This is a genomic window from Pseudescherichia vulneris NBRC 102420, from assembly GCF_000759795.1.
Taxonomy (GTDB): Bacteria; Pseudomonadota; Gammaproteobacteria; order Enterobacterales; family Enterobacteriaceae; genus Pseudescherichia; species Pseudescherichia vulneris.
This window is the reverse complement of sequence record NZ_BBMZ01000012.1, coordinates 1-57671: the sequence shown is the minus strand read 5'-3', so window position 1 is coordinate 57671 and position 57671 is coordinate 1. Positions and strand designations below refer to the sequence as shown.

54 protein-coding genes are annotated in these 57671 nt (G+C 58.8%); 21 read left to right on the top strand and 33 right to left on the bottom strand.

Going from position 1 to position 57671, the window contains the following annotated elements; translation table 11 throughout:
- The first annotated feature begins 10 nt into the window (after positions 1-10).
- Both cyoE and EV102420_RS10830 read left to right on the top strand, forming a co-directional pair.
- The gene (cyoE, locus tag EV102420_RS10835) at positions 11-901 is read left to right on the top strand and encodes a heme o synthase (RefSeq protein ID WP_072015238.1); all 891 of its coding nucleotides are present in this window, start codon (positions 11-13) and stop codon (positions 899-901) included.
- A 160-nt stretch (positions 902-1061) separates the two neighbouring features.
- Positions 1062-2423, top strand: coding sequence for an MFS transporter (locus EV102420_RS10830; protein WP_042391590.1), 1362 nt, complete (start codon positions 1062-1064; stop codon positions 2421-2423).
- Between the two features lie 745 nt (positions 2424-3168).
- Here EV102420_RS10830 and EV102420_RS10825 read toward each other — a convergent pair.
- Positions 3169-3660, bottom strand: a complete 492-nt coding sequence (locus tag EV102420_RS10825) for a YajQ family cyclic di-GMP-binding protein (protein WP_042391589.1) — start codon at positions 3658-3660, stop codon at positions 3169-3171.
- A gap of 125 nt (positions 3661-3785) precedes the next feature.
- Between EV102420_RS10825 and panE the strand changes: the two genes are divergently transcribed.
- Together panE and yajL are read left to right on the top strand one after the other, a co-directional pair.
- Positions 3786-4697: a 2-dehydropantoate 2-reductase gene (gene panE, locus EV102420_RS10820; protein WP_042391588.1), complete on the top strand. Its 912-nt coding sequence runs from the start codon at positions 3786-3788 to the stop codon at positions 4695-4697.
- Complete coding sequence (gene yajL, locus EV102420_RS10815; protein WP_042391587.1) at positions 4660-5253, top strand: protein deglycase YajL; 594 nt, start codon at positions 4660-4662, stop codon at positions 5251-5253. Before panE ends, yajL begins: the two co-directional genes overlap by 38 nt.
- Before the next feature lie 84 nt (positions 5254-5337).
- On the opposite strand, the gene thiI is transcribed toward yajL, so the two are convergent.
- On the bottom strand, positions 5338-6786 hold the full coding sequence (gene thiI, locus EV102420_RS10810; RefSeq protein ID WP_042391586.1) for a tRNA uracil 4-sulfurtransferase ThiI: 1449 nt from the start codon (positions 6784-6786) through the stop codon (positions 5338-5340).
- Positions 6787-6990: 204 nt separating this feature from the next.
- Here thiI and xseB point away from each other — a divergent pair, with 204 nt between their 5' ends.
- From xseB to EV102420_RS10790, 4 genes are all read left to right on the top strand, one after another.
- Entirely contained in the window at positions 6991-7233 is a 243-nt protein-coding gene (gene xseB, locus EV102420_RS10805) for an exodeoxyribonuclease VII small subunit (RefSeq protein ID WP_042391585.1), read from the top strand.
- Position 7234: 1 nt separating this feature from the next.
- On the top strand, positions 7235-8134 hold the full coding sequence (ispA, locus tag EV102420_RS10800) for a (2E,6E)-farnesyl diphosphate synthase (RefSeq protein ID WP_042391583.1): 900 nt from the start codon (positions 7235-7237) through the stop codon (positions 8132-8134).
- A 17-nt stretch (positions 8135-8151) separates the two neighbouring features.
- Positions 8152-10014 (top strand): 1-deoxy-D-xylulose-5-phosphate synthase, encoded by a 1863-nt coding sequence (dxs, locus tag EV102420_RS10795; RefSeq protein ID WP_042391582.1) that lies wholly within the window; start codon positions 8152-8154, stop codon positions 10012-10014.
- 61 nt (positions 10015-10075) lie between these two features.
- Positions 10076-11050 carry an aldo/keto reductase gene (locus EV102420_RS10790; RefSeq protein ID WP_042391581.1) on the top strand — a complete coding sequence of 325 codons (975 nt, stop codon included), beginning with the start codon at positions 10076-10078 and terminating at the stop codon, positions 11048-11050.
- Positions 11051-11116: 66 nt separating this feature from the next.
- Here EV102420_RS10790 and pgpA read toward each other — a convergent pair whose 3' ends face one another.
- From pgpA to nrdR, 6 genes are all read right to left on the bottom strand, one after another.
- A complete protein-coding gene (gene pgpA, locus EV102420_RS10785) occupies positions 11117-11632 on the bottom strand; it encodes a phosphatidylglycerophosphatase A (RefSeq protein WP_042391580.1) in 516 nt (171 codons plus the stop codon).
- Positions 11610-12587 carry a thiamine-phosphate kinase gene (gene thiL, locus EV102420_RS10780; RefSeq protein ID WP_042391579.1) on the bottom strand — a complete coding sequence of 326 codons (978 nt, stop codon included), beginning with the start codon at positions 12585-12587 and terminating at the stop codon, positions 11610-11612. Before thiL ends, pgpA begins: the two co-directional genes overlap by 23 nt.
- A gap of 76 nt (positions 12588-12663) precedes the next feature.
- Positions 12664-13083, bottom strand: coding sequence for a transcription antitermination factor NusB (gene nusB, locus EV102420_RS10775; RefSeq protein WP_042391578.1), 420 nt, complete (start codon positions 13081-13083; stop codon positions 12664-12666).
- A 19-nt stretch (positions 13084-13102) separates the two neighbouring features.
- Positions 13103-13573: a 6,7-dimethyl-8-ribityllumazine synthase gene (gene ribH, locus EV102420_RS10770; protein WP_042391577.1), complete on the bottom strand. Its 471-nt coding sequence runs from the start codon at positions 13571-13573 to the stop codon at positions 13103-13105.
- A gap of 88 nt (positions 13574-13661) precedes the next feature.
- Positions 13662-14789, bottom strand: coding sequence for a bifunctional diaminohydroxyphosphoribosylaminopyrimidine deaminase/5-amino-6-(5-phosphoribosylamino)uracil reductase RibD (ribD, locus tag EV102420_RS10765; protein WP_042391576.1), 1128 nt, complete (start codon positions 14787-14789; stop codon positions 13662-13664).
- A 4-nt stretch (positions 14790-14793) separates the two neighbouring features.
- On the bottom strand, positions 14794-15243 hold the full coding sequence (gene nrdR / locus EV102420_RS10760; protein WP_042391575.1) for a transcriptional regulator NrdR: 450 nt from the start codon (positions 15241-15243) through the stop codon (positions 14794-14796).
- Positions 15244-15397: 154 nt separating this feature from the next.
- Between nrdR and EV102420_RS10755 the strand changes: the two genes are divergently transcribed.
- Together EV102420_RS10755 and EV102420_RS10750 are read left to right on the top strand one after the other, a co-directional pair.
- Positions 15398-15940: a SadB/YajI family lipoprotein gene (locus tag EV102420_RS10755; protein ID WP_042391947.1), complete on the top strand. Its 543-nt coding sequence runs from the start codon at positions 15398-15400 to the stop codon at positions 15938-15940.
- A gap of 298 nt (positions 15941-16238) precedes the next feature.
- The gene (locus EV102420_RS10750; protein ID WP_042391574.1) at positions 16239-17123 is read left to right on the top strand and encodes a nucleoside-specific channel-forming protein Tsx; all 885 of its coding nucleotides are present in this window, start codon (positions 16239-16241) and stop codon (positions 17121-17123) included.
- A gap of 127 nt (positions 17124-17250) precedes the next feature.
- Here the strand turns inward: EV102420_RS10750 and secF are convergent, their stop codons facing one another.
- Genes secF through queA form a run of 5 tightly spaced genes read right to left on the bottom strand, consistent with a single transcriptional unit; the run spans position 17251 to position 22714 of the window.
- Entirely contained in the window at positions 17251-18222 is a 972-nt protein-coding gene (secF, locus tag EV102420_RS10745) for a protein translocase subunit SecF (RefSeq protein WP_042391573.1), read from the bottom strand.
- 10 nt (positions 18223-18232) lie between these two features.
- Positions 18233-20080 carry a protein translocase subunit SecD gene (gene secD, locus EV102420_RS10740; protein ID WP_072015237.1) on the bottom strand — a complete coding sequence of 616 codons (1848 nt, stop codon included), beginning with the start codon at positions 20078-20080 and terminating at the stop codon, positions 18233-18235.
- Positions 20081-20107: 27 nt separating this feature from the next.
- On the bottom strand, positions 20108-20440 hold the full coding sequence (gene yajC / locus EV102420_RS10735; RefSeq protein WP_012904809.1) for a preprotein translocase subunit YajC: 333 nt from the start codon (positions 20438-20440) through the stop codon (positions 20108-20110).
- Between the two features lie 22 nt (positions 20441-20462).
- Positions 20463-21590, bottom strand: a complete 1128-nt coding sequence (gene tgt, locus EV102420_RS10730) for a tRNA guanosine(34) transglycosylase Tgt (protein WP_042391571.1) — start codon at positions 21588-21590, stop codon at positions 20463-20465.
- Positions 21591-21643: 53 nt separating this feature from the next.
- A complete protein-coding gene (queA, locus tag EV102420_RS10725; protein WP_042391570.1) occupies positions 21644-22714 on the bottom strand; it encodes a tRNA preQ1(34) S-adenosylmethionine ribosyltransferase-isomerase QueA in 1071 nt (356 codons plus the stop codon).
- Positions 22715-22807: 93 nt separating this feature from the next.
- Between queA and acpH the strand changes: the two genes are divergently transcribed.
- Together acpH and EV102420_RS10715 are read left to right on the top strand one after the other, a co-directional pair.
- Positions 22808-23389, top strand: coding sequence for an ACP phosphodiesterase (gene acpH / locus EV102420_RS10720; protein WP_042391569.1), 582 nt, complete (start codon positions 22808-22810; stop codon positions 23387-23389).
- 76 nt (positions 23390-23465) lie between these two features.
- A complete protein-coding gene (locus EV102420_RS10715) occupies positions 23466-24068 on the top strand; it encodes a peroxiredoxin C (RefSeq protein WP_042391568.1) in 603 nt (200 codons plus the stop codon).
- Between the two features lie 90 nt (positions 24069-24158).
- On the opposite strand, the gene EV102420_RS10710 is transcribed toward EV102420_RS10715, so the two are convergent.
- The 7 genes from EV102420_RS10710 to phoB all read right to left on the bottom strand — a co-directional run bounded on the left by EV102420_RS10710 (position 24159) and on the right by phoB (position 35294).
- The gene (locus tag EV102420_RS10710) at positions 24159-25526 is read right to left on the bottom strand and encodes a DUF3999 family protein (protein WP_042391567.1); all 1368 of its coding nucleotides are present in this window, start codon (positions 25524-25526) and stop codon (positions 24159-24161) included.
- Positions 25526-28177: a DUF2339 domain-containing protein gene (locus tag EV102420_RS10705; protein ID WP_042391566.1), complete on the bottom strand. Its 2652-nt coding sequence runs from the start codon at positions 28175-28177 to the stop codon at positions 25526-25528. The genes EV102420_RS10710 and EV102420_RS10705 overlap by 1 nt, the downstream gene beginning before the upstream one ends.
- An 80-nt stretch (positions 28178-28257) precedes the next feature.
- On the bottom strand, positions 28258-30075 hold the full coding sequence (gene malZ / locus EV102420_RS10700) for a maltodextrin glucosidase (protein WP_042391565.1): 1818 nt from the start codon (positions 30073-30075) through the stop codon (positions 28258-28260).
- A gap of 54 nt (positions 30076-30129) precedes the next feature.
- Positions 30130-31488: a proline-specific permease ProY gene (proY, locus tag EV102420_RS10695; protein WP_042391564.1), complete on the bottom strand. Its 1359-nt coding sequence runs from the start codon at positions 31486-31488 to the stop codon at positions 30130-30132.
- A gap of 72 nt (positions 31489-31560) precedes the next feature.
- Positions 31561-32880 (bottom strand): branched-chain amino acid transporter carrier protein BrnQ, encoded by a 1320-nt coding sequence (gene brnQ, locus EV102420_RS10690; RefSeq protein ID WP_042391563.1) that lies wholly within the window; start codon positions 32878-32880, stop codon positions 31561-31563.
- A 407-nt stretch (positions 32881-33287) separates the two neighbouring features.
- Positions 33288-34583, bottom strand: coding sequence for a phosphate regulon sensor histidine kinase PhoR (gene phoR, locus EV102420_RS10685; protein WP_042391561.1), 1296 nt, complete (start codon positions 34581-34583; stop codon positions 33288-33290).
- A 21-nt stretch (positions 34584-34604) separates the two neighbouring features.
- Positions 34605-35294, bottom strand: a complete 690-nt coding sequence (gene phoB / locus EV102420_RS10680) for a phosphate response regulator transcription factor PhoB (RefSeq protein ID WP_042391560.1) — start codon at positions 35292-35294, stop codon at positions 34605-34607.
- A 190-nt stretch (positions 35295-35484) separates the two neighbouring features.
- On the opposite strand from phoB, the gene sbcD reads away from it, so the two are divergent.
- Together sbcD and sbcC are read left to right on the top strand one after the other, a co-directional pair.
- A complete protein-coding gene (gene sbcD / locus EV102420_RS10675; protein WP_042391559.1) occupies positions 35485-36687 on the top strand; it encodes an exonuclease subunit SbcD in 1203 nt (400 codons plus the stop codon).
- Positions 36684-39821, top strand: coding sequence for an exonuclease subunit SbcC (gene sbcC / locus EV102420_RS10670; protein ID WP_042391558.1), 3138 nt, complete (start codon positions 36684-36686; stop codon positions 39819-39821). The genes sbcD and sbcC overlap by 4 nt, the downstream gene beginning before the upstream one ends.
- A 45-nt stretch (positions 39822-39866) precedes the next feature.
- Here sbcC and mak read toward each other — a convergent pair whose 3' ends face one another.
- On the bottom strand, positions 39867-40778 hold the full coding sequence (gene mak / locus EV102420_RS10665; protein ID WP_042391557.1) for a fructokinase: 912 nt from the start codon (positions 40776-40778) through the stop codon (positions 39867-39869).
- Between the two features lie 124 nt (positions 40779-40902).
- Between mak and rdgC the strand changes: the two genes are divergently transcribed.
- Positions 40903-41814: a recombination-associated protein RdgC gene (rdgC, locus tag EV102420_RS10660; RefSeq protein WP_042391945.1), complete on the top strand. Its 912-nt coding sequence runs from the start codon at positions 40903-40905 to the stop codon at positions 41812-41814.
- A 58-nt stretch (positions 41815-41872) separates the two neighbouring features.
- Here rdgC and ppnP read toward each other — a convergent pair whose 3' ends face one another.
- The 5 genes from ppnP to EV102420_RS10635 all read right to left on the bottom strand — a co-directional run bounded on the left by ppnP (position 41873) and on the right by EV102420_RS10635 (position 44491).
- Positions 41873-42157, bottom strand: coding sequence for a pyrimidine/purine nucleoside phosphorylase (gene ppnP / locus EV102420_RS10655; protein WP_042391556.1), 285 nt, complete (start codon positions 42155-42157; stop codon positions 41873-41875).
- Between the two features lie 88 nt (positions 42158-42245).
- On the bottom strand, positions 42246-42929 hold the full coding sequence (locus tag EV102420_RS10650) for an AroM family protein (RefSeq protein WP_042391555.1): 684 nt from the start codon (positions 42927-42929) through the stop codon (positions 42246-42248).
- A 138-nt stretch (positions 42930-43067) separates the two neighbouring features.
- Complete coding sequence (gene yaiA / locus EV102420_RS10645; RefSeq protein WP_042391943.1) at positions 43068-43259, bottom strand: protein YaiA; 192 nt, start codon at positions 43257-43259, stop codon at positions 43068-43070.
- 57 nt (positions 43260-43316) lie between these two features.
- On the bottom strand, positions 43317-43841 hold the full coding sequence (aroL, locus tag EV102420_RS10640; protein WP_042391554.1) for a shikimate kinase AroL: 525 nt from the start codon (positions 43839-43841) through the stop codon (positions 43317-43319).
- A 170-nt stretch (positions 43842-44011) separates the two neighbouring features.
- Positions 44012-44491 (bottom strand): YaiI/YqxD family protein, encoded by a 480-nt coding sequence (locus EV102420_RS10635; RefSeq protein ID WP_042391552.1) that lies wholly within the window; start codon positions 44489-44491, stop codon positions 44012-44014.
- A gap of 76 nt (positions 44492-44567) precedes the next feature.
- Here EV102420_RS10635 and proC point away from each other — a divergent pair, with 76 nt between their 5' ends.
- Complete coding sequence (proC, locus tag EV102420_RS10630; protein ID WP_042391549.1) at positions 44568-45377, top strand: pyrroline-5-carboxylate reductase; 810 nt, start codon at positions 44568-44570, stop codon at positions 45375-45377.
- A gap of 102 nt (positions 45378-45479) precedes the next feature.
- On the opposite strand, the gene adrA is transcribed toward proC, so the two are convergent.
- From adrA to EV102420_RS10610, 4 genes are all read right to left on the bottom strand, one after another.
- Entirely contained in the window at positions 45480-46595 is a 1116-nt protein-coding gene (adrA, locus tag EV102420_RS10625) for a diguanylate cyclase AdrA (protein ID WP_165570662.1), read from the bottom strand.
- A 96-nt stretch (positions 46596-46691) separates the two neighbouring features.
- Positions 46692-46955: an anti-adapter protein IraP gene (iraP, locus tag EV102420_RS10620; protein ID WP_042391548.1), complete on the bottom strand. Its 264-nt coding sequence runs from the start codon at positions 46953-46955 to the stop codon at positions 46692-46694.
- 83 nt (positions 46956-47038) lie between these two features.
- The gene (locus EV102420_RS10615; RefSeq protein WP_042391938.1) at positions 47039-48253 is read right to left on the bottom strand and encodes a multidrug efflux MFS transporter; all 1215 of its coding nucleotides are present in this window, start codon (positions 48251-48253) and stop codon (positions 47039-47041) included.
- Positions 48254-48326: 73 nt separating this feature from the next.
- Positions 48327-49010 (bottom strand): extensin-like domain-containing protein, encoded by a 684-nt coding sequence (locus EV102420_RS10610; RefSeq protein ID WP_042391547.1) that lies wholly within the window; start codon positions 49008-49010, stop codon positions 48327-48329.
- 106 nt (positions 49011-49116) lie between these two features.
- Here EV102420_RS10610 and ddlA point away from each other — a divergent pair, with 106 nt between their 5' ends.
- Positions 49117-50214, top strand: a complete 1098-nt coding sequence (ddlA, locus tag EV102420_RS10605) for a D-alanine--D-alanine ligase (RefSeq protein WP_042391937.1) — start codon at positions 49117-49119, stop codon at positions 50212-50214.
- On the opposite strand, the gene EV102420_RS10600 is transcribed toward ddlA, so the two are convergent.
- A complete protein-coding gene (locus tag EV102420_RS10600) occupies positions 50211-50432 on the bottom strand; it encodes a DUF2754 domain-containing protein (RefSeq protein ID WP_042391546.1) in 222 nt (73 codons plus the stop codon). The two genes, ddlA and EV102420_RS10600, sit on opposite strands and share 4 nt — an antisense overlap.
- 255 nt (positions 50433-50687) lie before the next feature.
- Here EV102420_RS10600 and EV102420_RS10595 point away from each other — a divergent pair, with 255 nt between their 5' ends.
- Complete coding sequence (locus tag EV102420_RS10595) at positions 50688-50987, top strand: DUF2755 family protein (RefSeq protein WP_042391545.1); 300 nt, start codon at positions 50688-50690, stop codon at positions 50985-50987.
- A gap of 18 nt (positions 50988-51005) precedes the next feature.
- Here the strand turns inward: EV102420_RS10595 and EV102420_RS10590 are convergent, their stop codons facing one another.
- Positions 51006-52094: a DUF1615 domain-containing protein gene (locus EV102420_RS10590; protein WP_042391543.1), complete on the bottom strand. Its 1089-nt coding sequence runs from the start codon at positions 52092-52094 to the stop codon at positions 51006-51008.
- 14 nt (positions 52095-52108) lie between these two features.
- Positions 52109-53329, bottom strand: a complete 1221-nt coding sequence (sbmA, locus tag EV102420_RS10585; RefSeq protein ID WP_042391542.1) for a peptide antibiotic transporter SbmA — start codon at positions 53327-53329, stop codon at positions 52109-52111.
- Between the two features lie 247 nt (positions 53330-53576).
- On the opposite strand from sbmA, the gene ampH reads away from it, so the two are divergent.
- The 3 genes from ampH to olsF all read left to right on the top strand — a co-directional run bounded on the left by ampH (position 53577) and on the right by olsF (position 57632).
- Entirely contained in the window at positions 53577-54734 is a 1158-nt protein-coding gene (gene ampH / locus EV102420_RS10580) for a D-alanyl-D-alanine-carboxypeptidase/endopeptidase AmpH (protein WP_042391541.1), read from the top strand.
- Positions 54735-54834: 100 nt separating this feature from the next.
- Positions 54835-55809, top strand: coding sequence for a porphobilinogen synthase (gene hemB / locus EV102420_RS10575; RefSeq protein WP_042391540.1), 975 nt, complete (start codon positions 54835-54837; stop codon positions 55807-55809).
- Positions 55810-55922: 113 nt separating this feature from the next.
- Positions 55923-57632, top strand: coding sequence for a bifunctional ornithine lipid synthase OlsF (olsF, locus tag EV102420_RS10570; RefSeq protein WP_042391539.1), 1710 nt, complete (start codon positions 55923-55925; stop codon positions 57630-57632).
- The last annotated feature ends 39 nt before the right edge of the window (positions 57633-57671 follow it).

The window sequence follows — 57671 nt, the reverse complement described above, 5'->3', positions numbered from 1 at the left end:
AGCGGCGAGTATGATGTTTAAGCAATACCTGCAAGTAACGAAACCAGGCATCATTTTCGGCAACCTGATCTCCGTGATCGGGGGGTTCCTGCTGGCCTCTAAGGGCAGCATCGACTATCCCCTCTTCGCCTATACGTTGATTGGGGTGTCGCTGGTGGTGGCATCGGGTTGTGTATTTAACAACTACATCGACCGTGACATTGACCGTAAAATGGAGCGTACGAAGAACCGGGTGCTGGTCAAAGGCCTGATTTCCCCGAAAATTTCGCTGGTGTACGCCACCTTGTTGGGTATTGCTGGCTTTATGCTGCTGTGGTTTGGTGCTAATCCGCTGGCCTGCTGGCTGGGGGTGATGGGGTTCGTGGTGTATGTGGGCGTCTACAGCCTGTATATGAAACGCCACTCCGTCTACGGCACGCTGATTGGCTCTCTCTCCGGCGCTGCGCCGCCGGTGATTGGCTACTGCGCGGTTACCGGGGATTTCGACAGCGGTGCGCTGATCCTGCTGGCTATCTTTAGCCTGTGGCAGATGCCGCACTCCTACGCCATCGCGATTTTCCGCTTTAAGGATTATCAGGCGGCGAACATCCCGGTACTGCCGGTGGTGAAAGGGATCTCGGTCGCGAAGAACCACATTACGCTCTATATCATCGCCTTTGCCGTGGCGACCCTGATGCTCTCCCTGGGCGGCTACGCTGGATACAAATATCTGGCGGTGGCGGCAGCGGTTAGCGTCTGGTGGCTGGGTATGGCGCTGAAGGGGTATAAGGTCGAAGACGACAGAGTATGGGCGCGTAAGCTGTTCGTGTTCTCTATCGTAGCGATCACTTCCCTCTCGGTGATGATGTCCGTGGACTTTATGGTTCCGGACTCACATAACCTGTTGACCTACGTCTGGTAATTTAAAAAAGATGTTACAAAAAGGGTGCTACGGCGCCCTTTTTTATTTATTAAATCAATAACTCATTGATGTACTATATTCCGCGCTTTGCGCATCACGGGATAACCTGCCCCGCCCTCCCCTGCACTATACTGTGTCCGGTTTTTTGATTGAGGTAGTAATGAACGATTATAAAATGACGCCAGGCGAGCTACGCGCCACCTGGGGTTTAGGGACAGTATTCTCGCTGCGTATGCTCGGCATGTTTATGGTCCTGCCCGTTCTGACCACCTATGGCATGGCGCTACAGGGGGCCAGCGAAGCGCTGATTGGCTTTGCCATTGGCATTTACGGCCTGGCCCAGGCGGTATTCCAGATCCCTTTCGGCCTGCTGTCGGATCGCATTGGCCGTAAGCCGCTGATCGTCGGCGGGCTGGTGATTTTTGTTATTGGCAGCGTGATTGCCGCTCTCTCAGATTCGATCTGGGGCATTATTCTTGGCCGCGCCCTGCAGGGCTCCGGGGCCATTGCCGCCGCGGTCATGGCCCTGCTCTCTGACCTCACTCGCGAACAGAACCGCACCAAGGCGATGGCCTTTATCGGCGTTAGCTTTGGCATTACCTTTGCTATTGCTATGGTGCTTGGCCCTATTATTACCCATCGGCTTGGCCTGCACGCCCTGTTCTGGATGATTGCTGGCCTGGCCACGGCGGGCATCATTCTGACGCTGTGGGTGGTTCCGGACAGCAAAAATCACGTGCTGAACCGTGAGTCAGGCATGGTGAAAGGCTGCTTTAGTAAAGTGATAGCCCGCCCGCCGCTGCTGAAGCTTAACTTCGGCATTATGTGTCTGCACATTCTGCTGATGTCCACTTTCGTTGCCCTGCCAGGACAGATGGAGGCCGCAGGCTTCCCGGCATCGGAGCATTGGAAGATCTACCTGGTGACGATGCTTATCTCTTTCGTCAGCGTAGTGCCGTTTATTATCTACGCTGAAGTGAAGCGCCATATGAAGCGGGTCTTCATCTTCTGCGTGATCGTCCTGCTGATTGCCGAGATTGTGCTCTGGGGTGCGGGACCGCACTTCTGGGAGCTGGTCGCGGGCGTCCAGCTCTTCTTCCTGGCCTTCAACCTGATGGAAGCCCTCCTCCCCTCGCTGATCAGCAAAGAGGCCCCGGCGGGCTATAAAGGTACGGCGATGGGCATCTACTCCACCAGCCAGTTTATCGGCGTCGCCATCGGCGGCTCGCTGGGGGGCTGGGTTGACGGCCTGTTTGACTCCCAGACGGTCTTCCTGGCAGGCGCGCTGCTGGCCACCGTTTGGCTGCTGGTCGCCAGTACCATGCAGGAGCCGCCCTACGTCAGCAGCCTGCGCGTGGAGATCCCGGATGACGTAGCGATCACCGATACGCTTAAGCAGCAGCTAGAGAGCAAAGCGGGCGTCAGCGAGGTGCTGATCGTCCCCGAAGAGCGCAGCGCCTACGTGAAAATCGACAGCAAAGTAACGAATCGTTTTGAGGTTGAGCAGGCGCTCAGAGCCTAAACAAGCACAGATAATAGTTAATGCCAGTCAGTTAAATCGACTGGCATTTTTTTTGGCAAGGGTAGGAAGAATATGAGGGGCCGCTGAGGTTCCGTTCACCTCATGGACAGTGCTTCTTTGGGAAATCTACACACGTGAACGTGCCAGGGTGGCTCGCCGCCACCACCCTGGCGACCCGGGCTCCCGGCAGGGAAAATCGCCGCTTTGCGGTTCCCTCAGCTTAGCCCTTCCGGCTTCCGGGTCGGGCGTGAGGTAACTTCCCTGTAAGGCACGCCCTCAGCCCGCATCCATGCGGGCTGCCCCGGCCAGAAGTGAACGCCTCGGCGATTTTCAGCCGGACCCAACACCTCGCTTTGATACCGTACTTATAGCGGCTTCAATGTTGCTGTAAGTTTCGGTCTTACAGCGTGGGTGTTGAGTCCCCGCTGAAACCGGCGAACCGGAGACCGGATGACAAGGACTGGACGCCAGGGAGGGCGGCCAGAGGCGAAACGAGACACGACGTCGAGTCGAGCCGGCCGTCGGTCAGCCGGGCGGGAGGTGAGCGCAGTGCGCAGCACCGGTTTCCCCGCGGGGCCGCGGGGATCGATAAGGGGGCCGCGGTGGCCCCCTTATCCCGTTCACGTGTGACACTCGCTATATGTTCTGCCCTCCATGAGGTGAACGGAACACATATACCAGAGTCACATATCTCCCTTATCCAGCAGTTTAACTGACAAGCATTGCGGATAACCGGGCATTTTTATTAATCGCGGAAGTTTTTGAACTGGAACGGCTGCCCCAGATCCCCCCCACGCACCAGCGCCATCACCGACTGCAGATCGTCGCGAGATTTACCGGTAACGCGGATCTCCTCCCCCTGAATCTGCGCCTGTACCTTCAGCTTGCTGTCCTTGATGAGCTTCACGAGCTTCTTCTGCACCGCGCTCTCAATTCCCTGCTTCAGCTTGGCTTCAACAAACCAAGTTTTACCGCTGTGCACAAACTCTTCCGGCACATCGAGAGAGGCCCCCTCAATACCGCGCTTAAGCAGCTTGGCGCGCAGGATATCCAGCAGCTGATTGACCTGGAAATCAGACTCGCTCAGTACCTTAATGGTCTTATTGGCATCGTTCAGCTCAAACGTTGCCTCAACGCCACGGAAATCGAAACGTGACTCAACTTCACGGCTGGCATTGTCTACGCCGTTACGGACTTCCTGAAGGTCAACTTCAGAAACAATATCGAAAGATGGCATCTTTTCTTCTCCTTTCACTTTTGTTGCGATGCATAATACCCGCAACAGGACATAACGAGAAGCTTAGCCGACGGCGCTATACTTAACGCATTGCCACCTGGCGCTGTTGCGGGTGAGGAGGAACAATGAAAATAACCGTGCTTGGATGCGGAGCATTAGGGCAACTGTGGCTGGCCGCCCTGTGTAAGCGTGGTCATGAAGTACAGGGTTGGCTGCGGGTGCCCCAACCCTACTGCAGCGTCAACGTGATTGATGAAGATGGCAGCGTGTTCAATGAATCTCTGACGGCGAACGACCCTGATTTTCTGGCACAGAGCGATCTGCTGCTGGTCACGCTCAAGGCGTGGCAGGTCTCCGATGCGGTAAAAAGCCTGGCCTCTATGTTGCCCACTACCACACCGGTGCTGCTGATCCACAACGGTATGGGCACGGTGGAGGAGTTAAAAGCGATCCCCCACCCACTGCTGATGGGTATTACTACCCATGCAGCCCGTCGGGACGGCAACATTATTATTCACGTTGCCAGCGGTACAACCCATATTGGCCCCGCCCGGCAGCAGGACGGTGACTACAGCTATCTGGCGGACACGTTACAGGAGGTCTTGCCGGACGTGGCCTGGCATAACACCATCCGCCCGCAGCTGTGGCGCAAGCTGGCGGTTAACTGTGTGATCAACCCGCTGACGGCCCTGTGGAACTGTCCAAACGGCGAACTGCTGGCGCACCCGGAGCTGACCGAGGCCATCTGTAATGAGGTGGCGGCCGTGATGGAGCGCGAAGGCCATCATACTTCAGCGGATGACCTGCTCTATTACGTTAATCAGGTCATTGAAAATACGGCGAAGAACATTTCATCGATGCTGCAGGACTTTCGTGCCCAGCGCCGCACCGAAGCGGATTACATCACCGGCTATCTGCTGCGCCGCGCCCGCGCCCACGGCATTGCGGTGCCGGAAAATACCCGCCTGTATGAACAGATTAAACGTAAGGAGAGTGAGTATGAGCGCATCGGCACTGATATGCCTCGCCCCTGGTAGCGAAGAGACTGAAGCCGTCACCACTATCGACCTGCTGGTTCGCGGCGGCATAGCGGTCACTACCGCCAGCGTGGCCAGCGACGGCAATCTAGCGGTGACCTGCTCCCGGGGCGTCAAGCTGCTCGCCGATGCCCCGCTAGTGGAGGTGGCCGACGGTGACTATGACGTGATTGTTCTGCCCGGTGGCGTTAAAGGTGCGGAGTGCTTTCGTGACAGTCCCCTGCTGGTCGAAACGGTAAAACAGTTTCACCGCTCGGGCCGGATCGTGGCGGCTATCTGCGCGGCGGCAGGTATTGTGCTGGTTCCGCACAATCTCTTCCCCATCGGCAATATGACCGGTTTTCCAGCGCTGAAGGATCGCATCCCTGAGGAGCAGTGGCAGGATAAGCGCGTCGTCTGGGATCCACGGGTGAATCTGCTCACCAGCCAGGGGCCGGGAACGTCGATCGATTTTGCGCTGAAGATTATCGACCTGCTGGTCGGGCGCGAGAAAGCACATGAGGTGGCGTCGCAGCTGGTAATGGCGGCGGGGATCTATAACTTTTACGAAGCGTAAGCAATAAAACGCCGGGTGGCGGCTTCGCCTGACCCGGCCTACATTATGCACTTTGTAGGCCCGGCAGGCTCGCCGGGCGTTTTCTTATGGGCGATAAACCTTCACATTAGTGAAGCCCTGCTCGTGCAGGTAGAGCGCCTGCAGGCGGCTCATCACGCCACGCTCGCACCACAGCAGCCAGGTTTTGCTCTGATCGAGATCGCCAAATTTGGTGCTCAGCTTGTAGAACGGCAGCGTTACCACGTCGACGCCCTCCACCACTAGCGGCTTGCTCTCCTGATCGTCCGGAGAGCGGATATCCAGCACCACGTCGTTCGGACCAAAGCCGGTGACGGTCTCTACCTCTACCACTTCCTCTTCGGTTCGCTGCGCGATCTCGCGGATGTCGACGTTGGTCGCCTCTTCCACCACCCGATCGAGGATCGCAAAATCGAAGTTCTGCTCTTCGGCTTCGATCTTCGACTTCACTGCTTTTACCGTCGGGCTTTTGGAGATCACGCCACAATATTCCGGCATGGTACGGGAGAAGTCTTCCGTGCCGATCGCGCGAGCCACGTCGATAATGTGCTCTTTATCGTGGGAGATCAGCGGACGCAGGATCAGCGTATCAGAGACGTTATCGATCAGACGCAGGTTGGTCAGGGTCTGGCTAGAGACCTGGCCCAGCGCTTCACCGGTGACCAGGGCCTGCACACCGTAACGCTCGGCGACCTTAGAGGCCGCACGCACCATCATGCGTTTCAGCACCACGCCCATCTGACCGTCATCGACTTTTTCCAGGATCTCACCGACCACCGGCTCAAAGTTGATCGCCACAAAGCGTACGCGATGCGAGCTGCCGAAGCGGTTCCACAGATAGTGAGCCACCTGACGCACGCCAATTTCGTGCGCTGCGCCACCGAGGTTAAAGAAGCAGTAGTGCACGCGGCAGCCACGGCGCATCAGCATATAGCTGGAGACGCTGGAGTCAAAGCCACCGGAGATCAGCGACAGGACATCCTCCTGGGTACCGATAGGGAAGCCACCGATGCCTTCCGAGCGGCGCGTTATCAGCAACAGGCGATCGTCTTCAATCTCCAGATGGACCGTGTAATCCGGGTGGGTCAATTTTACGCGAGCGCTCTCAATATGCTGATTCAGCCCGCCACCGACGTAGCGTTCTACTTCAATGGAGCTAAACTCATGTTTACCGCGACGTTTCACGCGCACGCAGAAGGTTTTCCCCTCTAGCTGCTCGCGATACTGGGCCAGCGCTTTCTCGAAAATGTCATGCAGGGAGGTATAAGGCACATCTTCTACCTCCAGAATATGGTGAATACCGGGAATACGGGTCAGCGCATCGCGGATAGCAGGACGCAGGGACTCGTCTTTGGTACGCACTTCCACGTGGTCCCAGTGACGAACGACTTTAATCTCTTCGTCGTGGTGCTTCAGAACGTTACGAATGTTTCCGGTTAAAATTTTAATAAAGCGCAAACGCACGGATTGGCTTTTGATGGTGATTTCCGGGAACAATTTAATGATAAACTTCATGGCGGCAAAGGTTCTTTGGCAAGTCGCATAGTGGACTTGTGGGGGATTAATACAGCAGCCCCTAACCGCGGCTGCTTCCAGGCGCGCAAGTATACCACCATCGGGGTCTACCTTGCACACCGCATGACCATTGCGCGTTATTTAATACGCGGCCCGACTTCGCTACCATAGCGCAGACGAATAAAACGAGAGTCAGACATCCTTATGGCAAAGAAAAACGACGCACCGGCCAGCTTTGAAACGGCGCTTACCGAGCTGGAACAGATAGTGACCCGTCTTGAGAGCGGCGATCTGCCCCTTGAAGAGGCCCTGAGCGAATTCGAACGCGGCGTGCAGCTGGCACGCCAGGGGCAGACCAAGTTACAGCAGGCGGAGCAGCGCGTGCAGATCCTGCTGTCAGAACAGGAAGAGGCCCCGCTCACCCCCTTTACCCCGGACGCCGAGTAATATGGATTTTACTGAACAATTAGAAACCTGCGTCGAGCAGGCTAATGCCGCGCTGCGGCGTTTCATTGCTCCCCTGCCCTTTCAGAACACTCCACTGGTTGAGGCCATGCACTATGGCGCACTATTAGGCGGCAAGCGTCTGCGACCCTTTTTGGTCTATGCCACAGGCAGCATGTTTGGCGTCAGCGTCAACACGCTGGATGCCCCCGCCGCCGCCGTGGAGTGCATACACGCCTACTCCCTGATCCATGACGATCTGCCAGCCATGGACGATGACGATCTGCGCCGGGGCCAGCCGACCTGCCACATTAAATACGGTGAGGCGAGTGCCATTCTGGCGGGAGATGCCCTGCAAACGCTGGCGTTCTCTATCCTTGCCGATGCACCGATGCCGGAGGTGACCGATCGCGATCGGCTGGCGATGGTTGCCGAGCTGGCACAGGCCAGCGGCGTGGCAGGTATGTGCGGCGGCCAGGCGTTGGATCTGGACGCCGAAGGTAAACAGGTGCAGCTTGCCGAGCTGGAGCGTATCCACCGCCATAAAACCGGGGCGCTGATCCGCGCGGCGGTGCGCATGGGTGCTCTGACCGCCGGTGAACGGGGTCGTGACGTGCTGCCGATTCTGGATCAATACGCTGAGTGTATCGGTCTGGCCTTCCAGGTACAGGATGACATTCTGGATGTGGTGGGTGATACTGCAACTCTCGGCAAACGTCAGGGGGCCGATCAGCAGCTGGGTAAAAGCACCTATCCCGCCCTGCTGGGCCTTGAGCAAGCCCGGACGAAAGCCCGTGACCTGATTGACGACGCCCGCAGCGCGTTAGCGCAGCTGGCCGCCCACTCTCTGGACACCTCGACCCTTGAAGCGCTGGCCGACTTTATAATTCAGCGTGATAAATAAACAACAATGAGTCTCTGATGAGTTTTGATACTGCCAAATACCCGACCCTGGCGCTGGTGAATGCCACCCAGGATCTGCGCCTGCTGCCTAAAGAGAGCCTGCCGAAGCTGTGCGACGAGCTGCGCCGCTATCTTCTCGACAGCGTGAGCCGCTCCAGCGGCCACTTCGCCTCCGGGCTTGGCACGGTTGAGCTGACCGTGGCACTGCACTATGTCTACAATACGCCGTTCGATCAGCTTATCTGGGACGTCGGCCATCAGGCTTACCCACACAAAATCCTGACCGGTCGCCGGGATCGCATCGATACCATCCGCCAGAAAGGCGGCCTGCACCCCTTCCCATGGCGCGGCGAGAGCGAGTATGACGTGCTGAGCGTCGGCCACTCCTCTACCTCGATCAGCGCCGGGATTGGCATCGCGGTAGCAGCAGAGAAAGAGGGCAAGCAGCGCCGTACCGTCTGCGTGATTGGCGACGGGGCGATCACCGCCGGTATGGCCTTCGAGGCGATGAACCACGCCGGTGATATCCGACCGGATATGCTGGTGATCCTCAACGACAACGAGATGTCGATTTCCGAGAACGTTGGCGCGCTTAACAACCATCTGGCGCAGCTGCTCTCGGGCAAGCTCTATTCCACCCTGCGCGAAGGCGGAAAGCGGGTCTTCTCCAATGTGCCGCCGATCAAAGAGCTGCTGAAACGCACAGAAGAGCATATTAAGGGCATGGTTGTGCCCGGCACCCTGTTTGAAGAGCTGGGCTTTAACTACATCGGCCCGGTTGACGGCCATGATGTGCTGGGTCTGGTCACCACGCTGAAAAATATGCGTGACCTGAAGGGCCCGCAGTTCCTGCACATCATGACTAAAAAAGGACGCGGCTACGAGCCCGCCGAAAAGGATCCGATCACCTTCCACGCCGTACCGAAATTCGATCCGGCCAAGGGAACGCTGCCAAAAAGCAGCGGCGGGATGCCCTCCTACTCGAAAATTTTCGGCGACTGGCTGTGCGAGACAGCGGCACAAGACGACAAGCTGATGGCCGTTACGCCCGCAATGCGCGAAGGCTCGGGCATGGTGGAGTTCTCCCGCACCTATCCGCAACAGTATTTTGACGTGGCGATTGCCGAACAGCACGCGGTGACCTTTGCCGCCGGGCTGGCGATTGGCGGCTACAAGCCGGTGGTGGCGATCTACTCTACCTTCCTGCAGCGCGCCTATGACCAGGTGATCCACGACGTGGCGATCCAGAAGCTGCCGGTGCTGTTTGCTATCGATCGGGCGGGGATTGTCGGCGCGGACGGGCAGACGCACCAGGGGGCGTTTGATATCTCCTTCCTGCGCTGCGTGCCGGAGATGGTGATCATGACCCCGAGCGACGAGAACGAATGTCGCCAGATGCTCTACACCGGCTACCACTACAGTGAAGGCCCGAGCGCCGTGCGCTATCCGCGCGGCAACGCCGTCGGCGTCACCCTTGAGCCGCTGGCCGCGTTGCCTATCGGTAAAGGGGTCGTGAAACGTCAGGGTGAAGCGATCGCGATCCTTAACTTCGGTACGCTGATGCCGGAGGCGCAGAAAGCCGCCGAGACGCTGAACGCCACGCTGGTGGATATGCGTTTTGTGAAGCCCCTCGACGAGGCGCTGATTCTGGAGCTGGCCGCAACCCATACTTCTCTGGTCACCCTGGAAGAGAACGCCATTATCGGCGGTGCGGGCAGCGGCGTGAATGAAGTGCTGATGGCTAACCGTAAACCGGTTCCGGTTCTCAACCTCGGCCTGCCGGACTACTTTATCCCGCAGGGCACCCAGGAGGAGGCGCGCATCGAGCTGGGCCTCGACGCCGCCGGCATTATCGCAAAAATTCAGACCTGGCTGGCCTGAGCCTCCGGTTCCGCTCCTGCTATGCTTAAGGGTACTCGTACCCTTAAGCAGGAGTGGAACCGTGCAATACAATACGTTAGGAAAAACAGATCTTAAGGTTTCCCGTCTTTGTCTTGGCTGTATGACCTTTGGCGAACCGGATCGGGGCAGTCACGCCTGGACCCTGCCAGAAGAGAGCAGCCGTCTCATCATCAAGCACGCCCTTGAGGGCGGCATCAACTTTTTCGACACCGCAAACAGCTACTCCGACGGCAGCAGCGAAGAGATCGTTGGCCGGGCGCTGAAAGATTTCGCCTACCGCGAAGAGGTGGTGGTCGCCACCAAGGTTTACCATCAGGTGGGCGATCTGCCGGAAGGGCTTTCTCGCCCGCAGATCCTGCGCTCGATTGATGACAGCCTGCGCCGGCTCGGCATGGAGTATGTTGACCTGTTGCAGATCCATCGCTGGGACTACAACACCCCTATCGAAGAGACGCTGGAAGCGCTGAACGACGTGGTCAAGGCCGGTAAGGCGCGCTACATCGGCGCATCGTCTATGCATGCCTCGCAGTTCGCCGAGGCGCTTAAGCTTCAGGAGCAGCACGGCTGGGCGCGCTTTGTCACCATGCAGAACCACTACAATCTTATCTACCGTGAAGAAGAGCGCGAGATGCTGCCGCTCTGCTATCAGGAGGGCGTGGCGGTGATCCCGTGGAGCCCGCTGGCGCGCGGCCGTCTGACGCGCCCGTGGGGAGAAACCACTGCTCGCTCGGTGTCAGATGAATTTGGTAAAACGCTCTATAACGAGAGCGACGCCGGGGACGCGCAGATTGCCGAGCGGCTGGCGGCGATTGCAGAAGATACCGGAGCGACCCGGGCACAGGTGGCGATTGCCTGGCTGCTGAGTAAGCCCGGCGTGGCCGCCCCGATTATCGGCGCATCCCGGGAAGAGCAGCTTGAGGAGTTGATTCAGGCGGTAGAGTTAACCCTGACGCCAGAGCAGATTGCCGAGCTGGAGACGCCATATAAGCAGCATCCGGTGGTAGGGTTCAAATAGGTTCGGTTGATCTGAAACCCCCAGGCCGGATAAGGCGTTACCGCCGCCATCCGGCATTTTACCCCGCTAAAGGATACCAATGGGCCAGTGATGGCCAATCAGATAGAGGATCCCTGCCGCCACGATCCCGGCGACAATATCATCAACGATGATCCCCATCCCGCCGTGCACGTTGCGGTCAAACCAGCGGATCGGCCACGGCTTCCACATATCAAAGATACGGAACAGCACAAACCCGGCGGCCACCCACTGCCAGTCATTGGTAGGTAACGCCATCAGGGTGATCCACATCCCGATAAACTCATCCCAGACGATGCTGCCATGGTCATGCACGCCCATATCCTTTGCCGTCTGATGACACAGGTAGACGCCAATACAGATAGAGAGCATCACCACCATGGAGTAGAGCTGCCACGGCAGGAAGGTCATCAGATACCAGAACGGGATCGCCGCCAGCGAACCCATGGTGCCTGGCACCACCGGACTCAGGCCGCTGCCAAACCCGGTGGCCAGCAGGTGCCACGGGTTACGCAAGTTCAGGCGGCTTTTGGCGATATCTTTAGTGCGCGGCAAAATGGTCATATCCTTTCCAGTCAAAAGTCACTGCCCTGCCCTCGCGGGTAAAGCTGATGCCGTCGATATCGGCGCTCATCCGCCCGATGCAGGTATACGGAATGCCAAGCTGACCAATCGCCACCTCCAGCGCACCGCGATTCAACTCGGGCACGGTGAAGCAGAGTTCGTAATCTTCACCGCCGCCCAGCGCCCAGCGCAGGGCCTGGTCTGGATCCACATGGCGATGCAGGGCATCCGAGTACGGCAGCGCATCCACGTCGATCATCGCGCCGCACTCGCTGGCCTGCAAAATGTGTCCCAGATCGGAGATCAGCCCGTCGGAGAGATCGATGGCCGAGTTAGCCAGATCGCGCAGCGCCTGGCCGTGCAAAATACGCGGCGTCGGGCGCAGATGGCGTTTGATCAGCCAGTCGGCGTCTTTGGGATCGTCTACCTGCAAACGATCCTGGAGGATCGCCAGTCCGGCGGCGCTGTCTCCCGGCGTGCCGGTGACGTAGATCCAGTCTCCGGGCTTCGCGCCAGAGCGTTTCAGCGCCCGGCCCACGGGAACGTAGCCGTGAATACCCAGCGTCATGGAGAGCGGCCCGCGCGTCGTGTCGCCGCCGATGAGCTGCATGTCGTAGTAGCTAAGCTGCTCGAACAGGCTATCGCTAAACGCTTTCAACCAGGGCTCGTCGACCTCTGGCAGGGTCAACGCAAGGGTCAGCCACGCCGGGTCAGCGCCCATCGCCGCCAGGTCGCTCAGGTTTACTGCCAGCGCTTTGTAGGCCAGGTCGGCAGGATCGATATCCGGGAGAAAGTGGATGCCCGATACCAGCGTATCGGTACTGATTGCCAGGGTCTGTTTTTCCGGAACGTTCAGCAGCGCGCAGTCATCGCCGATGCCGGTTTCGACATCCAGACGCGCACGTCTGACACGGTTAAAGTAACGGGCAATAAGGGAGAATTCGCCGCATGCCATACGTTATGCCTCAGCAGAATAAATGAGTAAGGCCGGGGCGAAGCGGCAACTGCGCTCCGCCGTACCGGCCTTGAGATTACTTTTTGTGGGGGCGGATCGCGGGTGCGGCTTTATCCAGCACGCCATTCACAAACTTGTGGCTGTCTTCTGCACCAAACGTTTTTGCCAGTTCAATGGCTTCGTTGATGGCAACCTTGTACGGCACGTCATCACGTTTGGAGAGTTCAAACAGCGCGATACGCAGTACCGCTTTCTCAACCTGGCCCAGCTCTTCAAGCAGGCGGGACAGATAGGGCTTCATCAGGCCGTCGAGATATGCGCTGTTAGTCGCCACCCCGGACAGCAGCTCGCGGAAGTAAGCGATGTCAACGTCTTTGACATCCTGTTCCGCCAGGAACTGGTATTCAACATCGGCGATGTCGTTCTGGGACAACTGCCAGGAGTAAAGCGCCTGGACGGCACACTCACGGGCGCGGCGACGAGCAGCAGGTTTCACGGAATTCCCCTTACAAAAATCAGCCTTGAATGGCTTTCAATACATTAATCATTTCAAGCGCGGTCAGTGCTGCTTCAGCACCCTTGTTACCCGCTTTCGTGCCAGCGCGTTCGATGGCTTGTTCAATACTTTCAGTGGTGAGCACACCAAAGGCTACCGGAATGGCGCTCTCCTGAGCCACGTGCGCCAGGCCGTTGCTTGCGCCGCCCGCGACGTATTCGAAGTGTGCCGTACCGCCACGGATCACCGTGCCGAGCGCAATAATCGCATCGTATTTACCGGCTTTTGCCAGCGCGCCCGCCGCCAGAGGCAGCTCATAAGCACCTGGAACCCAAACAACGGTGATGTTTTCATCTTTAACCTGGCCGATACGCTTCAGGGCGTCGATAGCACCTTCCAGCAGGCTGTCGTTGATGAAGTTGTTGAAACGCGCAATGGTGATGGCGACGCGAGCGTCCGGGGCAGCAACAGTAGCTTCAATAATGTTCATAAACTTACCTTAGGGTTCTCATATAGCCCCCGCAGGGGGGCGGATTTTATCATACTATTTTACGCACTGCTTCCCTTTTACGAGCGCACTACGCGGGGATCAGATGCAGGCACAGATCCGGGCCTACCTGACGGATTTCGGTGAACTTAAGCTGCGGCGCGGCGGCCAGGCTCTCAAGCCCTGGCAGAACGCAGAGGCCACGCGCCTCGCTGCCTAACAGCTTCGGTGCCAGATAGACAATCAGCTCGTCCACCAGCCCGGCCTGCAGCAGCGCGCCCGCCATCTGCGCGCCCGCTTCAACCCAGATGCTGTTAATCTGCTGGCGTCCCAGCAGCATCATCATTGAGACCAGATCGAGATGGCCGTTATGTTCAGGAACCAGAATGTGGCGCACCCCGTCCGGCCACTGGCGCTCGTCGGCGCGGGTGCGGGCAAACCAGGTTTCGCCCGGCTGCTGAACAAGACGATGCGCCGGCGTCACACGGTTCTGGCTGTCGACAACGATACGCACCGGCTGACGCAGATCTGCCTGGGCATAGCGCGCCTGGGTATCAGCACCCAGCTCGTCCCAGCGGACGGTCAGAGCCGGATCGTCCGCCAGCACCGTGGCGCTGCTGGTTAATATCGCGTGGCTCTCGGCGCGCAGGCGCTGAACGTCCCGGCGCGCTTCGGGCGAGGTGATCCACTGGCTCTCGCCGTTGGCCATCGCCGTGCGTCCGTCCAGCGACGCGCCGAGCTTGAGCTGGATCCACGGGAAGCCGGTACGCATGCGCTTGAGGAAGCCGCGGTTAAGCCGCTCGGCCTCGCTCATCATCAGACCGTGACTGACCTCGATTCCCTCCTGGGCGAGACGATATAGTCCCCGGCCCGCCACCTGCGGGTTGGGATCCTGCATCGCCGCGACGACGCGGGCGACACCGGCGTTAATCAACGCCTCGCAGCAGGGCGGCGTCCGGCCATGATGGCTGCACGGCTCCAGCGTCACATAGGCAGTAGCACCGCGGGCGCGCTCACCCGCCATGCGCAGGGCGTGCACCTCGGCATGCGGCTCACCGGCGCGCAAGTGGAACCCTTCCCCGACGATCTCACCCTCTTTCACAATCACGCAGCCTACGTTCGGATTAGGATGGGTGGTGTAACGCCCGCGCTGCGCCAGCTTCAGCGCGCGGGCCATGTATATCTCGTCCTGCTTGTCGTCCTGCTTATCTTCCAGCATGAGCCTAGTCCTGTAAGCGGGCGATCTCTTCGCCGAATTCGCGGATATCTTCAAAGCTGCGGTAGACAGAGGCAAAGCGGATATAGGCCACTTTATCGAGCTTTTTAAGCTGCTCCATCACCAGGTTGCCGATCATCTTGCTGGGCACTTCGCGTTCACCGGTGGCCCGCAGCTGGGATTTAATATGATTAAGGGCCATCTCGACGTCGTCGGCGCTGACCGGGCGCTTCTCCAACGCTTTAAGCATGCCGCTGCGCAATTTGTCTTCGTTAAACGGCTCGCGGACCTCGTTGCTCTTCACCACCCGCGGCATCACCAGCTCTGCCACTTCAAAGGTCGTGAAGCGCTCGTTGCACACCAGGCACTGGCGGCGGCGGCGCACGGAGGAGCCTTCGCCCACCAGGCGAGAGTCAATTACTTTGGTATCCACGGCGAAACAGAATGGGCAATGCATACGGCGTCCTGAAGATAAAATTAACTGAAATCTATTTTAACCCGATATGCCGCGACAACAAAGGCATCAGCACTTTTGGGATAAAGGATCGATGCCAAGCGTGTCCGAACGATCTACCCTTACAGGCAATAACTTGTTTAAGGAAACCGCCATCATGACAAGACGTTATCTGAAGCTCGCCCTGCTGGGGAGCCTGTTTACTCTTAGCGCCTGCGCCCAACAGAGCGAGGTGCGTCAGCTGCATCAGAGCGTGAGCACGCTCAATAAAGAGATGAGCAAGCTCAATCAGGAGACGGTGAAGATCACCCAGCAGAACAGCCTGAACGCTAAGTCGGAGAGCGGCGTCTACCTGCTACCGGGTGCCAATACCCCGGCGCGCCTGAACAGCCAGCTCGGTATGCTGCGTATGTCCCTGAAGGATATCGCCCCCAACGCTGGCGGCACGCGCCTGACGCTGCTCATCCAGGGCGAGTCTAATACACCGCTTCCGGCCTTTAGCGGCACGGTTGAGTGGGGACAGATTCAGGGTACCACCGAAAATCCGCAGGAAGTTAACGTTCAGAACCAGCTGATCAGCGCCCCGGCCAGCACCCTTGCGCCGAGCGACGTCAGCGTGCCGCTGCAGCTCAACGGCATCACCCCTGAGCAGCTTGGCTTTATCCGCATCCATGACATTCAGCCAGCCAATATGCAGTAACGTCATATTCGGTTACTTTCTGTAAGGGCGCAGCGCCGCCCTTTTGCCTCGCTCACACCTTTTTACCTCCCCTTACAAACCTCAAATATTGGCAACGTTGCGGAATGCCAGTACAATCGCCCCGTTTTATCTACGCAAACGTGAACGCAATCGATTACGTAGATGATGGATATGTGAAACAACACATATTTTTGTGAGCAAGGAAACTTATAATAGGCCCGCAGAAATACGAAACATTTTGAAAAGCATCAACCGCGTCCTTTCGATCCCATCAGGGACTTTAATCAGTGGCATACATATGAAAAAAACATTACTCGTCGCCGGTGCGGCACTCGCGCTCTCTTCCACCTTCGCCGTGAATGCGGCCGAAACCAGCAACAGCGAGTTCGTCTCCGACTGGTGGCATCAGAGCGTTAACGTGGTAGGCAGCTACCACACCCGTTTCGGGCCGACCATTCGTAACGATACCTACCTGGAGTACGAAGCGTTCGCCAAGAAAGATTGGTTCGACTTCTATGGCTACATGGATGCGCCGGTATTCTTTGGCGGTAACAGCACCGCGCAGGGTATCTGGAACCACGGCTCCCCGCTGTTTATGGAGATTGAACCGCGCTTCTCTATCGACAAGCTGACCGGCACCAGCCTGGCGTTTGGTCCGTTCAAAGAGTGGTACTTCGCAAACAACTATATCTACGACATGGGCCGCAACAAAGCGGGCCGTCAGAGCACCTGGTACATGGGTCTGGGTACGGATATCGATACCGGCCTGCCGATGAGCCTCTCCCTGAACGTCTACGCGAAATACCAGTGGCAGAACTACGAAGCGGCGAACGAGAACGAGTGGGATGGCTACCGCTTCAAGGTGAAATACTTTGTACCGATCACCCAACTGTGGGGCGGCCAGCTGAGCTATATCGGCTTTACCAACTTTGACTGGGGTTCCGAGCTGGGCGACAAGGATTTCCGCGATCTGAACGGCATGCAGGCGCGTACCAACGACTCTATCGCCTCCAGCCACATTCTGGCCCTGAACTACGATCACTGGCACTACTCGGTGGTGGCGCGTTACTGGCACAACGGCGGCCAGTGGAATGACGATGCCAGCCTGAACTTCGGCAGCGGCAACTTCAACGTCCGCTCTACCGGCTGGGGTGGTTACCTGGTAGCAGGTTACAACTTCTAAGCTGCCTGGCCTACAAAAAGCACGACACGTAGGCCGGATAAGCGCAGCGCCATCCGGCGTCAGGCATAAAAAAAGCCAGCGTAATCGCTGGCTTTTTTGTTGGCTTTTTTTGCTGGAGAAGCGCCGGTTAAGGCAGAATTGACGGCTGATCCGCCCCTTCTTTCTCTACCTTCTGCTGCAGCAGATGCTCACGCTTCATTCCAAGCTTCAGCGCCAGCGCCGAGGCTACGTAGATGGACGACGCCGTACCGATGGAAACACCGATCAGCATGGTCAGGGAGAAGCCCTGGAGCATTGCGCCACCGAAGAGATAGAGCATCAGGATCACCACCAAGGTGGTCCCTGAGGTGATCAAGGTACGGTGCAGCGTCTGGGTCAGCGACACGTTAAAGATCTCGTAAGGCGTACCGCGACGGATTTTGCGGAAGTTCTCACGAATACGGTCGGAAACCACGATGCTGTCGTTAAGCGAGTAGCCGATAACGGACATCAACGATGCCACGATGGTCAGATCCACTTCGATCTGGAACAGCGACAGCACGCCCATGGTAATGATCACGTCGTGCGCCAGGGCGATAACCACCCCTGCCGCCAGACGCCACTCAAAGCGGAAGCCGACGTAAACCAGGATGGAGATCAGCGCGACCAGCAGCGCCATGGCACCGTTCTGTGCCAGATCGGCACCGACGCTTGGCCCCACGAACTCGATGCGTTTTACCGCCGCGTTCTGGTTGGTGGCCTCGTTAATGACGCTCACCACTTTGCTGCCCAGCGCCTGACCACCGGTTGCCCCTTCGGCAGGCGGCATGCGCACCATCACGTCACGGCTGCTGCCAAAGTTCTGCAGCAGCGGATCTTCAAAACCGGCTTTCTGCAGCGCGTCACGCATCATGTCCATATCGGCCGGTTTTTCCAGCGAGATTTCAATGACCGTACCGCCGGTGAAGTCGAGACCCCAGTTAAAGCCGCGCACGCCGATAATGATAATCGACAGGATCAGCAGAAACCCGGAGATGCCGAAAGCCCAGTAATCCCAGCGCATAAAGTCATAGACCTTACGCCCGTGGTTCAATTGTTCAACAGTATATTCCTGTGCCACAACGCACTCCTCAGATAGACAGCTTGTTGATGCGTTTGCCGCCGTACAACAGGTTTACGATGGCACGTGTACCGACGATGGCGGTAAACATTGACGTCGCCACACCGATACCGGTAGTAATCGCAAAGCCTTTAATTGCCCCGGTGCCTACGGCATACAGGATGATGACCTTGATAAGCGTCGTGACGTTAGCGTCAAAGATGGAGCTAAATGCGCCTTTGTAGCCTTCGTCGATCGCCTGCTGTACCGAACGCCCGTTGCTCAACTCTTCTTTGATACGTTCGTTAATCAGCACGTTGGCATCCACCGCCACCGCAAGGGTTAAGACGATCCCCGCGATACCCGGCATGGTCAGGGTGGCCCCCGGCAGCAGAGACATCACGCCGACGATCAGCACCAGGTTGGCAATGAGCGCCGAGGTCGCGATCAGACCAAACTTCTTATAGAAGAAGATCATGAAGATAATGGAGGCAGCGAGGCCCGCCAGACACGCTTCCAGACCCTGCTGAATGTTCTGCATCCCAAGGGTTGGGCCGATGGTGCGCTCTTCAACGATCTGGATTGGCGCAATCAGCGCGCCCGCACGCAGCAGCAGCGAAAGCTGACGCGCTTCGTTCGGGTTGTTGATGCCGGTGATGCGGAAGCTGTTGCCAAGGCGAGACTGGATGTTGGCGATGTTAATCACCTCTTCCTGCTTCACCAGCACGGCACGACCGTTGGCATCTTTCTTACCGCTGTCCTTGTACTCCACAAACAGGGTCGCCATCGGCTTGCCGATGTTGTCCTTGGTGAAGTTAGACATGATGTTACCACCAGCGCTGTCCAGCGAGATGTTAACCTGCGGCTGGTTGTACTCATCCTGGCTGGAGGTGGAGTCGGTGATGTGATCTCCGGTCAGAATAACGCGTTTGTACAGCACAACCGGCTGCCCTTCGCGCATCTGCTTCACTTCCGAGTCGCCCGGCACGCGGCCTGATGTGGCAGCAGAGCTGTCCGCGTTGGTATTAACCAGACGGAACTCCAGCGTTGCGGTCGCGCCCAGGATCTCTTTCGCGCGCGCGGTGTCCTGAATACCCGGCAGCTCGACGACGATACGGTCAGCGCCCTGACGCTGCACCAGCGGCTCAGCAACACCCAGCTGGTTAACACGGTTGCGCAGAATGTTGATGTTCTGCTGCACCGCGTACTCGCGGGCTTCGCTCAGGCGGGCATCGGTCATCACCGCACGCAGCGCGTTGCCGCCCTGGGTGTTGATAACCAGATCGCGGTGGCGTGGCGTCAGATAAGAGATAGCAGCGTCACGTGCCGCGCTGTCGCGGAACACGATGCTCATACCGTAGTTATCTTCTTTGCGCACGTTGGTATAGGCAATGCCCTTCTCGCGCAGATCGCTGCGCAGGCTGTCCATGTTCTGCTCCTGGAGCTTACCGAGCGCGGTGTCCATATCCACTTCCATCAGGAAGTGCACGCCGCCACGCAGGTCGAGGCCGAGTTTCATCGGCTCCGCTTTCAGCATGGAGAGCCAGCGCGGGGTGGCCGGAGCAAGGTTCAGCGCCACAACGTACTTATCGCCCAATACGCTCATCATCGCCTCACGGGCGCGCAGCTGCGTATCGGTGGAGTCAAAGCGGGCAAGGATCGCACCCTCTTCCAGTGCCACAGACTTAGCGGTAATTTTTTGTTCTTGTAAAGTATTCTGGACCTGGATCAGCGTTTGCTCACTGGCGGCGACACCGCGCGCGCCAGTGATTTGAACAGCCGGATCCTCACCATAAAGGTTGGGAAGTGCGTAAAGCAGGCCGACGACAATGACGACGACCAGCATAATGTACTTCCACAAAGGATAACGGTTTAACACGGCAGTTCCCTTTGGGAAAACAGTAGATTACAGCGCCTTCATGGTGCCTTTCGGCAGAACGGCAGCTACGAAGTCACGTTTGATAACCACTTCAGTGGTGTCGTTCAGCGCGATAGCAATGTAGCCAGTTTCCGCTACTTTGGTTACGCGGCCAACCAGACCACCGTTGGTCAGCACTTCATCACCTTTAGCGATGGAGTCCATCAGCTTTTTGTGCTCTTTGGTGCGTTTCTGCTGCGGGCGCAGGATCATGAAGTAGAAGATCAGACCGAAGACGACCAGCATCAGGATCAGAGACATCGGGCTACCCTGCGCCGGTGCACCTGTTGCCGCTACAGCATCAGAAATAAAAAAGCTCATTTAAATTCCCTCATTATTAAAATTAATCAACGTTCAAAGGTGGAACCGGTCGACCCTGACGTTCATAGAAATCGGTCACGAAGCTCTCTAATTTACCCTCTTCGATAGCCTTACGTAAACCAGCCATTAAGCGCTGATAGTGACGCAGGTTATGAATGGTATTGAGGCGCGCGCCCAATATTTCGTTGCAACGATCAAGATGATGCAAGTAAGCGAGCGAATAATTGCGACACGTATAGCAATCACACTCTTCATCCAGCGGACCCGTATCGCTTTTGTACTTCGCATTACGGATTTTTACGACGCCGTTAGTGACAAACAGGTGACCGTTACGCGCGTTACGCGTTGGCATGACGCAGTCGAACATGTCGATGCCGCGACGCACGCCCTCGACCAGATCTTCCGGCTTCCCTACGCCCATCAGGTAACGTGGTTTATCCGCCGGGATCTGCGGGCAGACATGCTCCAGGATGCGGTGCATATCTTCCTTCGGCTCACCGACAGCCAAACCGCCGACAGCGTAGCCATCAAAGCCAATCTCTACCAGACCCTTGACCGAGATATCGCGTAAATCTTCGTAAACGCTGCCCTGGATAATCCCGAACAGCGCGTTTTTGTTGCCCAGCGAGTCGAAGCGATCGCGGCTGCGCTGCGCCCAGCGAAGGGACATCTCCATCGAGCGCTTGGCGTAGTCCCAGTCGGCAGGGTACGGCGTGCACTCGTCGAAGATCATCACGATGTCGGATCCGAGATCGTACTGGATCTCCATCGATTTTTCCGGATCGAGGAAGATCGGATCGCCGTTGATCGGGTTGCGGAAGTGCACCCCCGCTTCGGTGATTTTACGGATATCGCCGAGGCTAAAGACCTGGAAACCGCCGGAATCGGTCAGGATCGGGCCTTTCCACTGCATAAAGTCGTGCAGATCGCCGTGCAGCTTCATGATCTCCTGGCCAGGACGCAGCCAGAGGTGGAAGGTGTTACCGAGGAGGATCTGCGCGCCGGTGGCCTCAACCTCTTCCGGGGTCATCCCTTTTACCGTGCCGTAGGTGCCCACGGGCATAAAAGCAGGCGTTTCAACAACGCCACGAGCGAACACCAGGCGGCCACGACGCGCGCGACCATCGGTGGTATCAAGTTCAAATTTCACTTAACTCTCCAGCATCAGAAAAACAGTCTGACGTTTAAACCGGTGTCGCGGACTTATTCCCCGACACGCTCATGAATAGCGGAAGGATTGTACGTGATAAACATCGCGTCGCCGTAGCTAAAAAAGCGATATTTCTCTTCTACGGCAGCGTGATAGGCATTCATCGTGTGCTGATACCCCGCAAATGCTGATACCAGCATAATCAGCGTCGACTCCGGCAGGTGGAAGTTGGTCACCAGCGCGTCGATCACTTTGTACTGATAGCCTGGGTAGATGAAGATCTGCGTATCGCCAAAGAAGGGTTCGATGAGATCGCTTTTCGCCGCCTGGGCCGCGCTCTCCAGCGAGCGTACCGAGGTGGTTCCCACGGCGATCACGCGATTGCCGCGTGCTTTCGCGGCCAGCACGGCGTCAACCACCTCCTGCGGCACCTCGGCATACTCCGAGTGCATGATGTGGTCTTCAATGCTGTCCACGCGCACCGGCTGGAAGGTACCCGCGCCGACGTGCAGGGTGACAAAGGCCTGCTCAATGCCCTTCTCGCGCAGCGCGGCCAGCAGCGGCTCGTCGAAGTGCAGGCCCGCCGTTGGCGCGGCAACTGCACCCGGCTTTTCGCTATAGACGGTCTGATACAGCTCGCGGTCGGCGTCTTCATCCGGGCGGTCGATATAGGGCGGCAGCGGCATATGGCCGATGGCGTTGAGGATATCCAGCACCGGGCGCGCATCGTTAAACTCCACCTCAAACAGCGCATCGTGACGCGCTACCATGGTGGCCTGGATGCTCTCATCGTCGCCCAGCAGCAGCTCTGCACCCGGCTTCGGCGCTTTAGAGGCGCGAATATGTGCCAGAATACGTTTATCATCGAGCATGCGTTCGACCAGCACTTCAATCTTACCGCCGCTGGCTTTACGGCCAAACAGACGGGCCGGGATGACGCGGGTATTGTTGAACACCAGCAGATCGCCCGGGTTGAGCTTATCGAGCAGATCGGTGAAAGTACCATGCGTCAGCGCCCCCGTCGGCCCGTCAAGCGACAGCAAACGACAGCTGCTACGCTCAGGCTGCGGATAGTGGGCAATCAGGGATTCAGGTAGTTCAAAGGAAAAATCGGCAACACGCATGACGCTAACTCAAGACATAATTAAGAGGCGGGTAGTCTAGTGCCGGGGCGTGCTCCCTGCAACCGTTACCCGCCTGTGGATAAAGAATAGACGATGAATTTTCTTGCTCATTTACATCTGGCACATCTCGCACAAAGCTCGCTCTCTGGTAATTTGCTCGCCGATTTTGTGCGCGGCAACCCGGACGGGACCTACGCTCACGAGGTCGTGGAGGGTATCCGTATGCACCGTCGCGTGGATGTCCTGACCGACGGCCTGCCGGAAGTGCGCGAGGCCAAGGCCTGGTTCCGCCCGGAGACCCGCCGCGTCGCGCCCATTACGCTGGACGTCATGTGGGATCACTTTCTCTCCCGCCACTGGGCGCAGATCTCCCCCGATCGGTCACTGCCCGAGTTTGTCCGCTACGCTCGGGCGCAGGTGGCGACCATCCTGCCGGAATCGCCGCCGCCGTTCGTTAACCTCAATAACTACCTGTGGTCGGAAAACTGGCTGGAGCGCTACCGTGAGATGGCGTTTATCCAGCAGGTGCTGAACGGCATGGCGAATCGCCGTCCCCGCCTCGACGCCCTGCGTGACTCGTGGCACGATCTGGACGCCCACTATCCGGCACTGGAGAAGCTGTTCTGGCAGTTCTATCCGCGCATGATGGATCAGGCGCAAAATAAGCAGCTTTAAGCATTGCGTTCTCTTTTCGCCCTTTTATACTGGCCGCGTTGCGCTAAATAACCTGATTATTAAAAGGAGATTTAATATGGTTCTGGTCACGCGTCCGGCTCCGGACTTTACCGCTGCAGCGGTATTAGGCAGCGGTGAGATCGTTGAGAAGTTTAACTTCAAACAGCACACCGCAGGCAAAGCCACCGTGCTCTTCTTCTGGCCGATGGACTTTACCTTCGTCTGCCCGTCTGAGCTGATCGCTTTCGATAAACGCTACGAAGAGTTCCAGCAGCGCGGCGTTGAAGTGGTTGGCGTCTCATTTGACTCTGAATTTGTCCACAACGCCTGGCGTAATACCCCGGTCGAAAAGGGCGGTATCGGCCCGGTGAAGTATGCCATGGTGGCGGATATCAAACGCGAAGTGCAGAAAGCCTACGGCATTGAGCATCCGGACGAGGGCGTTGCCCTGCGCGGATCCTTCCTGATCGATAAGGCGGGCATCGTGCGCCATCAGGTAGTGAACGATCTGCCTTTAGGTCGTAACATCGACGAAATGCTGCGCATGGTTGACGCGCTGCAGTTCCATGAAGAGCACGGCGAAGTGTGCCCGGCCCAGTGGGAAAAAGGTAAAGAGGGAATGAACGCCTCTCCGGACGGCGTGGCGAAGTTCCTTAGCGAACACCTCACCAGCCTGTAAGCGGTGTTGCCTGGTGGCGCTGCGCTTACCAGGTCTGCTATTGCTTCGCAGATCCTCTGCCGGGCAAGGCGTCATAGCCGCCCGGCATTTTTATGCTGACTTCTGCCGCACTTCGCGCCAGATGCCAAGCCCCACCCAGACCAGCACCAGCACACCCAGCCCCAGCGCCGCCCACACCAGCATTTTCTTCCACTGGCTTTGCTGCAACGCCGGATCCACTGCCGTCAACCGCGCATCACCTCCCAGCACAATGCGATCCTCTACCAACGCGTACGGAATATCTGCGTTTGCCTGGCGCAGCGCGGCGGGTACCAGCATATCGACATCCATTGCCTGCGGTTGCGCGGCACCATTACCCCAGGCCAGTAAAAACGGCCCTTTACCCTGGGCGTTGAAGATCAGCGTCTGGCTGGCGCGCTTGCCGGTCACCAGGGCGATGCCGTCCTCAAGCTGGCCGTTAACCGCCGTCACGCGGATCGCCTGCACCATCCCGCCAGTGGGCAACGGCTCAGAGGACTTACCGTTGAGTTGATAAATTACGCTTTTCGCCAGCGGCTGCCATGCGGCCTTTGCCTCGCTGCGGTACTCGATCGCCAGCGGTAGCACGCGCCCTTCCCGGGCTTCGATCACCACTGACACCAGCGGCTGTGGCCGTTGCCAGGAGAACTCTTGCACCGACGAGGAGACGGTTTTCGCCACTGCGTTTAGAGGGATATTTACCGCCGTATTGCTGTAAATCTGCTCCACTGCCGTCGCGCCGGTCAGCGTCGGCGCACGCGCGGCATCATTGAACACCACCAGAACATAACGCATCCCCGTCGGATAGAGTGAGGTACTAAAATCCAGGGTATTCAGCAGCAGGTGGTCGCTGCCAGAGGTCAGATCCATCAGCGGCATATCGCGGTCATACAGCATCCAGTTTTTCAGATCGCTGCTGACGAACACATCTGTCCGTGCCTGCCAGTTGGCAGGCACGGCGTTCCATGTCAGCTTCAGCTGCGACAGCAGAAATTCGTCTTTTTGCGTTTCCGGCAGGGTTAACAGGTAGCTTTTGCTCACCCGCTTTTTGCCTTCGCCATCAAGGCGGATTTCAATGCCGTCCTGCGAGCGCAGCCACAGATTTTCTGACGCGGCGCTATTATCCGGCACCGGTTCGAGGGCGAACAGGCGCAGCGGCAGCGTGCGCGGGGGCGTTTGTTTCTGCACCGCCGGGATCAGCGTAAAAGGCACCGCATGCTCCTGCTGATTGAAGACCCGCACATCGCGCAGATCGGACGCAACGCTGTCAGTATAAATACGCTCCGGCAGCATCACCTGATACAGCGGTGACGCTGACGTCGTCGCCAGCGCCGCGCCCCAGGCATAATCCTGCGGCGTTTCCGAGGTGGCGTCCTGGCTCCAGGCCGGCAGCGACGCGCCGAGCAACGCACAAAAAAGTATCCGTCTGACGATCGTCATTATCCTTGTTCCTCGTTATGCGTCTGTTGTACCCGAGGCGGCAGCGGTGAGAAGTAGCCTACGATCAGCACCAGCACCGCCACGCCAATAAAGGCAACCGCGCGGGCCAGTCCGCCGCCGCCAGCGCTGTCCACCAGCATCAGTTTCACAATCACCACGCCAAGTAGCACCGCACCGCACAGCCATTCACGCCGCGATAACTGCCTGGCGGCACGCAGCATCACCAGCAGCGCCACCAGCATCCAGAACAGCGCGAAGCAGGTCTGTACCAGCCGGGACGACCACAGCGCGCTTATCGACCATTCGATCCCGCCATACCACGCGAGGCTGCGCAACAGCAGGCCGTTCAGCCACCAGAAGGCAAGCCCCGCCAGCAGCAGCGGCACACGTTTATGGATCTTACGTCCCTGCACTGGGAAATAGCGGGCGCACAACCGCGCCAGCACGAGCAGCGCCATTAAGGCAAAGGCGGCACCCTCTTCCAGCGGATTAAGCAATGGCCGGTAGCCCTGCCCCATTACCACGCCATCATCGATATTGGTCAGCAGCAGCATCACCAGCAGGAAGAAGCCCATGGGGGCCAGCGCCAGCGTACCGTACCACTGCGGCCAGACGCGTAACGGCCACAACGAACGTTTCAGCCCGGCGCGCACCAGCAAAATCGTCGCTGCCGCCGATGTCATTGCCAGCCCCGCCTGCCACGGGAACATGCCCCACGGCAGCGTATCGATATACCACCACAGCTCTGCTGCCAGCGCGGTGACAATCATCCAGAACAGCGACAGGTGCATTCCCTGCGAAAGATAAGGCACAGGCGGTGTGCGCTGTTGATACAGCAGCCAGAACGCAGATGGTAGCGCAACACACCAGGCGAGATTTTGCCAGCCAGCGCTGAAGATCGCGCCCTGGGCGGCGATCTGCCAGACCAGCGTCGCCAGCATCAAAGGCCACAGCAGCCAGACGCTATAGCTGAACGCGCGCCAGCGCAACCGTTGCGCGGCCCACTGCCAGCCATGGACGCTCAGGGCGGTGAGCGCCAGCAGGCCCGGCAGATCGTTCATCCATCGGCTTAAGGTCAGCGCCGACAGCCCGTGCAGGGCCAGCAGCCAGAAGATAATGCCTCCCGCCAGCAGGCCATAGCTGCCCTGCGTATTCAGGCCGCGCCACAGCCAGGCGGCGGCGATCCACGTCAGGCTCAGCACCGCAAAAATCATCAGTTGCGACAGCGCTGGCAGCGTATCCTGCACCGCCCACAGCGCGCTGCCCACGGCAAGCAGCAGTAGACCGGTGCCGCTGTAGCTCATCCGCCGTTGCTGTTGCTGAACGCCAAGCCAGAGAATGCCCAGCCCTTCCAACGCCCAGGCCATTGATGTCCAGCGCGCAGAAAGCGCCAGCGGGATCGCCAGCGTGACAAACGCACCGCCCAGCGCCAGCGCGGCCAGCACCAGCGGCCGCCCGAGCTCGGGTTTACGCCGCAGCACCAGCCACGCCAGCAGCAGATAAAACGCGCCGAACCCGAGCGCGGAAAACGCCGGGCCAAAGGTGAAATCCTGAGTGAGAACGTACTGCATGCCAAAACCGATCAGCGGCGGCGCGAACAGCAGCACACCGTCAAGGATACGTTGGCCGCCGCCCTGCGCGCGCAGCGACAGCCCGACGCTCAACACGCCAAACAGCACGATATTGGCGATCAAGAACAGCTGGCAGCTAAGGTAAAACGCAGGCTGATAGCTATAAAGTCCCCATACCCCACCGACGCCAAAGGTAAATAGCAGACCAAGCAGATTAAGCACACGCCAGTGCTGCCAGACGCTGATGGCCAGAATGCCGCAGGAGAGCAGCAGATAGAATGAAAACAGCCCGATGTGGCTGCCGCCGCCGGTAGAGAGCAGCAGCGGCGCGAGATAACCACCGAGGCTGGCGAGCATGGCGAGACTTAAGGCGCGCTGCAATACCGCCAGCCCGACGCTTACCGCACAGATCAGCAGCAGCAAGGCAAACGCCAGCGTCATCGGCAGCATTTGCCAGAGGCGGAACGCGCCAAACACCGTGAGGTAGAGCACGCCGGTAGCACCGCCCTGCAAAATCAGCGCATACACCGGCTGTTTGTGGCGCAGCCGCCAGCCGAGCGCCAGCAGCACCACGGCCGCCAATGCTGCCACGCAGAGGCGCAGCTCCAGCGGGAACAGATCGCGCTCGACGGAATAGCGAAATAAAAACGCCAGCCCGAAGAACAGCAACAGAATGCCGAGTTTCGCCAGGGGGTTACCACGCATAAACCAGCTGACCAGCGAGGAGATCATGCCGCCGCGCGGCTCCTCGGCCAGGGGGGTGCTGGTCGCCATCTGAGTGACGGCGACCGGCTCAGGCAGCGCCGTTTGCGCAGCCCAGGGATCGACGATGGGGTGTTCTGCCGCAGGAACAATGACAGGAACAGGTTCCGGCTCCGCTATTTCATCAGACAACGGTGGTGGAGCAGGTACACTCACCTGCCCCGCCAGCTGCTGCTCCAGCGCCGTCAGCCGTTCACGCAATATGCCCAGTTCCCGCTGCGTATCGCTGCTTTTTCGCCAGGCTCCGATCGCCAGCGCAGGGGCGACAATCACGGCGAGAAAGAGAACAAGACCGGCAACCAGCAAAAGCTCATCCATGGTTTTACCTTCGGTTCGGTGATCACTCCCGAAAGGATATTACATTTCTTTTCAATACTGGTAAAAATGTTGCAACAGGTTCAGCGATTGCGCCAAATCGTGGCGGAGACCGCCGGTAGCGACAGCACATTATCCTCGATGGTGCCGGTGCCCACTTTACACTGCCAGGCAGGAACATCCAGCAGCGGTACATCGCTGAGTACCACCTCGCAGGCCTCGCCGCGGTTGATCGCCACCAGCACGCGTTCATGTTGGTAAACGCGCACAAACACCACCACATCGCCTTCCGCACTCACTACCTGACAGCCGCCGTAACGCAGCGCGCGGCTTTTCTTGCGCAGCGTCGCCATCTGCTGATAAAGCGCAAACAGCGTGGCATCCTGCTGTTTTTTGTCCCACGGGAAGGTCTTGCGGCAGAAGGGATCGTTGTTGCCGTCCAGACCGACCTCATCGCCATAATAGATGCAGGGTACGCCCGGCCAGGTAAAGAGCCAGACCACCCCCAGCGGCATGCGATCCACCTGTTTACCCAGCAGGGAGATAAAGCGGGCGGTGTCGTGGCTGTCGAGCTGGTTAAACATGCGCAGCTGCTGCTGATGCGACAGGCCAGCGCGGTAGTTATTCATCCACGCCGCGCAGGTTTGCGCATCGATATGCTGCGGATCGTAGGAGATGTCGGTGTTGGCCAGAAAGCCCCACACCGGCACGGTAAAGCCCCGGTAGTTCATGGCGGCATCTTCGGCGTCAGCCTGCAACCACTGGCGGGCGTCACCAAAGTGCTCCCCGACGATATAGGCGTCTGGGTTGGTCTCTTTTGCCGCCTGGCTGATGCCGGTGACGTGCAGGAGGTTATTGCGCGCCCCACCCGCCTCGCCCAGCATGTGCACCACATCAAGCCGCCAGCCGTCCATGCTCCACGGGGCTTTCAGCCAGTGGCGTACAATGCTGTCTTCGCCGCCGTAAATCTCCTCTACCAGAGAGGGATCCTGATAGTCCAACTTCGGCAGGCTCGGATAGCCCAGCCAGTCCAGCGCCCGTCCGTCAGCGGAGAAGCTGTACCACGACCGCCAGGGTGATGCCGGGTTATGGCAGGCGCCAGTGGTGCCGCGATTGTGGCGGTCAAACCAGGCGTGGGAGTCTCCGCTGTGGTTGAAGACCCCGTCCAGCAGCAGGCGGAATCCTTCCCGGTGCGTGTTCTCCCGCAGGCGCAGCAGCGCCCCATCGCCGCCGAACTGCGGATCGACGTGGCGATAGTCTTCAGTATCGTATTTATGCACGCTGGGGGCGGTAAAGACCGGGTTCAGGTAGAGCGCAGTGACGCCCAGCTTCTTCAGGTACGGCAGCTTTTCGCTGATCCCGTCGAGATCCCCGCCGTAGAAGGTCGAGCCGCCAGCGTGGGCGGTGACAGGCTCATCCCAGCTGCGCAGCTCAATGTTCTGCCCGGCGGCGTGGTGATAGTAGAGGTTGTCCTGGCTGGACTCGCGCGGCAGGCTGCGGGCAAAGCGGTCGATGAAAATTTGGTAGAAGACCTGATCGGCCACCCACTGCGGCCCGCTATCCGGTGCGTCAACGGCGAACTGCTCCAGCCGGGCAGGAGGAAAGCGGCTAAAGCCCTGCGGGGTAAACCAGATCTGGCGGTCGTCCCACAGCAGCTTAAAGCTATAGCGGCGGCGCGGCTGACCGTTGGTTAAGTCGATCTCAGCCCGCCAGGCCGTAACGCCAGGCTTTGGCGCACTGCGCAGCGGACGCATGCGGATCGAGATCTCTTCGTTATCGTGTTCTGCTCGCAGGGTTACCCGCAGCGGCAGCGCGTCTCCGGTCAGCCACAGGACAACCTGCAGCTTATCTTTGTTCTGTTTTACAAACGGCGCGACCGGAAGATGCCAGGCATTCAGCATAACTGCTCTCCTTTAGATTAACCTGCCAGAGAACAGTATGCGATGTGCGGTGGTTTACGCCACTGCTTTTCGGCGTTTAAACATCCAGCCCACCAGCAGCAGAGCTATCCATGCAAAGCCGACGTAGAGCGAAATGCGGGTCTCAGGGTGGTAGCCAATCAGGGCGATGATAAAGACCAGGAACAGCACGCCGACAACCGTTGTCGGCACTCCGCCCGGCACCTTGAACTTCAGCGCCTTGATCTCTTCCGGCGACAGACGACGACGGAATGCGATCTGCGACAGCAGGATCATAATCCATACCCACACCGTAGCGAAGGTTGCCAGGGAGGCGATCACCAGGAAGATATTCTCCGGCATGATGTAGTTCAGCCAGGCGGCAAACAGCAGCGCCACGGTCATCACCAGCACCGTCACCCACGGAATGCCGCGGCGAGAGGTTTTAGCGAAAATCTGCGGGGCGCTGCCCTGCTCCGCCATGCCGTGCAGCATACGTCCGACGCCAAACACGTCGCTGTTAATGGCTGAAAGCGAGGCGGTCAGCACGACAAAGTTAAGGATACTGGCGGCAAAGGTGATCCCGAGATGCTGGAAGGTCAGCACGAACGGGCTGCCCTGGGTTCCCACCTGGTTCCACGGGTAGATCGACATGATGACAAACAGCGTGCCCACATAGAACACCAGGATGCGCAGCGGTACAGAGTTGATGGCGCGCGGAATCGACTTCTCCGGCTCCTTGGCTTCACCGGCGGTGATGCCGATGATCTCAATGCCGCCGTAGGCAAACATCACCATCTGTAACGCCATCACCGTGCCGAGCCAGCCGTTGCTGAAGAAGCCGCCGTTGCTCCACAGGTTGTGAATGCCGGTAGGCTGTCCGCCGTTGCCGATGCCCCAGATGATGATGCCGAAACCGGCGGCAATCATGATGATGATGGTGGCAACTTTGAAAAACGAGAACCAAAACTCCAGCTCGCCGAAGACCCGGACGCTCATCAGGTTGACGGCGCAGATGATCATCACCACGCTCAGCACCCAGATCCAGTGCGGGACCGTCGGGAACCAGACGCCCATATAGATACCGAAGGCGGTGACGTCGGCGATGGCGACAATCAAAATTTCAAAGCAGTAGGTCCAGCCGGTGATATACCCCGCCAGCGGCCCGAGGTTCTCCTGGGCGTAGCGCGAAAACGAGCTGGCCGACGGGTTATGCACCGACATCTCGCCCAGGGCACGCATAATAATGTACGCCGCCGCGCCGCCAATAATATAGGCCAGCAGCACGCTGGGACCTGCCATCTTGATGGCGTCTGCCGAGCCATAAAACAGCCCGGTACCAATCGCCGAGCCTAGTGCCATAAAGCGGATGTGCCGGGTGCTTAATCCCCGCTTTAGCTTGTTCGTACTTTCCATCGTTTCCACTGCCGTTTAAAAATAAAAAAACCACGGGATTGTAAGCCCCGTGGTTAAAGACGCAACCGTAGATTAATGTGCGTTGGAAGTCACCTGACGTCCCGCGACGCGATCCCAGCAGATTGCCAGTACCGCCATTACTACGGTCGGCATCAACCATGCCAGACCCTGCTCTGCCAGCGGCAGACGCGTCGTCCAGGCCGGTAAGATACCGCCTAACGCCGACGCTTTAATACCGTCCATCACACCGAAGACCAGACTCACAAACATGGCTGGCGCAATGACGCGGGACGAATTATGCCACCAGTTGCGGGTAAAGCTTAATACAACGAGTGCGATACAGGGCGGATAGATCGCCGTCAGCACCGGAATAGAGAGCTGGATCAGATGGCTCAGGCCGAGGTTTGAGACCACCATCGAGAAGCCGCCGAGGATAAACACCAGCGTGCGGTAAGAGAGCGGCACGTACTGAGCGAAGAACTCGGCGCAGGCGCAGGTCAGGCCTACGGCGGTGACCAGGCACGCCAGGAAGATCAGCACTGCCAGCATCATGCTGCCCGCGCCGCCAAAGGTGTGCTGCACGTAGGCATGCAGGATAGCCGCGCCGTTTGCCGACTGATCCACCAGCGTAGCGCTGTCGGAACCGAGGCGGAACAGAGCCAGGTAGAGCAGGGTCAGGCCTACGCCCGCCATCACGCCAGCCAGAACGGTGTAACGGGTCAGCAGACGTGCATCGCTGACGCCACGAGAGCGGGCCGCGTTGACGATCACGATCCCGAATACCATCGCACCGAGGGTATCCATGGTCAGGTAGCCGTTAACAAATCCGTTGGAGAACGAGGCGTGCTCGTAGGCCTCCATGGCGTGGCTGATCGGGCCAGCAGGCCAGACGACGGCGGCCACCGAGAGCACCACCAGCGCGACGATCTTCATCGGCGCAAGGAAGTTACCCACCGTATCCAGCAGCTTGCCCGGATAGAGCGAGACCAGAATAACGATGGCAAAGTAGACCAGGCTGTAGATAAACAGCGGCATCGCACCGTCGCCAGTCAGCGGAGCAATCCCCACTTCGAACGACACGGTCGCGGTACGCGGGGTCGCAAACAGCGGACCTACAGCCAGGTAGCAGACGGTGGCCAGCAGCACACCGGCCACTTTGCCGATCGGCGCGCTGAGGCTATCGACACCGCCACCCACTTTCGCCAGGGCGATGACCGTTAGCACCGGCAGACCAACCGCGGTGATCAGGAAACCAAAAGCCGCCGTCCAGACGTGTTCACCCGCCTGCAAGCCGACCATTGGCGGAAAAATGATGTTACCCGCGCCGACGAACAACGCGAATGTCATAAAGCCCAGAGCAACGATATCTCGTGGTTTTAAACGATGGGTCATATGTATTAACTGCCTGTGGATGTGGTGTTGAACGTGTTGAATTTTTCGCCAGTCCCTACGGGACAATACAGCGGCAATATCATTAGATTCCAGCGGGATATGCTTCCCACCGGGCGTGGCGAAGAATAGTTTTTCGATTTACCACGCAAATCCAGCCTGTCTGTCATCGACAGGGGCGCAATTTAAACGCTTATAACGTTTAAAGGCAAGATGGGATCGCAAAACCAGATGGTTATCGTAGGGTGGAGTGAATAACCAGCATAAAACGCTAATTATAAGAAAAACACATGGCTAAACATGCGAACAAAAAAGCAGCAACCACAGAAAAAGAGGTGCTGTGCTGAATGGTGCAAAGCTAACAGGCCGCATTTTGCGGCCTGTGGAAAGTTATAGTGACAGTAACGACGCTACTCTGTGCTTTTGGCAATGAGCCTTTCCGGTAGCGTGAAGCTAAATCGGGTGCCTTTGCCCGGCTCGCTGGTAATTTCCAGACGGCTGTCGTGGTGGTTGACCGCATGCTTCACGATCGCCAGCCCTAACCCGCTGCCGCCGGTCTGGCGGGATCGTGCCTTATCAACGCGGTAGAAACGCTCGGTTAGGCGGGGGATATGCTCAGCGGCAATGCCCGGCCCGTTATCCACCACGCTGAACTCTACCCCGCTCGCGACCCGCTGCCAGCTGACGATGATGTGCGTTGCAGGAGGAGTATGATTTACCGCGTTATAGACCAGGTTAGAGATGGCGCTGCGCATCTGCTCATCGCTGCCCAACACCTTCAGGGAAGGATCGACGTGAAACTCAATGGTTTGCCGCTGCTGGCTGAGGGTCTGCGCTTCTCGCTCAACGACCCGCAGCATCATCGGCACATCAATGACCTCGTTCAGGGTATGAATCGGCGAGGCCTCAATTTTTGACAGGGTGAGCAGCTGTTTGACCAGGCCCTCCATGCGGGAGGTCTGCTCACGCATGGTGTGCAGCGCCTTTTCCCGCGTCGCCCCGGCCAGAGTCTGCTCCTGCATCATCTCCAGGTAGCCCTGCAATACCGTCAGCGGCGTACGCAGCTCATGGCTAACGTTAGCAAAGAAGTTGCGTCGTGCCCCCTCCAGCTGGTGCATTTGGGTGACGTCGCGGGCGACCATCAGCAGCTGCTGCTCGCTGTAGGGCATCACGCGGATCTCCAGATGCCGTCCGTTGTTCAGCACCAGGTTAAGCGGTTTAGTAAACGCCTGCTGCTTCAGGTACTGGGTAAACTCGGGGTAGCGCAGCAGGTTGAGGATATTCTGGCCGTTATCGTCCGGCCAGCGCAGTCCCAGCAGCTGCTGGGCAAGGCCGTTACACCAGAAGATCACCCCCTCTTCGGTGGTGAGTACCACCGCATCCGGCAGTGACTCTGCGCCGCTGCGAAAGCGTTTGATCAGGCTGCCCAGCTCTCGGCGGCGCTTTTTGTTGCGCAGCTGCATCTGATGGAGGCCGTAGAGCAGCGGCTCCCAGCTGCCGTGTCCGGGAGGCGGGGTCATGCTGCGGTCAACCCACAGCCACCAGGAGAGCTGGAGCAGATTCCAGAAGTGCCAGATCAGTAATCCGGTGACCGAGGCCAGCAGAAACCACGGCAGATAGCCAAACATTGCTCCAAGCACCAGGGCCGGGATACAGCTTAAAAACAGCTCTAAGACCAGCCTTTTCCATGACAGCCGTTCCAGCACGCGTCACACTCCAGTCAATGATTAGAAACGGGTCGAAAAACGATAACCCGTGCCGCGAACGGTCTGCACCATACGGTCATGGCCGCTCAGCTCCAGCGCTTTACGCAGGCGGCGAATATGCACGTCCACCGTGCGATCCTCAACGTAGACGTTGGTTCCCCAGACGTGGTTCAGCAGCTGTTCGCGGCTGTAGACCCGCTCCGGGTGAGTCATAAAGAAGTGCAGGAGCTTGAACTCGGTCGGCCCCATGTCGAGGGGGTTTTCGCCGGTCATGACCCGGTGAGAGGTGGGATCGAGGCTCAGGCCCTGCATCTCAATCACCTCTTCCACCGCCATCGGCGAGATTCGGCGCATCACGGCTTTAATACGCGCCACCAGCTCCTTCGGCGAGAAGGGTTTGGTGATGTAGTCGTCCGCCCCGGTCTCCAGACCGCGAACGCGATCTTCCTCTTCGCCGCGCGCGGTGAGCATCATAACAGGAATGTCCCGGGTCATGTTTTCGCGTTTCAGGTGCTTAATAAACTGGATCCCTGAGCCGCCGGGCAGCATCCAGTCGAGCAGGATAAGATCGGGCCACGGCTCGTTGAGCTGGTTCACCGCACTGTCATAATCTTCCGCTTCAACAGGCTGAAAGCCGTTTTGCTCGAGTACGAAGCAGACCATCTCCCGAATGGGGGCCTCATCCTCTACGACCAAGATACGTCTCGCCATGATTTGCCCTATATAGTTGTAATCAATATGTTGCGTCGCATTATGCGTCAGTTTTATGACAGATTTATGAAAAGCATGAAGGCAGTATGAACCTGAACGCGTGCAGATGACATCAGCAAGACGATCGCCGCTTTCCCGCTGTGCCTAAACGTTTATAATCCGCCTTACGCTTTTTTGCCATGGAACCGATATGCGCATCCTTCACACCTCTGACTGGCATCTCGGCCAAAACTTTTACAGCAAGAGCCGGGCCGCTGAACATGCCGCCTTTCTGGACTGGCTGCTGGAGACGGCGCAGGCCCAGCAGGTTGATGCCATTATCGTTGCCGGCGATATCTTTGATACCGGTGCCCCCCCCAGCTACGCGCGCGAACTCTACTACCGCTTTGTGGTTCAGCTCCAGCAGACCGGTTGTCACCTGGTGGTACTGGCAGGTAACCACGACTCGGTGGCTACTCTGAACGAATCCCGGGAGATCCTGGCCTTTCTGCACACCACCGTGGTGGCCGCAGCGGGCTGCGCGCCGTTCATTCTTAAGCATCGCGACGGCAAGCCGGGCGCGGTGTTCTGCCCTGTGCCGTTTTTACGCCCGCGCGACATCGTTACCAGCCAGGCGGGTCTCTCCGGCAGCGAGAAGCAGCAGCATCTGCTGGCAGCGATCACCGACTACTATCAGCAGCAGTACCAGCAGGCCTGCGATCTGCGCGGCGATGCGCCGCTGCCGATTATCGCCAGCGGCCACCTGACCACCGTCGGGGCCAGCAAAAGCGACGCGGTGCGCGACATCTATATTGGTACTCTGGACGCCTTCCCGGCGCAAAACTTTCCTCCGGTGGATTACATTGCCCTCGGGCACATTCATCGTCCGCAGATCATTGGCGGTCAGGAGCATATCCGCTACTGCGGCTCGCCTATTGCTCTCAGCTTCGACGAAACCGGCAAGGCGAAAAGCGTTAACCTGGTGACCTTCGCCGACGGCAGGCTGGCGGACGTTACGCCCCTGACCGTGCCGGTGACTCAGCAACTGGCGGTGATCAAAGGCGATCTTGCCGCCATTGGCCAGCAGCTTGAGCAGTGGCGCGGAGCCCCCGCGTCGCCGCAGGTGTGGCTCGATATTGAAATCACTACCGACGACTGGCTGACGGACATGCAGCGCCGGATCCAGGCCATGACCGAGGATCTGCCGGTTGAGGTGCTGCTGGTACGCCGCAGCCGCGAGCAGCGTCAGCGAATGATGGCGGGCGAGCTGCGGGAAACCCTCAGCGAGCTACGCGTGGAGGAGGTATTCGAGCGTCGCCTGGCGCTGGAAGAGCCTGACGACGCACAGGGCCAGCGGGTTCGCACCCTCTTTAGCGCCACCGTGGAAGAGCTGACCCAGGAGCAAGACGTATGAAAATCCTCAGCCTGCGCCTGAAAAACATTAACTCCCTGAAGGGGGAGTGGAAGATTGATTTTACCGCCGAGCCGTTTGCAAGCAACGGCCTGTTCGCCATCACCGGCCCCACCGGCGCGGGAAAAACCACCCTGCTGGATGCTATCTGCCTGGCGCTCTATCATGAGACGCCGCGCCTGAGCAACGTGTCGCAGTCGCAGAACGACCTGATGACCCGCGACACCGCCGAGTGCCTGGCCGAGGTGGAGTTTGAGGTAAAAGGCGTGGCCTACCGCGCCTTCTGGAGCCAGAACCGCGCCCGCAACCAGGCCGGGGGCAACCTCCAGGTACCTCGCGTCGAGCTGGCGCTGTGCGCCGACGGTAAAATCCTCGCCGATAAGGTGAAAGATAAGCTGGAGCTCACCGCCACCCTGACGGGGCTGGACTATGGCCGCTTTACCCGCTCGATGCTGCTCTCCCAGGGGCAGTTTGCTGCCTTCCTGAATGCCAAACCGAAAGAGCGAGCCGAGCTGCTGGAAGAGCTGACCGGCACCGAGATCTACGGTCAGATCTCGGCGATGGTATTTGAAAAACACAAGGCGGCGCGAACCGAGCTGGAGCAGCGCCAGGCCCAGGCTGAGGGCATCCAGCTATTGAGCGCCGAGCAGATCCAGATCCTGAATGAAAGTTTGCAGGTGCTTACTGACCAGGAGCAGACGCTGGTCGCTACCCAGCAGCGCGAGCAGACTCTGCTCCACTGGTTGACGCGCGGCGACGAACTGCGTGCCGACGCAGGCCGGGCACAGACAGCGCTGAATAGCGCCCAGCAGGCGCTGGAGACCGCCCATCCACAGCTTGCCGCGCTGGAGCAGGCTCGCCCCGCCCAGCAACTGCGTCCGGTGTGGCAGAGCTTACAGGAGCAGATCCGCACTCACGGCCAGACCCAGCGTCAGGCCGATGAAGTGAATACTCGCTTACAACAGCAGCTGAGCAAGCGCAGCCGCATTCGCGCCGCCGCCGACGCGCAGATAAGCGCGCTACAGCAGGAACAGAAAACGCTGGCCGACTGGCTGACCGCCCACGAACGCTGGCAGCGGTGGCAGAGCGAACTCACTGGCTGGCGGGCCAACTTTGCTCAGCAGGCCGAAGAGAAGAAGCACGCCCTGACGCTCAGCGCACGCCGGGAAAAGCTTCAGCAGCAGCTGACGGCGCTGAACGCGCCTGGGCTGGATCTGAGCGCCGAGGCGTTGCAGCAGGCAATAGCCGATCTCGCTCAACAGCGCCCGCTGCGCCAGCGTCTGAACGTGCTGCATGCCAGCTTCGCTCCTCTTCAGCAGCGTATCAAGCAGCTGCAAAAAACGCTGGTCGAGAGCAACGCCGAGCAGGCAGCTCTCAACCAGACCCTGACCGAGCGGCGTCAGGCGTATAAAGAGAAGAATGCGCTGCTGACCGAGGTGAAGACGATTTGTGCCCTCGAAGAGCGGATCAAAGGGCTGGAGGCCGAGCGTGAACGACTGCGGGCCGGCGAGCCCTGCCCGCTCTGCGGATCGACAGCCCACCCGGCGGTCGCGGAGTACCAGGCGATGACCGTGGATGCCAACCAGGCCCGGCGCGATGCTCTGGAGCGTGAGGTTAAGCAGCTAGCGGAGAGCGGTGCAGCCCTGCGTGGGCAATTGGATGCGCTGGTGAAGCAGAGCGAGAGGGATCGCCTCGCCGCCGAGGCCGAAGCGCAAAACGATGTGGCGCTAAGCCAGCAATGGCGCGAGCTGTGCACCGCGCTCAATATCACGCTGACGCCCGAGGATGACGTCAGCGGCTGGTTACAGGCTGAAGAGACTCGCGAGCAGCAGCTCTACCGGTTCAGCCAGCGGCTGGCGCTGGAGGAGCAGCTCAACGAGCTCCAGCAGCAGGCGGCGCACGCCCAGCAGAACATCGACTCTCGCCGCCAGACGCTGGCAGCGAGCCTGACCCAGCTCGGGCTGACCCTGCCCGCAGAGGGGGAAGAGTCAGCCTGGTTTGCCGCCCGCGAGGAGGAGTCCCGCCGCTGGCAGCAGAGCCAAACCCAGGCAGCAACGCTCCAGGAGCGCATGACCCAGATTCAGCCCCTGCTGGAGACGCTCCCTGCCGATGGACAAGCAGAAGGTCCTGCCGTCAGCCTTGACGGCTGGCAGCAGGTGCACCACGACTGCGTCTCTCTCCACGGCCAGGTCCAGACGCTTCAGCAGCAGCTGGCCCTGGAGGCCGGGCGCGTAGCGCAGCAGCAGGCGCAGTTTGACGCCGAGCTGGCGCAGAGCCCCTTCCCCGATCGGCAGGCATTTCTCGCCGCCCTGCTTGAGGATGGCGAACGCCAGCGTCTTGAGCAGCTTCAGCAGTCGCTGGAGAGTCAGCTACAGCAGAGCCAGGTCTTGCTGGCTCAGGCTCAGGCAGCGCTGACGGCGCATCAGGCCCAGCCGCCTGCCGGGCTGAGCGAAGAGGCCAGCGTCGAGCAGACGCGCGCCACGCTAAACGCGCTGGCGCAGCAGCTGCGGGAGAACACTACCCGTCAAGGCGAGATCCGCCAGCAGCTGCGGCAGGACGCCGAGAGTCGTCAGCGCCAGCAGGCGCTGTTACAGGAGATTGAAGAGGCGACCCGCCTGCTCGCAGACTGGAGCTACCTGAATGGGCTGATTGGCTCTAAAGAGGGGGATAAGTTCCGTAAGTTCGCTCAGGGGCTGACGCTGGATAACCTGGTCTGGCTGGCGAATAACCAGCTCACTCGCCTGCACGGCCGCTACCTGCTGAAGCGTAAAGCCAGCGAGGCGCTGGAGCTGGAGGTGGTGGATACCTGGCAGGCGGATGCGGTACGCGATACGCGCACGCTTTCCGGTGGAGAGAGCTTCCTCGTTAGCCTGGCGCTCGCGCTGGCGCTCTCGGATCTGGTGAGCCATAAAACACGTATCGACTCGCTCTTCCTTGACGAGGGATTCGGCACGCTGGATAGCGAGACCCTCGATACCGCCCTCGACGCCCTCGACGCGCTTAACGCCAGCGGCAAGACCATCGGCGTGATCAGCCACGTCGAGGCGATGAAGGAGCGCATCCCGGTGCAGATCAAGGTGAGGAAGATCAACGGATTGGGTTATAGCAAGCTTGATGGCAGGTTTGCAGTGTCATAACACGTAGGCCCGGCAAGCAGCGCGCCGCCGGGCGTTATGCCAAAACTACTTCTCCAGCGGCCAGAGCCATGCTGCACCGCGAACGCCGCTGGAGTCGCCGTGCACCGCCTTGCGGATCGGCGTTTCACACTCGCCACCAAACACCCAGTTTTTGATCAGCTGCGGCACGGTTTTATAGAGTCGGTCGACGTTGCTCATGCCGCCGCCGAGCACGATCACATCCGGATCGAGAATATTTACCACGTGCGCCAGCGACTTCGCCAGCCGCAGCTCGTAGCGGCTTAGCGCCAGCTCAGCGACGGCATCCTGCTCGTCCACCAGGCGAATAATCTCGTTGCCCTTCAGCGGCTGGCCGCTCAGGCGATGGAAATCCCGGGCAAAACCGGTCCCGGAGATAAAGGTCTCAATGCACCCCTGCTTGCCGCAGTAGCACGGCACCTCTTCCCGATAGCGCAGCTCGTCTTCGTCCATCCACGGCAGCGGATTATGGCCCCACTCGCCCGCCGTGCCGTTGCCACCGGAGTGAGCATGGCCGTTAAAGGCGATCCCCGCCCCGCAGCCGGTGCCGATAATCACCGCGAAAACGGTCTGCGCCCCGGCGGCCGCGCCGTCGATGGCCTCTGAGACCGCCAGGCAGTTGGCATCGTTAGCCAGACGCACTTCACGACTCAGCCGTTTGCTCAGATCCTTATCAAACGGCTGGCCATTCAGCCAGGTGGAGTTGGCGTTTTTCACGACCCCGGTGTAGGGGGAGAGTGAGCCAGGGATCCCCATTCCCACCGTGCCCTGCTGGCCCGTCTCTCTCTCTGCCATCTCGACCAGCGTGGCGATGGTTTCAATGGTCTGCTGATAGTCGTCGCGCGGGGTGGGCAGACGGTGGCGGAACAGCTGTTCACCGCTGTCGCCGAGCGCAATAACCTCTGTTTTGGTGCCGCCCAAATCAATACCTATACGCACAGCGATCTCCTTATTTTTAGCAATATCAAGAGAGTAGAACCCCACCGGGGGATTAGCAATGCAAGCGGCAAGACAATTCGCTATCATGCCCGCTGCATTTAACGACAAGGCTGTGGAAAATATCATGCTGTGGTTCAAAAATTTAATGGTTTACCGTCTCAGCCGCGATATTGCGCTGCGTGCAGAGGAGATGGAAAAACAGTTATCCGCGCTCTCATTTACCCCTTGCGGTAGCCAGGATATGGCAAAAACCGGTTGGGTTCCGCCGATGGGTTCACACAGTGATGCTTTGACCCACACCAACAACGGCCAAATCATCATTTGTGCCCGTAAAGAAGAGAAGATCCTGCCGTCATCGGTCGTCAAGCAGACCCTGGAAGCCAAAATTGCCAAGCTGGAGGCCGATCAGGGCCGCAAGCTGAAGAAGACCGAAAAAGATTCGCTGAAGGATGAGGTGCTCCACTCTCTGCTGCCCCGCGCGTTCAGCCGCTTCAGCCAGACCATGATGTGGATCGATACCGTTAACGGCCTGATCATGGTCGACTGCGCCAGCGCCAAGAAAGCGGAAGATACCCTGGCCCTGCTGCGTAAAAGCCTCGGTTCGCTGCCGGTGGTGCCGCTGACGCTGGAGAATCCTATCGAACTGACCCTGACCGAGTGGGTGCGCAGCGGCAGCGCGGCGCAGGGCTTCCAGATCCAGGACGAGGCGGAGCTGAAAGCGATCCTCGAAGATGGCGGCGTGATCCGCTGTAAAAAGCAGGATCTGGTGAGCGATGAGATTGCGGTGCACATTGAAGCAGGCAAGCTTGTGACCAAGCTGGCGCTCGACTGGCAGCAGCGTATTCAGTTTGTGATGTGCGACGACGGCTCGATCAAGCGGCTGAAGTTTGCCGACGAGCTGCGCGACCAGAATGAAGATATCGACCGGGATGATTTCGCCCAGCGTTTTGACGCGGACTTTATCCTGATGACCGGCGAGCTGGCAGCGCTGGTGCAGAGTCTGGTAGAAGGCCTTGGTGGCGAAGCGCAGCGCTAAGACGGCACGCACTGTCCCCTCAGTGTAGGGGACAGATGCAGGGGACAGGCAGAACGCGTTACAGGTAGCGGCAGAGGTAGGCGCTGGCTTCGGCCACCTGCAGATGAAATTCGCTGTGGCCCGGCACGTTGAACACCTCGCCGGCGGAGTACGTTTTCCACTCGGTATCGCCGGGCAGCAGCACGTTCAGCGCCCCGCTCACCACGGTCATCTCTTCCGGCTGGGCCGTACCAAACGTGTACTCACCCTCGGCCATCACGCCTACGCTGGCGCGGCCGGTGCTGCTGCTGGTAAAACCAATGGATTTCACTTTACCTGAAAAGTATTCATTACTTTGAAGCATGGGTGGCCCTTATAAATAAGTGTATGGAAAATCACTATAGGGGCCAGCCTTTGTCTCTGTCACGCAAAATTTCTGTCACGAAAAATGGCTATAGCAGCAGCTCAGAGGCCAGACGGGCCACCAGCACGTTAGAGAGTAGCACCGGCACATCCAGCGCTTTTTGCAGCAGGTCACGGTGTTTCTGGTGATAGCCGAGGCAGTCCAGCATCAGTACGTCAGCGCCTTTTGCCAGTAGGGCTTTTCCGGCGGCAATCAGCTCGTTCTCGTGGCCGTGCAGGGGGCTGGCAACCTCGTAGTAGGGAGCCTTTTCTAACAGCTGCCACTTCTCCATCTGGCCTTCGATAAGTCCGGCCAAAGGCACAATAACGCCGACCTGGTGCCCATCGACAATAGAGGAGACCAGCGGGGGGATGATCCTGTCAGGCTCCAGCAAAATAGCGTGACGGGCTGAAAGGGAGAGCGTGGTAAAGCGCTCGGTGCTCATGAGTAAAATGACGTCGTAGTTTTGTTTATCAATCACGCCGATGACGGCCTGCAAATCACGCTCTACCTTCTTGCGCGAAACCTGAGCCACTTCACCATTGTTTAGCAGTGCATGAACTGGCCTCTCCCCCGGCTCGATGGCGTAATCCTCATACACATCCTGAGGATCCATCTTCCCCAGCAAACTAATTTGGGTAATCTGCTGCGCATCGATGTGCTCGGTCAGGAGCGGCATCACGGCATCGACAGGCACCACACCCACGGTGAGGATAGCCAGGGTTGCACTCATCTTTGTTTCCGCCTTTCTTAACGTCAGTCGTCTGTTCTTATCATTATGCTACTGACCTATGCTCTCATAACAATTCTGTAACGTTCAACCTCCCGCTTCTTAAAGGCTGTCTGAATTTATGAAGCGGGAGAGTGTAGATTACGTTTTATCAGGATCCTCATAGCGCCGTTTAGCATCCAGCGCCTCCTGCTCGGTTTCGTGCTCGCTAATCAGCGAGTCCGGTTCAGGGTGGTCAGCACGCAGTTGATACCAGGTTACCGTCTCCTGCTGGCCTCCTTTCTCAACGGTAACAATACGGGCTTCACGCGGGTAAGGCGGTCTTGTAGGCATAGCGCTTCCTTTTTTATTGGTAGAGCTATGAGTATAGCCAAAGGCCGCGATCTGCAATCAGCTCGCTCGCGCCAGCAGCAGCGCCGCCTGAATATCGGCCACTACCTGCTCCGGCGACTGGGCGGCATTGACAATATGATGCGCGGCCTCGCGGTAGAGCGCGTCGCGCTGGGCCAGCACCTCACTGACCTCTTCGCTTATTGGCCTGCCGGTGAGCGTCGGACGCTGCGCCTCTTCAGGGAAGGCCTCCAGCCGCTCTGCCAGTACCGCTACCGGGGCGCAGAGATAGATGACCATGCCCGTCTCGCGCATAAAACGGCGGTTAACCTCGCTGAGAATAATCCCGCCGCCGGTCGCAATCACCGTTCCAGGCGCTGAGACGGCCTGCAACGCTGCGGTTTCCCGAGCGCGGAAACCGGGCCAGCCCTCTTTTTCAACAATCGTCGCGATGGTCATCTGCGCCAGCTCCTGCAGCGCGTGGTCGGTATCGACAAACCGGCAGTCTCGCACCTGAGCCAGCTCAGCACCGATGGTGGATTTTCCACAACCGCGAGCGCCAATTAAAAAAATGGGTAACGTCATGACCTGGTGTTCTCCCCTGTTCCGCGATCTGCGGAACACAAATAGTTGAAGCGCCATACTATTACACTAGTACGAAAAATACGTAAATAAAACGTTACGAGTTTATGATGATACTGCGATGAATGGCGTGTTTCAGCGTGTAAAGATAAAATGGCATCTGTCGCGCCACCTTACTTTAAAGGGCGTCCCGTTGACAAGTCCTGCCGTGCTCGCGCCAGCAGCCACTTATCCAACTCGGCGGCAAAATGCTGGCGATCGCGCTGGGAGAGCGTATCCGGCCCGCCGGTCTGTACGCCGCTGGCGCGCATCGTATCCATAAAATCACGCATCGTCAGCTTCTCGCGGATGGTGGCCTCGCTATAGCGTTCGCCCCGAGGATTAAGCGCCGCCGCGCCTTTCGCCAGCACTTCCGCCGCGAGCGGAATATCGGCGGTGATCACCAGATCGCCGGGGCTACACAGGCGCACAATTTCGTTATCGGCGACGTCAAAGCCCGCCGGCACCCGCAGGGAGCGGATGAATTTTGAAGGGGGCACGCGCAGGGTCTGGTTCGCCACTAGCGTCAGCGGCGTCTGTGTCCGTTCCGCTGCGCGAAACAGGATCTCTTTAATTACATTTGGACACGCATCCGCATCCACCCAAATTGCCATAGCTGCTCCTGAATAGTTTATGGTCACTATGATAAGCTATAACTCCCCCATTAATCACACATTCAGGGAAAAGGCGATGGAGAAAAAGATCGGATTTATCGGCTGCGGCAATATGGGCAAAGCCATTCTGGGCGGGATGATTGCCAGCGGCCAGGTACAGCCAGAGCAGATTTGGGTCTACACCCCGACACCTGAGAAGGTCGCTGCCCTCAGCAGTGAGTATGGCATCAACCCGGCGCAGAGTGCGCAGGAGGTCGCGCAGATCGCCGATATCGTCTTTGGCGCGGTGAAGCCCAACGTGATGATCAAAACGCTGAGCGAGATCACCTCCAGCCTGAATAAAGAGACGCTGGTGGTATCGATTGCCGCAGGCGTCACCCTTGACCAGCTGGCGCGCGCCCTTGGCCACGATCGCAAAATCGTGCGCACCATGCCTAACACCCCGGCGCTGGTCAACGCAGGCATGACCTCCATCACCGCGAACGCACTGGTGACCCCGGAAGACGTGGCCGACGTGCTGGCTATTTTCCGCAGCTTTGGCGAGGCGGAAGTGGTGGCCGAATCGATGATCCACCCGGTGGTGGGCGTCAGCGGCTCTGCCCCTGCCTACGTCTTTATGTTTATCGAGGCGATGGCCGACGCTGCCGTGCTGGGCGGTATGCCGCGCGCGCAGGCCTACAAGTTTGCTGCCCAGGCGGTGATGGGGTCAGCGAAAATGGTGCTGGAGACCGGCAAACACCCTGGCGAGCTGAAGGATATGGTCTGCTCACCGGGCGGCACCACTATTGAGGCGGTGCGGGTGCTGGAGGAGCGTGGATTCCGTGCCGCAGTGATTGAAGCGATGACCAAGTGCATGGAGAAATCCGAGGCGTTAAGCAAACTTTGACAGGTGCGGCTGTAGGCCCGGTAAGCGTAGCGCCACCGGGCATGACTTTGCTAAGGCTGCAACGCCGGGCGGCTCTGCGTTTGCCCGGCCTACAAAACCGCCTTATGCCGCCACCTCCGTGCGGCCGCGACCGCCTTTCTTGGCTTTATAGAGCGCCATATCGGCGGCCTTGAGCCACTCGCGGTAGTTCTCCGTGCCAGGGGTGAGCGGTGCGAGGCCAATGCTGATTTGCAGCGTCAGATGCGGGGCGCAGGGTAGCCGGATCTCCGCCAGCGTATCGTGAACCCGGCTCATTGCCGCCAGCGCGCTGTCGACCGGCGTACCGCTCATGATCACCGCAAACTCATCGCCGCCGAAGCGCCCGATAATATCGCTTCCGCGCAGGGTCATCTGAAGATGGCGGCTGATGGCGATAATCGCCTCATCCCCTACGTCATGGCCATAGGTATCGTTGATGGTCTTAAAGTAGTCGACGTCGATCAGCAGCAGGGTCGCCATCCGCTGGTTGCGTCGGCAGCTCTCAAACTCGTTGCGCAGCAATATTTCCCAGTGCCGCCGGTTATAGACGCCGGTCATGCCGTCGCGGGTGCTCATAATGCGTAGGCGCTGCCTCTGCCTGGCGAGACGGGTAAACGTACGAAAGCTCACCCAGGCAAACAGCGGCGGATAGAGCAGGATAAACGGCAGGCAGAGCCACCACTCCAGCGGCGCACTGGTAAAGGTTATCGCCGTGCCGGTAAGCTGGAGCATCACCAGGCTTGCGCCCACTAGCAAGACGATGCCAATACCAAACAGCCTTGGGCCACCCATGCCCATCAGCATCAGGCTGACCATCATCACCAGCACCGCCGACGGCATGATGTTCATTCCCATCACGCCGATCCAGATCCCCGCCAGAATAGCGTCAATTTTGAGGTTGTTGATTTCAGCGGCATGAGGATCGCTTGCGCGGCTCGCCAGCTGCCAGGCAAGATGGGGCCAGACAAAAGACCAGCTCAAGAGAAATAGCCACCAGCCTCCGGCTACGGGCTGGGAGGTCATGGCGCCACCTAAGGGAAAGAAGAGGCATCCAAGGCCAAAAATACGCGGCAAGCGCAGTCGCCGGGCAAACAGCTGGCCAGACAGGAAGTGCTCATCCTGACTGGGGGTCTCAACCCATTCCTTGTTAACAGCGGTTTTAGAATAAAGATTGTTATCATTCATCATTATTGGGAATATTCTGAAACATTTCCCAAAATTATAGAGAGGTGCGGCGGGGAGAAAGTATGATATTTCGGGTGAGAGGAAGATCACACTCACCCGATAGGGTTAAGCTTACCGGGAGCGCGGGTGGTGCAGGAGTTTATTTAGGTACTGCTGCAACAGCTCGGTGTCCTGGCTGGGTACCTGCGAGTCAGGGCCAGCCGCCTCCAGCGCGCCTTCGATACTTTGAATCAATGCCAGCTGCTCCGGCTGAGCCATATGACGCAGCAGCGCGGTAACGACAATTTCCAGCGCCTCAACCTGCGCGACCAGCTCTTTAGACTCTTCTTCCTTTTCCGCTAGCTTAACCAGCAGCTCTGCAATCAGGTTTTTCATCGCGTACCATCCTCATACACAACTCTTTAAGGTTTTCAGCCAAATTTATCATGGCACGTTACGTAAAAATAACATTTTTAATACTATTTTTGCGAAGCACCAGCGGCAGTTCGTCTGGTTTGTCTAAGTATGATTGCCAGCTGCCAGATATTAATCAGCACCACTACGGCGGTGGCGATGAACACCCAGCGGAAACCGGCCATTGCGGAGATGCTTGCCCCCATCAACGGCCCGGCAACGTTACCCAAATACATAAACGACTGGTTATAGCCAAAAATGCGGCCGGTCACCTGATCGCTCGAATATTTCAGCAGCAGCGTCTGCACCGCAGGCAGCATCGCCCCGTCAGCAAACCCCAGCATAAAGCGTAAGATACCGAGCTGTAGCGGCGTGGTCACGAAAGACATAGCAAAAAAGAGCGCTACCGCGCAGATTAGCGTCGCCATCAGGATCCGCGCCGTGCCAATCCGATCCCCAAGCTTGCCCAGGCGCGGGGCCGACATCAGCGCTGAGACGCCCGGCACGGCGGCAATCATACCGCTCAGAAAGGCGATATTACTGCTGTCCGGAGCCAGCGACTGGACAAATAGCGCCAGAATCGGTCCCACCGAGCCGTTACAGAGCTGGATCACCATGGTGGTCACGAACAGGCTCACAATCAGCTTCGGATAGGGCAGGCTGGCAAACACCGCTTTGCCGGTCAGGCGCTGCGCCTTGCTGACTTTGGGCCGTCCCCCCTCTTTAATCAGGAACAGGGTTACCAGAAAGCTGACCATCAGCAGCGTGGCGGTGATGAAAAACACCGCTCGCAGGCCAACGTGATCGGCGAGAAAGCCCCCCAATAGCGGGCCGCCGATGACGCCGCTGATCTGCGCCGTGGAGAGCGTGCTGAGCGCCCAGCCGCTGCGTTCGCGCGGCACCTGGGAGGCCACCAGCGCCATCGCGTTGGGAATATAGCCGGAGGTGAGCCCCATGATGGCCCGCAGAAAGAGCAGCTGCCAGACGTTAGTGGCAAAGGCCTGTAGCAGAATGGCGATCGCCATCCCCAGCGAGGCGCGGAGCAGCATCAGCTTGCGCCCCTTGCGGTCAGCAAGGCTTCCCCACATGGGCGAGACGATGGCCGACACCAGAAAGGTCACGCTAAAGGTTAGCCCGGACCAGATCGACAGCGCCTCATGCGAGGTCACGCCCATCTCGGCAATATAGAGCGGCAAGAACGGTAAAATCTGGCTGATTGCAAGGCCGGTAAAAAAGCAGCCAAACCAGACCGAAATAAGATTAACCTTCCAGGATTCCATAAGCATCTGCAATTATTCAGGTTTTAACAGCAGGCTCCAGCATAGCATAACTGTGGATTATGCTTAGCGGCACTTAATGGCATAACCCATAGCCACGCATCCCCAGATGAAAATGGTTGGCATGGGCGGCGTTGTAGTCTGGCCCCAGGCCGTTACCATAGTAGCCGCAGCTGGCGCTCAGCATCGCCCGCAGCCAGGGCTGGGTTTTGTCCTGCTTCCAGCCGCGCAGCACCGTCACCTGCTGGCCGTTGGCGAGGCGAAAGCCGCTGATGTCCAGCGCCTCGGCGGTGGCGTGCTCACTCAGCCGGGCGTTGGCGCGATGGTATATATTGCGGCAGGCATAGCTGCCAAGATGATCGATACGCACCAGCTCGCTGGACATATACCGCGCGGTCAGCGGCCTGGCCTGCTGCTGCACAAAAAGCGCCGAGCTGAGCGCCAGCGGGCAGGAGGCGAGAAAGCTGCTGCTGAGCTTAACCGGGCCAAAATCCCGTACCCGTACGGTATGGGTCAGCGGACAGGTGCCGGTGCTGTCGGCGACGGGCTGGGAAGCGATCAGCCTCTTTTGGTTGGCCTCCACGAGCAGGGCGTCGCACTGCTCGGGCGTCAGCCGCTTAAGCTTAAATTGGGTAATACGGCCCGGCGGATCGTCGAGGCGCAGCGGCGCAAAGGGGTTGTAGTATGAGGGCAGGTGACGATAGCCCACTACTCCTGCCCCTACGATAAGTAAAAAAACGATGGCTCCTGTGCCTCTCACGCGCTCCCCCTTTAATCACCTAAAAACATTATGGCAGAAGCGCGCGAATCACGCGTTTTGCCGTGGTAAGGTATCTTTTTTCCGGATAATAAGAGTGGATGTGGTGATGGCAAAAATGCGGGTAGGGATCGTTTTTGGTGGAAAATCAGCAGAGCATGAAGTCTCGCTTCAGTCAGCAAAAAATATCGTCGACGCTATCGATAAGAGCCGCTTCGAGGTGCTGCTGCTGGGGATTGATAAACAGGGGCAGTGGCACGTCAACGACGCGGCTAACTATTTACAGAACGCCAGCGATCCGGCACGTATCGCGCTGAATCCTTCCGCTATCAGCGTGGCGCATATTCCCGGCAGAGAGACGGCGCAGCTTATCAACGCCGAAAGCGGCGCGCCCCTGCCAGCGGTAGATGTGATCTTCCCTATCGTTCACGGCACGCTGGGGGAAGATGGCTCCCTGCAGGGGATGCTGAGGATGGCCAATCTGCCGTTCGTCGGTTCCGGCGTGCTCGGATCGGCGGCATGCATGGATAAAGACGTCACCAAGCGCCTGCTTCGCGATGCCGGGCTGAAGATTGCGCCTTTCATCACCCTCACTCGCGCTAACCGTCAGCGATACGCTTTTGCTGACGTGCAGGCGCAGCTGGGTCTGCCGCTGTTTGTCAAACCAGCTAACCAGGGCTCGTCCGTAGGCGTCAGCAAGGTCACCAGCGAGGCGCAGTACCATGCCGCCGTCGACCTCGCCTTTACCTTCGATCATAAGGTGGTGGTAGAGACCGGCATTAAGGGGCGGGAGATTGAGTGCGCCGTACTGGGGAACGATAATCCCCAGGCCAGCACCTGCGGTGAGATCGTGCTCAACAGCGAGTTCTATGCCTACGATACCAAATACATCGATGACAACGGCGCGCAGGTAGTGATCCCGGCGGCGATCGATCCGGCAGTGAACGAAGCCATTCGCCAGACCGCTGTTGCCGCCTACCAGACGCTGGAGTGCGCCGGTATGGCGCGGGTGGATGTCTTCCTGACCGACAACAACGATATTATTATCAATGAGATTAACACCCTGCCCGGCTTTACCAACATCAGCATGTATCCCAAGCTGTGGCAGGCCAGCGGCCTCGGCTATACCGATCTGATCAGCCGCCTGATCGATCTGGCGTTAGAGCGCCATCAGGCCGATAGCACCCTGAAAAGTACCATGGCTTAATCCTGCGACTCTGCCGCTGTCTCTTCCTCGGGACGGCGGCGAATAATCAACCCCGCCAGCCAGAAACCGATCACCCAGGTGACCAGGCCGACCGCGTAGCTTTGCCAGCCCTTCGCCTCAAAACCCAGCAGCCCAACCACGCCGTTAAGAATAAAGATCAGCCCGATAGCAAAGGCGTAGTAGTGCCAGTCACGGCGAATTTTGGCAGGCAGTTTCATAGCAACTCCGGTAGAGAAATACAGCATCGCAGCATATTACCCACCGCAAGCCCCTGGTGCATGCGGAAAATCCGAAATCGTTAATAAAACGCAACAAAAGTCATGAATTTGTGACTAGAGATGTAAAACCTTAAATAGGGCTAATAATAATGCGTAAATTGTCACCAATCTGATATTGACAATGCGCCTGACCTGTCAAAATCAGCCTGAATTACTGGTGTATTACCAGCTCAATAACGCGTATCGGAGGTCACTATGGCAGAATTTATGATGTCGAAGCCCTTTGCCAACGAGAAGAAACGAGACGCCTCCACGCCGGGCAATATCGCTTATGCTGTCTTCGTGCTGCTCTGCTTCTGGGCGGGTGCGCAACTGCTGAATGCGCTGATACATGCCCCTGGCGTGTTTGAAAATCTGATGCAGATGCAGGAAAGCAACCGGCCACGCATTGATATGGGACTTGGCGTGGGCACGATTTTTGGTCTGGTTCCGTTTCTCATTGGCAGCGCCCTGCTTGGCGTTATCGCCCTGCTGCTGCGCTGGCGTCACTATTAACGTGACGCCGTAAGTAAATTAATTCGCTTGCATACAGCGCGCCCGACGATCGTCCACGCGCTTCGCAAACCAGGCCGTTGTCAGGTTGCGGGTGATCTTCGGGCTCTCAAGCTGGATCCCCGGCAGCAGCGCTCTTGGTAGCGTCTTCCCACTCTTCTTCTCCGCCAAACGATAGACCCCTTTGTAGAGTTCTGTCTTCTCAAACTCCTGGCGATCGCCCTGCTCCAGCTGATCGCGGATCTCGGCGTCGCTGAGGCCCAGCTGCGGCCCTAGCTTGCGCACCGCCCGCTCGGTGCTGCCCGCCTCACGGCTGCCGTAGAGGATCACATCGCCGTCCAGCGCCAGCTTCACGCCGCTGGCCTTGCTGACCGCGCTCTGGAAAGCGGCATTGCGGCTGGCGTACCAGCCAGCGTTAAAGTCGGCGAAGCGGTAGAGCGGCTCGCTGTAGCTGGCCGGGTAGTTAAGCAGATGGTAGGTCCCGAACCACAGGCCGCCGCGCCGGGAGAAGACCTCCTGACGTACGGTGCCCTCCATCTTCCACGGATAACCTCGGGTATGCTGCTCGGCAAAGGCGATGCTGACCTGCATCGGCCCGCCGGTGTGCACCGGATTAAGAGAGCCAAACAGGGTCTGTCCCAGCGGAACGATATTAATCAGGTCGTCGAAGATCGCGCTAAGCTGCTTCTCGGTTTTGACGTTATCGAGCCGCTCGGCGTAGCTTTTGCCGTTGGGCGAGGGAACCTTTAGCGCGGTGCGCACCACAAAAGCGGGAATGTGCAGCCGCCCGGCGCGCTTCTCAATCTCCTGCCAGGCGATTTTGTTTAGACCCGGTACGGCAGGATCGGCCTGGTAGTTCGACTCCTGCTGCGCCACCGCCAGCACCGAGCAGACGTTCTCCCGCGTCGGCGCAAGAGACTGGCTCTTGAACGCGGTGGCAAGATCCTCTGCCCAGGCGTCACGATCCTTTACGCTGGCAGGGATCTTCTGCCGCACCAGCTTCGCCACGTCCACCGCCTTCTCGCCCTCTTTGAGGGGTGGCGGTTGCGAGGTGCTACAGCCGACGAGGATCGCCCCCGCCAGCAGGGTTAAACTGCGTGATGCTTGCATAGCCGCTCCGGTCATTAGCTGAGTGAAGTTGTCGCGTGTACCACATCCTCACCGTCAAGTTCACGCTCAAAGGTACGTAAACGCTTATAGATAGACATCAGTTCTACCAGCGTGGTCCAGGAGTTGATCAGGTACTGGAACGAGCTGCGCACCTGGTCGAAAACGTTGGTGATCTGGGTCATCAGGCCGAGCGTAATCGTACCGGCAACCATCGACGGAAACAGCAGGAACAGGCCGAAAACGTTGTCGATTTGCAGATAGAAAATGCGCGCAATGTTGAAATACATGTAGTGGAAGTAGAGGCGGAAGTAGTTCCGCCGCACCGCCCCAAACAGCTCGCGCACGGTAGGGGGCGAGGCGCGCTCAGGATCGTCCTCGCCATAGACCAGCTCTTTACGGTAGGCCGCTTCGACGCGCTGGTTCTTAAACTCCAGCCCCGGCAGCTTGATCCCCACCACTGCCAGCAGGCCGGTTCCCACCAACGACCAGACAATGGCGGCGATCACCAGCCCGTAGGGGACGTGGCCGACGATCGGCAGCTCCGGCACATGCGGCGACAGGGCCACGAGGATCGGCAGAAACGCGATCAGCTTCATTATCGCGTTGAGCAGGCTGACGCCCATATCCTCCAGCGTTGAGGAGAACCGCATGGTGTCCTCCTGTACACGCTGGGCCGCGCCCTCAATATGGCGCAGGCGATGCCAGTTGGCCATGTAGTATTCGTTCATCGCGGTACGCCAGCGGAAAACGTAGTGGCTGACGAAGAAGTTATTCAACACCGCAACGGTAACCGCAATCATCGCGATGCCAAGGAACACGCCTGTTTCACGGTAGAACTGGTCGATGGTCACCTTATGCGGCGCGCTGAGGGCGCGCTGGATCAGATCGTAAAACGGCGCATACCAGGCGTTGATCGCCACGCTGACCTCGACCATAAACCAGGTGACAAAGATAATCAGCGCGGTGCCAAGAATCGACCAGCGCTGCCAACGGTGTGGGGCGTAGGTAAACCAGAACAGGGCAAACGCACCCACGCACAGGGCGTAGTAAGCATAAAAAATCAGGAAGCTGCCGGACCAGAAGCGCGACGCGCCTATTGGGGTCTCTTTAGACGCCCCTAAAATACGGGTTAACCAATCCCCGCCGCCCGCCTGCCAGAAGATGACGGCGATCAGCGACCACAGGATCGCCGAGAGCAAAAACGGTCCCGGCTTGGGGAAAAAAGATTTAAACATGAAATACTCCTGCGACGGCTCACTCTTATTGTGTGGTTAATTCGCTATGGGTATGAAAATACCGAAGCCAGTGAGATTACCACAAGCGCGCTATGTCAAAAGAAGACATTGTGTTGCAGGAAAAAAGCGTCTGTTTACCCGGCGTTACGCTTGACCGCAAAATAAAGCGCTTTTCCGGGCTTTGCATCGGGCCGGTAAGTAGTATAAATACCCTCTATCTCTTTAACTTTTGTGATGGATGCTGTCGTTGAAACGTTGCCTGCTCTTATCCACCCTGTTGTGCGCCCTGACCTTTTCATCAGTAAATGCGGCACAGACCTCTCCCGATCCCGAATTTGCGTCCGATATTGTCGATCGCTATGCCAACCATATCTTCTATGGCAGCGGCGCGACCGGCATGGCGATGGTGGCGATCGACGGCAACCAGCGCGTGTTTCGCAGCTTCGGTGAAACGCGTCCGGGCAACAACGTGCGTCCGCAGCTCGACTCGCTGATCCGCATCGCCTCTATCTCCAAGCTGATGACCAGCGAAATGCTGGTGAAGCTGCTCGACCAGGGCGTGGTGAAGCTCAACGATCCGCTCAGTAAGTATGCGCCTCCCGGTGCGCGGGTGCCGAGCTGGCAGGGAACGCCGATCACCCTGGTGAACCTCGCGACCCACACCAGCGCCCTGCCCCGCGAGCAGCCCGGCGGCGCGGCGCAACGCTCGGTCTTTACCTGGCCGACGCGCGATCAGCGCTGGAACTGGCTCTCTACCGCCACGCTGAAAACGGCCCCCGGCTCACAGGCGGCCTACTCAAACCTCGCCTTTGACCTGCTGGCCGATGCACTAGCCAACGCCGCCGGTAAGCCCTACCCGCAGCTGTTTGATGAGCAGATCGCACGCCCGCTGGGGATGAAGGACACCACCTTTACCCCCTCGCCGGATCAGTGCCGACGCCTGATGGTGGCGGAGAAAGGGGCCAGCCCCTGCGATAACACCCTGGCGGCAATCGGCAGCGGCGGCGTCTACTCCACGCCGGGAGATATGATGCGCTGGATGCAGCAATTCCTCTCTTCGGACTTCTACGCCCGTAGCAACCAGGCCGACCGGATGCAGACCCTTATCTACCAGCGCGCCCAGTTGACCCGCGTGATAGGTATGGACGTGCCGGGTAAAGCCGACGCGCTGGGGCTGGGCTGGGTCTATATGTCACCAAAAGATGGCCGACCGGGGATTATCCAAAAAACCGGCGGCGGCGGTGGATTTATTACCTATATGGCGATGATCCCCAAGAGCAACGTTGGCGTTTTCGTGGTGGTGACCCGCTCTCCGCTGACCCGCTTTAAAAATATGAGCGACGGGGTTAACGACCTGGTCAGCGAGCTGAGCGGCAACCAGCCGCAGATCGTCCCGGCCTCCTGATCCGCTCCCCGCTCCGGGGTGGTTAACGCCTGTTTTGGCGAAACACCCCGGAGTTGATTGGGTTATAATAGCCCTCTGACTCACCAACCTCAGGCATACCATGACCGATTTAATTACCCGCCCGCGCCGCCTGCGCAAGTCTCCCGCACTGCGCGCCATGTTTGAAGAGACAACGCTGAGCCTCAATGACTTCGTGTTGCCTATCTTTGTTGAAGAAGAGCTGGACGACTATAAAGCCATCGAGGCCATGCCGGGCGTGGTGCGCATTCCGGAGAAGTATCTCGCCCGTGAGATCGAGCGCTTCGCCAACGCGGGCATTCGCTCGGTCATGACGTTTGGTATTTCCCACCACACCGACGCCACCGGCAGCGATGCCTGGAAAGAGGATGGCTTGGTAGCGCGTATGTCGCGGATCTGTAAGGACGCGGTACCGGAGATGGTGGTCATGTCCGACACCTGTTTCTGCGAGTACACCTCCCACGGTCACTGCGGCGTGCTGTGCGATCACGGCGTGGACAACGACGCAACCCTGCTCAACCTGGGCAAGCAGGCGGTGGTTGCCGCTGCCGCCGGGGCTGATTTCATCGCTCCGTCTGCCGCAATGGACGGCCAGGTGCAGGCGATCCGTCAGGCGCTGGATGCCGCAGGCTTTACCGATACGGCGATCATGTCCTACTCTACCAAGTTCGCCTCCTCCTTCTACGGCCCGTTCCGTGAAGCAGCCGGAACGGCACTGAAGGGCGATCGTAAAACCTACCAGATGAACCCGATGAACCGCCGGGAAGCGATCCGCGAGTCGCTGCTTGACGAAGCACAGGGCGCAGACTGCCTGATGGTTAAGCCCGCAGGCGCGTACCTCGACATCCTGCGCGATATCCGCGAGCGTACCGAGCTGCCTCTCGGCGCGTATCAGGTCAGCGGTGAGTATGCGATGATCAAGTTTGCTGCCCAGGCCGGGGCTATCGATGAGGACAAAGTGATCCTCGAAAGCCTTGGTGCGATCAAACGCGCCGGTGCGGATCTGATCTTCAGCTACTTCGCGCTGGATCTGGCCGAACGGAAAATCCTACGTTAAACCGCCGTGCCCGGTGGCGCTCTGCGTGCCGGGCATCCTAAAGTTCACCTCTCTGTCACATAAACAACATCTCGTCCTTCTACTGTCTGCCTAAGACGGATGGAGGAGCCACCATGTTTAGTCTCGACAGCGTTCTTGATGACCTCTGGCCTCAGGCCAGGCCCGCCCCCTGGCAACGCAATCTGCTAAAACGCCTGCTCTACGAGGAGGAATTTCAGCAGTTCGCCGCCCGCCATCGCCACCTGAAGGGGCTGGATATGGTCGAGCAGATCCTTGAGTACCTTCGCATTCGCAGCACCCTCTCCGCCCACGACCTTGAGCAGATCCCCGAGCATGGCCCACTCATCATTGTCGCCAACCATCCCACCGGCACCCTCGACGGCCTCACTCTGCTTCATGCCGTCTCCCGCGTGCGGCGGGATGTCAAAGTCGTTACCAACCGGATGCTGACCCATCTTCAGCCGCTCAGCTCGCTGTTTATTCCCGTCGATAACCTGGGCGGACGCACGCGTAAATCCTCGCTGCTGCAGATGGAAACGCAGCTCCAGCAGGGCGGCGTGCTGATCTTCTTTCCAGCGGGCGAAGTGTCGCGCCTGACCCGCCACGGTATTGGCGACAACGCCTGGCACAGCGGCTTCGTGAAGCTGGCGGCAAAGTTTCGTACACCGCTGCTGCCGGTGTTTATTCGCGCTCACAACAGCCCGCTCTTCTACGCCAGCACGCTGATCTCCTCTACCCTGCCGATGCTGCTGCTGATGCAGCAGATGTTTCGCCGCCAGGGCAGCAGCCTGCCCATCACCCTCGGCCAGCGCATCCCCTGGGAGAGCCTGCATAATCCGCACGCCAGCGTTCGTGAGACGGCGGAGCGGTGTCGCCAGCACGTTATCCGTCTGGGCAAAGGTCTGCCGGGGCTGTTTAAAACCGAGTGCGCCATCGCCCGGCCGGAGCCGCGGCTACTCCTGAAACGCGCCCTGGCACAGGCGGAGTGCCTCGGCCAGACCACGGACGGCAAGACCATCTACCTCTGGCAGCGCAACGGCGAGGAGGATGTCCCGGTGCTACGCGAGCTAGGTCGGCTGCGGGAGATCGCCTTTCGCGCCGTGGGGGAAGGCAGCGGGCAGCGGCGTGACATCGACCGCTATGACGATGACTATTTGCATTTGATCTTATGGGATGAGGCGGATCTGGAGATTGTCGGCGCGTACCGCTTTATGCCCACGGCGCAGCAGGTGGCGCAGCAGGGATTGGGCGGGCTGTACAGCTACAGCCTGTTCCACTATGACGATAAAATGGATGATATTTTACAGCATGGCATTGAGCTCGGACGTAGCTTTATTCAGCCGCGCTACTGGGGCCGTCGCGGACTGGACTACCTCTGGTCGGGCATTGGCGCATACCTGGCGCGCTACCCGCAGTACCGCTATCTCTTCGGCCCGGTGTCGATCTCCGGCGGCCTGCCTCCGGCGGCGCGGGATCTGCTGGTGGCCTTCTACCGCCTCTGGTTTCCACCAGTGCATCCGCTGGCCGCCTCCCGTCGCCCCTGGCCTGCCTCGCTTCCTGAGGTGCTGGCCCAGTTTACCGGCGACGATTACACCGAGGATCTTACCCGCCTGAAGTCGCTGCTCGGCAACCTGGGCTGCGGCATTCCTCCGCTCTACAAGCAGTATTCAGAGCTGTGCACGCCGGGCGGCGTTCAGTTTATCGACTTCGGTAGCGATCCGGACTTCAACCACTGCGTGGACGGTCTGGTGCTGGTGGATCTCACCCATCTGAAAAGCCAGCGCTATGCGCGCTACATCGGTGCGCATCTGATGCCGGGTTAATGCCCGGTGGCGCTACGCTTACGCGGGCCTACATACCTC

Bases quoted from the DNA above. Each gene is read 5' to 3' on its own strand.
- thiI (WP_042391586.1), bottom strand. From the start codon at position 6,786: ATGAAGTTTATCATTAAATTGTTCCCGGAAATCACCATCAAAAGCCAA.
- proY (WP_042391564.1), bottom strand. From the start codon at position 31,488: ATGGAAAGTACGAACAAGCTAAAGCGGGGATTAAGCACCCGGCACATC.
- EV102420_RS10590 (WP_042391543.1), bottom strand. From the start codon at position 52,094: ATGCAAGCATCACGCAGTTTAACCCTGCTGGCGGGGGCGATCCTCGTC.
- ribH (WP_042391577.1), bottom strand. From the start codon at position 13,573: ATGAACATTATTGAAGCTACTGTTGCTGCCCCGGACGCTCGCGTCGCC.
- proC (WP_042391549.1), top strand. From the start codon at position 44,568: ATGGAGAAAAAGATCGGATTTATCGGCTGCGGCAATATGGGCAAAGCC.
- panE (WP_042391588.1), top strand. From the start codon at position 3,786: ATGAAAATAACCGTGCTTGGATGCGGAGCATTAGGGCAACTGTGGCTG.
- iraP (WP_042391548.1), bottom strand. From the start codon at position 46,955: ATGAAAAACCTGATTGCAGAGCTGCTGGTTAAGCTAGCGGAAAAGGAA.
- EV102420_RS10755 (WP_042391947.1), top strand. From the start codon at position 15,398: ATGACAAGACGTTATCTGAAGCTCGCCCTGCTGGGGAGCCTGTTTACT.
- sbcD (WP_042391559.1), top strand. From the start codon at position 35,485: ATGCGCATCCTTCACACCTCTGACTGGCATCTCGGCCAAAACTTTTAC.
- yaiA (WP_042391943.1), bottom strand. From the start codon at position 43,259: ATGCCTACAAGACCGCCTTACCCGCGTGAAGCCCGTATTGTTACCGTT.
- EV102420_RS10595 (WP_042391545.1), top strand. From the start codon at position 50,688: ATGGCAGAATTTATGATGTCGAAGCCCTTTGCCAACGAGAAGAAACGA.
- pgpA (WP_042391580.1), bottom strand. From the start codon at position 11,632: ATGACCATTTTGCCGCGCACTAAAGATATCGCCAAAAGCCGCCTGAAC.
- aroL (WP_042391554.1), bottom strand. From the start codon at position 43,841: ATGACGTTACCCATTTTTTTAATTGGCGCTCGCGGTTGTGGAAAATCC.
- ppnP (WP_042391556.1), bottom strand. From the start codon at position 42,157: ATGCTTCAAAGTAATGAATACTTTTCAGGTAAAGTGAAATCCATTGGT.
- dxs (WP_042391582.1), top strand. From the start codon at position 8,152: ATGAGTTTTGATACTGCCAAATACCCGACCCTGGCGCTGGTGAATGCC.
- sbmA (WP_042391542.1), bottom strand. From the start codon at position 53,329: ATGTTTAAATCTTTTTTCCCCAAGCCGGGACCGTTTTTGCTCTCGGCG.
- ribD (WP_042391576.1), bottom strand. From the start codon at position 14,789: ATGCTGGAAGATAAGCAGGACGACAAGCAGGACGAGATATACATGGCC.
- EV102420_RS10650 (WP_042391555.1), bottom strand. From the start codon at position 42,929: ATGAGTGCAACCCTGGCTATCCTCACCGTGGGTGTGGTGCCTGTCGAT.
- hemB (WP_042391540.1), top strand. From the start codon at position 54,835: ATGACCGATTTAATTACCCGCCCGCGCCGCCTGCGCAAGTCTCCCGCA.
- yajC (WP_012904809.1), bottom strand. From the start codon at position 20,440: ATGAGCTTTTTTATTTCTGATGCTGTAGCGGCAACAGGTGCACCGGCG.
- ispA (WP_042391583.1), top strand. From the start codon at position 7,235: ATGGATTTTACTGAACAATTAGAAACCTGCGTCGAGCAGGCTAATGCC.
- nrdR (WP_042391575.1), bottom strand. From the start codon at position 15,243: ATGCATTGCCCATTCTGTTTCGCCGTGGATACCAAAGTAATTGACTCT.
- rdgC (WP_042391945.1), top strand. From the start codon at position 40,903: ATGCTGTGGTTCAAAAATTTAATGGTTTACCGTCTCAGCCGCGATATT.
- EV102420_RS10830 (WP_042391590.1), top strand. From the start codon at position 1,062: ATGAACGATTATAAAATGACGCCAGGCGAGCTACGCGCCACCTGGGGT.
- EV102420_RS10705 (WP_042391566.1), bottom strand. From the start codon at position 28,177: ATGGATGAGCTTTTGCTGGTTGCCGGTCTTGTTCTCTTTCTCGCCGTG.
- olsF (WP_042391539.1), top strand. From the start codon at position 55,923: ATGTTTAGTCTCGACAGCGTTCTTGATGACCTCTGGCCTCAGGCCAGG.
- EV102420_RS10635 (WP_042391552.1), bottom strand. From the start codon at position 44,491: ATGGCAATTTGGGTGGATGCGGATGCGTGTCCAAATGTAATTAAAGAG.
- EV102420_RS10715 (WP_042391568.1), top strand. From the start codon at position 23,466: ATGGTTCTGGTCACGCGTCCGGCTCCGGACTTTACCGCTGCAGCGGTA.
- EV102420_RS10600 (WP_042391546.1), bottom strand. From the start codon at position 50,432: ATGAAACTGCCTGCCAAAATTCGCCGTGACTGGCACTACTACGCCTTT.
- thiL (WP_042391579.1), bottom strand. From the start codon at position 12,587: ATGGCATGCGGCGAATTCTCCCTTATTGCCCGTTACTTTAACCGTGTC.
- EV102420_RS10825 (WP_042391589.1), bottom strand. From the start codon at position 3,660: ATGCCATCTTTCGATATTGTTTCTGAAGTTGACCTTCAGGAAGTCCGT.
- acpH (WP_042391569.1), top strand. From the start codon at position 22,808: ATGAATTTTCTTGCTCATTTACATCTGGCACATCTCGCACAAAGCTCG.
- phoB (WP_042391560.1), bottom strand. From the start codon at position 35,294: ATGGCGAGACGTATCTTGGTCGTAGAGGATGAGGCCCCCATTCGGGAG.
- sbcC (WP_042391558.1), top strand. From the start codon at position 36,684: ATGAAAATCCTCAGCCTGCGCCTGAAAAACATTAACTCCCTGAAGGGG.
- queA (WP_042391570.1), bottom strand. From the start codon at position 22,714: ATGCGTGTTGCCGATTTTTCCTTTGAACTACCTGAATCCCTGATTGCC.
- EV102420_RS10750 (WP_042391574.1), top strand. From the start codon at position 16,239: ATGAAAAAAACATTACTCGTCGCCGGTGCGGCACTCGCGCTCTCTTCC.
- ddlA (WP_042391937.1), top strand. From the start codon at position 49,117: ATGGCAAAAATGCGGGTAGGGATCGTTTTTGGTGGAAAATCAGCAGAG.
- cyoE (WP_072015238.1), top strand. From the start codon at position 11: ATGATGTTTAAGCAATACCTGCAAGTAACGAAACCAGGCATCATTTTC.
- EV102420_RS10615 (WP_042391938.1), bottom strand. From the start codon at position 48,253: ATGGAATCCTGGAAGGTTAATCTTATTTCGGTCTGGTTTGGCTGCTTT.
- brnQ (WP_042391563.1), bottom strand. From the start codon at position 32,880: ATGACCCATCGTTTAAAACCACGAGATATCGTTGCTCTGGGCTTTATG.
- EV102420_RS10710 (WP_042391567.1), bottom strand. From the start codon at position 25,526: ATGACGATCGTCAGACGGATACTTTTTTGTGCGTTGCTCGGCGCGTCG.
- xseB (WP_042391585.1), top strand. From the start codon at position 6,991: ATGGCAAAGAAAAACGACGCACCGGCCAGCTTTGAAACGGCGCTTACC.
- malZ (WP_042391565.1), bottom strand. From the start codon at position 30,075: ATGCTGAATGCCTGGCATCTTCCGGTCGCGCCGTTTGTAAAACAGAAC.
- yajL (WP_042391587.1), top strand. From the start codon at position 4,660: ATGAGCGCATCGGCACTGATATGCCTCGCCCCTGGTAGCGAAGAGACT.